Below are 55,440 nucleotides of genomic sequence, written 5' to 3'. Positions count from 1 at the left end.
GCCGTCAACGTGCTCATCTCCTTCTTCGTCGCGCTCGCGCTCGAGCCGATCGTCGTGTGGCTGGTGCGGCACGGGTGGCGCCGCGGCGCGGCCGCGGGCGTGTCGCTGGGCGGGGCGATCGTCGTCGTGCTCGGGGTGTTCGCGCTGTTCGGCAACCTGTTCGTGCAGCAGCTGATCCAGCTCGTCGCGTCGCTGCCCGACCTCTACACGAGCATCCAGCAGGGCATCGAGGCGCGCTGGGACGTCACGGTCCCCGACTCGGACGACCTCGTCGCGCAGGCTCTCGACCAGTGGGGGCAGGACGTCGCCACGGGCGCCCTCAGCATCGGGGCGTCGATCGTGGGGGTCCTGTTCGCGATCACCACGATCCTGCTGATCACGTACTACGTCATGGCGGCGGGCCCCAAGTTCCGCGCCGCGATCTGCGCGTGGCTGCGGCCCGACCGGCAGCAGGAGGTGCTGACCCTGTGGGAGATCACGCAGGTGAAGGTCTCCGACTTCATCAGCTCCCGCGTCGTGCTCGCCGCCCTGTCGAGCGTCTTCACGTTCGTCTTCCTGCTGATCGTGCAGACGCCGTACGCGCTGCCGCTGGCCGTCTTCACCGGCGTCGTGTCGCAGTTCGTGCCCACCATCGGCACGTACATCGGCGGCGCGCTGCCCGTGGCGGTCGCGCTCGCCGCGCAGGGGCTGCCGCAGGCGATCGCCGTGCTGGTCTTCATCGTCGCGTACCAGCAGGTGGAGAACCTCATCTTCTCCCCGAAGGTCAGCGCCCGGGCGCTGGAGATGAACCCGGCCGTGTCGTTCGTCGGCGTCCTCGGGTTCGGCGCCGTCTTCGGCGCCCTCGGCGCCTTCCTCGCCCTGCCGATCCTCGCGACCGTGCAGGCCCTCGGGAACACCTACCTGCAGCGGCACGAGCTCGTGGACTCGACGCTGCTGCACGACCCTGACGAACCGTCCGGCCGCGGCGAGGGCGTGTGGTCGTCGCGGCGTCGACGCAACCTCGAGGCCGGCGAGCGCGCCGCCCGCGAGGCCGAGGCCCGCCGGCGCGACGGCGCGGAGGAGTGAGCATGGACCTCGTCGGAGGGATCGCGCTGGTCGTCGCCGTGGGCGTAGCCGGCCAGGTCGCGGCCAAGCGCCTGCGGGTGCCGTCCATCCTGCTGCTGCTCGTGCTGGGCCTCCTCGTGGGACCCGTGCTCGGGTGGCTCGACCCGGACGAGGTCTTCGGCGACTCCCTCTTCCCCCTGGTCTCGATGGCCGTGGGCCTGCTGCTCTTCGAGGAGTCGCTCAAGCTCGACTTCGCCCGTCTGCGGGGCGGCGCGCGCCGCCCCGTCCTCGGGCTCGTCACCACCGGCGCGCTGCTCACCGGCCTGGGCGCGACGGTGATCGCCCACCTGTTCCTCGACCTGTCGTGGGGACGGTCCGCGGTGATCGGCGCCATCCTCATCGTCTCCGGGCCCACCGTCGTCGGGCCGCTGCTCGCGATCATCCGCCCCAAGCAGCCCGCGGAGTCGGTGCTCGCGTTCGAGGGCATCTTCATCGACCCCATCGGGGCGACCGTCGCGCTCGCCGTGGCGAACGTCGTCCTGCACGCCGAGACCACCAGCCTGCTGCTGACGTCCGCGTGGGGGCTCGTCGTCGGCGGCGTCGCGGCAGCGCTGCTCGTGCTGCTCATCCGCTTCGGCAGGGTCCCGAAGGAGACCGAGGTGGTGCTCGCGGTCGCGTTCGCGCTCGGGGCCTACGCGCTCGCCGAGGCCGGGCAGGACGAGGCGGGGCTGTTCGCCACCACCGCCCTCGGCGCCGCCCTGGCGAACCAGCGGGTGGCGCGCACCGAGCCGCTGCACGAGTTCGGCACCCACGTCGGGCTGCTGCTCATCGGCTCGTTGTTCGTCGTGCTGTCGGCACGGATCGACCTGGACGCCCTGGCCCGGTACGCGCTGCCGACCATCGGGATCGTCGCGCTGCTGGTGCTGGTGCTGCGACCGCTCGTGGCGTCGGTGTCCACGCTGGGCACCAGCCTCCCCTGGTCGCAGCGCGCGATGATCGGCTGGATGGCGCCGCGCGGCATCGTCGCCGCGTCCACCGCCTCCGTGTTCGCGCTGCGGTTCGAGGACGCCGGCGAGCCGTTCCCCCAGCTCGTGCCCGTGATCTTCGGCGTCGTGCTGCTCACCGCGATCGTCTACGGGTTCACCGGCACGCCCGTGGCGAAGCTCCTCGGCGTGCGCTCCGACGACCTGGAGCGGCTGGACGACGACGGGCTGCCGGTCCTGGACCGGTCGGGCTGACCGCCCGCACGCTGCCTACGATGGCGCCATGACCGGTCCGGTGCTGGTGGGGGTGCCCCACGACCACCATCCGAGCGTGCCCCGGCGCGCCGCCGACCTGGCGGCCGCGCTCGGCACGGAGCTGGTGTGCGTGGCCGTGGACGAGGCGTCGGTGCGCCAGCCGTCCGGCGCCGTCGTGCCGGTGGACCCCGACGCCGGCTCCCCCGCCGACGACGGCGAGCTGAGCGCCGCCGTCGCCGCCGCGCTGGCCGACAGCCCCGTGCGCTGGCGGCTCGAGCGCACCGCCGGCGACCCCGCTGCCGAGCTGGCCCGGCTCGCGGCCGCCCACGACGCCGTCCTGATCGTCGTGGGCGCCCGGCGGCCCGGCGTGCGCGGCTGGGCCACGCACCTGGTCGGCGGCACCGTCGCGGGGCACCTCGTCCACGACCAGCCGCGGCCGGTGGTCGTGCTGCCCGACCAGCACGCGGGCGACGCGTCGTGACGGCGGGCAGCCCGCCCGCCCGCACCAGGCCCGCGCACCGGCGGCCCGGGCTGGTCGCGCTGGTCGCGGCCGGAGGCGCCGTCGGCACCGCGGCCCGGTTCGGTCTGTCGCAGGCGTGGCCCGCCGTCGACGGGTGGCCGGTCGCGACCTTCGCCGCCAACGTGCTCGGCGCCTTCGTGCTGGGCTGGCTGCTGGAGTCCCTCGCCGCCCGCGGGCCGGAGACGCCCGGCGTGCAGCGGGTCCGCCTGGCCGTGGGCACCGGCGTGCTGGGCGGGTTCACGACGTTCTCGTCGCTCGCGCTCGAGACGGAGCGGCTGCTCGCCGCCGGCGACGTCGCCCAGGGGTTCGCGTACGCGGGCGGCACGCTCGTGCTCGGGTACCTCGCCTGCCTCGGCGGCGTGCTGCTCGGCTCGGGCCGGCGCTCGGGTCGGAGCTCGCGATGAGCGCCGCCGTGACCCTGCTGCTCGTCGCCGTGGCGGGCGGGCTGGGCGCCGCCGCCCGGTTCGTCGTCGACGGCGCGGTGCGAGCCCGGACCCCCGGTGCCGCGTTCCCGTGGGCCACGGTGGTGGTGAACGTGTCCGGCTCGCTGCTCATCGGACTGGTCACCGGCGTGCTGCTCGGCGCCGGCGACCCGGAGCACCTCGAACCCTGGCGCCTCGGCGTCGCGACCGGGTTCTGCGGCGGCTACACCACCTTCTCGACGGCGATGGTCGAGACCGTCCGCCTCGCCCGCTCCGGCCGGCGTCGGCTGGCCGTGGCCAACGCGCTCGGCACCATGGCGCTCACGCTCGCCGCCGTCGTCGTCGGCATCGGCCTCGGCCTCCTGCTCTGAGGCGTCGCGGTCGGGGGCCTGTGGCACGCTGACCCGGTGAGCCTCATGCTGCTGGACTCCGCGAGCCTGTACTTCCGTGCCTTCTACGGCCTGCCCGACTCGCTGCGCTCCCCCGACGGCAAGCCCGTCAACGCGGTGCGCGGCCTGCTCGACATGATCGCGTTCCTCGTCACGGAGCACGGGCCGGACCGGCTCGTGGCGTGCTGGGACGAGGACTGGCGGCCGGCGTTCCGCGTCGACGCGATCGGGTCCTACAAGGAGCACCGGGTCGCCGCGGTCACGCCCGCCGGCGAGCCGGACGTCGAGGAGGTGCCCGACGCGCTCACCCCGCAGGTCCCCGTGATCGTCGACGTGCTGGCCGCGCTCGGCATCGCCCGCGTGGGCGCGCCGGGCTTCGAGGCCGACGACGTCATCGGCACCCTGGTCACCCGCGAGGTGGCCCGCAGCGCCGCGACCGCGCTTCCCGTGGCGGGCGCCGTCGGGATGGTGATGCCCGCCAGCGTCGACATCGTCACCGGCGACCGCGACCTGTTCCAGCTCGTCGACGACGCGGCCGGCGTGCGCGTGCTGTACCCGGCGCGGGGCGTGCGCGACCCCGACGTCGTCGACCAGGCGAGGCTCGCCGAGAAGTACGGCGTGCCGAGCGGGCAGGCGTACGCCGACATGGCGACGCTGCGCGGCGACCCGTCCGACGGCCTGCCCGGCGTGCCCGGCATCGGGGAGAAGACGGCCGCCAAGCTGCTCGCCGCGTTCGGCGACCTGGCCGGCCTGCGCGCCGCCGCGGAGCACGGCGCGAAGGGCCTCACGCCCACGCAGCGGCAGAAGCTGCTCGACGCCGCGGCCTACCTCGACGTCGCCCCCACGGTGGTGCAGGTCGCGCACGACGCCCCCGTCGGCGAGGTCGACGACGCCCTGCCGCGTGCGCCGAAGGACCCCGAGGCGCTCGACGCGCTCGCCGAGCGCTGGGGCATCCGGTCCAGCGTGGACCGCGTGCTCACGGCCCTCGCCGCCCGCGCCTGATCAGGGCTGGAAGACGCAGAACTCGTTGCCCTCGGGGTCGGCCATGACGGTCCAGCCGATCTCGTCGTCCTGCGCGCGCAGCACGCGCGCGCCGCGGGCGACGAGGTCGTCGAGGGTGACCCCGTCGTCCAGCGTGACGTCCCAGTGCCAGCGGTTCTTGACCGTCTTGGGCTCGGGCACAGGGACGAAGTCGAACGACTCGAACGGGACGCCGGCGCCCTCGTCGAGGTAGGCGTAGTCCATGTCGTCGTCCTGCGTGAGCGTGCCGCCCAGCAGCTCGTGCCAGAACGCCGCGACCCTCCGGTAGTCCGCGCAGTCGACGACGACGTCCTTGAGCCGGTAGTCCGGCACCTCGTCGTCCGTGAAGACGCAGAGCTCGCCGCCCTCGGGGTCGGCCAGCGTCGTGTAGTGGTACCGACCGGCCTCGGTCAGGCGCGGCTGGTCGGGGAGCTCGTCGAGCGACCGGGCCCGCACGTCAGGGTGCACGCGGTGCTTCACCGTCTTCCCCTCCGGCACGGTGTTGACCCAGATCGTCCGCGCCGGCACGGGGTCGGGGCCCGGGTCGCGCAGGACGACGTCACCGTTGTCCAGCGCCTCCGCCCGCAGCCCCAGGGTGCCGGCCCAGAACTCCCCCAGCGTGGCCGCGTCCACGGCGTCGACGCACAGGTCCTTGAACGTCACCAGGCTCATGACCGGCAGCGTAGCCGCGCCTCAGCCCAGCGCGGACTCGACGAGGTCGGCGGCCCGCCGGGTGCCGCCCTCGGCCCGTGCGTCCGCCTGCAGCGCGGCCGAGCGGCGCGCGACCTCGGGGTCGGAGGTGAGCTCGAGCAGGGCGGCGCGCAGCTCGTCGGCGGTCGAGTCGGCGGAGCTCAGCCGGCGAGCGACACCGAGCTCGACCAGCCGGTCCGCGTTCATGAACTGGTCGACCGCCTGCGGCACCGCGATCATCGGCACACCGGCGAGCAGCCCCTCGCTGCTGCCGCCCATCCCGGCATGGGTGACGAAGGCGTCGGCCTGCTCCAGGATCGCCCGCTGCGGCACCCAGGCGTGGACCTCGACGTGCGGCGGGAGCTCGCCGAGGTCGGCCGGGTCCACGTGCTTCCCCACCTGCAGCACGACGTGCCAGCCGGGCAGGTCGCCGAAGGCCACGAGGCACCGGCGGTAGAACTCCGGCTGCCGCGTGTAGGCGGAGCCGAGGGAGACCAGCAGCACCTTCTCCGCGCCCGCCGGCCGGCTCCACCCGGCGCCGTCGTCGCGGATGTCGAAGCACGGTCCGACGAACGTGACCACGCCGGTGTCGACCCGGTCCGCCTGCGGCTGCATCGCCTTCGGGATCGTCGCGAGCACCGTGCCGGGCGCGCCCGGGAAGGCATCGACGTCGGTGGTGGTGGCCCCGTTCGTCGCGAGCCAGCGGGCGAGCTTCTCCCGGTACGCGTCCGCGCCGGGAAGCTGCCACAGCGGCGCCGCGACCTCCTCGGCGTAGCCGTCCCACGCGACGAACGTCGGCGACACCTGGATCACGGGCCGCCCCTGGGACTCGCCGAGCGCCCGCGCCGAGTACCCGCCGATGTCGTACAGGTAGAGGTCGGCCGGGTCGTCGTCGTAGAAGGCGCGCAGCTGCGGCAGCACCTGAATCTGGTCGTCGAGGAACGTCTCCATCGCGCCGATGGCGTCCTCGGGCCAGTCGTTGTCGGCGACCGGCAGCGTGGACGTGACGGGCACCAGCTCCGCGCCCGTGGCCACGACGAGGTCGGCCACCGGGGCGTCGTTCGCGTACGTCACCCGGTGCCCGCGCGCCACCAGCTCGCGGATGACCTCCAGGCTCGGGAGGACGTGGCTGACGGCGGGGACACCGACCATCGCGATGTGGGCAGGGCGGCGAGACATGCAGGAATCACTCCAGGTCGGTGGGGGCGTGCTGCCCATCGTGACCGGGCGCGGGGCCGCCGTGCCAGCGCATTTCCCGACGTCTCGGTCGGTCAGCCCGTGTTCTGCAGACCGGCGGAGACGCCGTTCACGGTGAGCAGCAGGAGGTGCTGCCAGCGGTCCTTGTGGCCGCCGTCCACCCACTCGCCGTCGTCCACCGTGAGGCCCTCGCTGACGCCCTGGCTGCGCAGCGCGCGCAGGGCGCGGACCTGGAGCAGCGACAGCGCGTCGACGTACGGCGAGCGCAGCTGCACCGCGCGGCCGAGGACACGGCGGTTGGCGAGCGGCCACTCGTTGCCGGTGACGCGCAGCACCCACTCGCGGGTGAGCCGCAGCTCGCCGAGCACGAGCTCCGCGAGGTCGTCGCGGTCGCCGAGGCCCAGGTACTGCGCGGCGATGTCCTCCTGCGTCTTGGCGAGGCCCATCTCCACGGTGTCGAGCAGCGTGGTGAACAGGGGCCACTCGCGGTACGCGGCCTGGAGCTCCTCCAGCCCGCCCGGCTGTTCGCCGGCCGAGCGCAGCGCGGTGCCGAGGCCGAACCAGCCCGCGAGGTTGATGCGCGCCTGCGACCAGGAGAACACCCACGGGATGGCGCGCAGGTCGTCGAGCGAGTTGACCGACAGGCCGCGCTTGGCGGGACGGGAGCCGATCGGCAGCAGGCCGACCTCCTCCAGCGGCGTGACCTGCGAGAACCACTGCGGGAAGCCCTCGGACTTCACGAGGCCGTGGAACGCGGCGCGCGACGTCTCGTCGAGGGTGGCCGCCAGGGGCGCGAACCGCTCCCGGGCGTCGGCGTTGCGCTTCTCCGCCGTCGGCGCCGAGGCGAGCAGCGTCGCCGCGGCGACCTGCTCGATGTGGCGCGCGGCGATGGTCGGGTCGCCGTAGCGGGCGAGGATGACCTCGCCCTGCTCCGTGAGCTTGAACCGGCCGTCCACCGAGTGCGGCGGCTGCGCGAGCACCGCGCGGTTGGCGGGGCCGCCGCCGCGGCCGAGCGAGCCGCCGCGGCCGTGGAACTGGGTGAGCGTGATGTCGTGGCGCTGGGCCCACTCGGCGATCCGCGACTGCGCCTTGTGCAGGGCGAGGGTCGCGGCGACCGGGCCGACGTCCTTCGACGAGTCGGAGTAGCCGAGCATGACCTCGACGCGGCGGCCGTTCTCCGCGAGGCGACGCTGCACCTCGGGGAACTCCAGCATCGCCTCGAGGATGTCGACCGAGTTCTCCAGGTCGTCGAAGGTCTCGAACAGCGGGACGGCGTCGACGACGGGGGCGTCGTCGGAGCCCTCGAACGCGAGCGCGGCGAGCCGGTAGACGGCGGCCAGGTGCTCGGGCGCCTGGGTGAAGGACACGATGTAGCGGCGCGCGGCGCGGATGCCGAACCGCTTCTGCACGGCGCCGAGGGCGCGGTAGGTGTCGAGCACCTCGACCGTGCGCTCGGAGAGGTCGCCGTGGATGCCCTTCTCGTCGATCTCGGCGAGGGCGGCGGCGTGCACCTGCGAGTGCTGGCGCACCTCCAGCTCGGCGAGGTGGAACCCGAAGGTCTGCACCTGCCACACGAGCTTCTGCAGGTCGCCGTACGCGGCGCGCGGGGCGCCGGCCTCGACGAGCGAGCGCTGCACGACCTCCAGGTCGGCGACGAGCTCCTCCGGCTCCCGGTACCCGAGGTCGGCGTCGCGGCGGCGGGTCGCGGCGACCCGACCGGCGATCGCGAGGACGGCGGCCCGGTGCGGCTCGTTGGGCGAGTCGGCGGCCGCGCGGGTGACGAGCTCGTCGGAGAGCTGCCGCATCCGCTGCCACAGCGACCTGAGCTCGGCCGACGCCGGCGTGCCCTCCTCGTCGAGCGTGAGCTTGCGCCCCGTCTCGACCGCCGCCTTCTCGAGCGCGCCGAGCGCGTGCTCGGCGGCGAGGGTCGCGGCCTGGCGGGTGACCTCGGCGGTGACGTTCGGGTTGCCGTCGCGGTCGCCGCCGATCCAGGAACCGAGGTGGACGAACGGGCGGGCGACGGGCGGGACGCTGCCGGCCTCGCCGTCGAGCAGCCAGTCGTCGAGGCGGCGGTACACCTCGGGGAAGGTGGAGAACATCGTGGCGTCGAAGACGCCCATCGCGGTCTTCACCTCGTCCAGCACGGACGGCTTGTGGGCGCGGATCGGCGACGTGCGCCACATGGTGTCGATCTCGGCGAGCAGGCGGCGCTCGTTCTCGGCGAGCGTGGTGCCGCCGGGGCGCATCGTGTCGCGGTCCGCGACCAGCGCGGAGATGCGGCGGACGGCGCCCGAGACGGCGCGGCGGCGGGCCTCGGTGGGGTGCGCGGTCAGCACGGGGCGGAACTCGATCTCGCCCAGGCGCCGCAGCGCCTCGTCGCGGCCGACCTCCTCCGCGAGCTGGGTGAACGCCTGCGGCAGGGAGTCCTCGATGACGACGCCCGATGCGGCGTCCGACTCCCGCGCCCGCAGCACGCGGACCCGGTGGTACTCCTCCGCGAGGTTCGCCAGGTGGAAGTAGCAGGTGAAGGCACGCGCCACCTGCTCGGCGCGCTCCGGCGTGAAGCCGGCCACGACCTCGGCCGCCTCCGCCAGCGTCGCGCCGCCGTCGTCCGCCCCGTAGGCGCGGATGGTCAGGCCGCGGAGACGCTCGACGTCGTCGAGCAGGCTCTGCCCGCCCGCCTCCTTCAGCACGGAACCGAGCAGCCCGCCCAGGAGGCGGATGTCGTCCCGCAGCGGGTCGGGCATCTCGTGGCGCGCCACCACGCGTTCGATCGAGCCGGTGGATCCCAGGTTCTCGCTCACGGGACTAGAGGGTAAGCCGTCTCGCCGACCGGGCGCCCGGCCGTCCGGCAGGTGACCCCCTGGAGTGTGGCTCAGCCCACCCACGACGGGTCGCCGAGGAGGTCCTGCAGCTCGTTCACCAGGCGCGCCGTGTGGAAGCCGTCGGCGGCCGCATGGTGGACCTGCACCGCGACGGGCAGCAGCAGCCGGCCGTCCCGCTCGACGTACCGGCCCAGGGTGACGATCGGTGCAAGGTGGTTCCAGGCGTCCCGGATGTTCAGGGTGAAGCCGGTGAACGACGCCCACGGCAGGCTGGACACGTCGAACGCGTTCGGCGGCGGGGCGCCCTGCGGGAAGAGCTCCGTCGAGTCCCCGTGCTCGGCCAGCACCGCAGCCGCCGCGTCGTGGAACGCGCCGAAGTCGGCGTCGTAGGGCGCCCAGACGCACGAGAACGTCTCCCGTTCCACGTGGAACACCGTGAACGCCGGGTGCACCGTCGGCCAGACCGCGGGCGCGCCGTCGTCCGTGAGGACCAGGCGGAACTCGTCGTGCCGGTTCACGACCGTCGCCAGCGCCCACACCTGAGCGAGGTACGTCCGGCGCGACGACGCGCGCAGCGCCGCCGCGAACGCCGTCACGTCCAGCTCCACCGTCATCGCGTACGTGCACGGCGACGCCCGGTAGTGCTCGAAGTGCTGTCGGCGCGGCCAGGTGTCCAGGTCGATCGGCGCGGGGGTCTCCATGCGCCCAGCGTCTCAGCGGGGCCGCCCTGCGGCGCAGGGCTTTTCGCGGGCGCCCGGCCTACAGCTCGACGACGACCTTGCCCTTGGCGCGCCCGCGCTCCAGGTAGGCGAACGCGCGGGCGATGTCGGCGAACGGGAAGGTCCGGTCGACGACGGGGCGCACGTGGCCGCCGTCGACCAGGTCGGCCAGGGTGGCGAGGTCCGCACCGCTCGGGTGCATGAAGAGATAGCGGTAGCGCACGCCCGCGTGCCGGGCCCGGCGGCGGATCGCGGTGCTGGCCGCCCACAGGAGGGCCGCCTTGAGGGGTCCGGCGTCCAGGTCGACGCGCGCCGTCGTCGCGTCCGGGAGGCCGGCGACCGAGACGACCGTGCGGCCCGGCCGCAGGATGGTGAAGGCGTCGGTGAGGTCCTGCCCGCCGGTGAGGTCGAGCACGCCGTCGTAGTCGTGCAGGACGTCGGCGAACCGCTCGGCGCGGTAGTCCACCACCCGTGCGGCGCCGAGCGAGCGCACGAGGGCCGCGCCGCGGGCGGACGCCGTCGTCGTCACCTCGGCGCCGAGCCATACCGCGAGCTGGATCGCGAGGGTGCCGACGCCGCCCGCCCCGCCGGTGACGAGCACCCGGTCGCCGGGCGCCACCTTCAGCTCGTCGCGCAGGGCCTGCAACGCGGTCAGCCCCGCGAGGGGCAGCGACGCGGCCTCGACGAACCCGAGCGACGCGGGCATCGCCGCCACCAGGCTCTCGTGCACGGCGGCGTACGGGGCGAAGGCACCGAGGCGCCGCTTGTCGACCCGGGCGTGCACCCGGTTCCCCACCGCGAACCGCGTCACCCCGGGGCCGACGGCCGCCACCTCACCGGCCAGCTCGCTGCCCGCCACCAGGGGCAGGCGGAGCCGGGTGATGACCCGCAGGCCGCCGTCGCGCGTCTTGAAGTCGATCGGGTTCAGACCCGCGGCGCGCACCCGGACCAGCACCTCGCCAGGCCCTGCGACCGGGCGCGGCACCTCGCGCAGCTCCATCACGCCCGGGTGGCCGTAGCGCCTCAGCACGTACCCCTGCATCCTTCGTCCCCCTCCGTCGGTGGCCCGGCCCTCGCCACCGGGCGACCGCCCCCGGCGTCCGGCGCGCGCCGCGGGCCGCGCCCCCATAGCGTGACACCGCGACCGGGCAGCGCCACCTGCGGCGGGGCCCGGCCGTCGTGACGCACCCCACGTCCCGCAGCTCCCCGCGGGACGTCGCCCGCACCCCCGAGGAGGTACGGCCATGGCCGTCCAGGTCAGCATCGACAACTTCGCCCGCGCGGAGACGGACACGATGATCGCGAGGATGCTGCCGATGGTGGGCGGCCTCGGCACCTTCCACCACGACCGCGCCCTGGCCCCGCTCGACGAGCAGCCGGTGATCCGGCAGAACCGGGACACGCTGTACTCGGTGGCGGTCGTCGACCTGGGCGCGGGAGACGCGACGCTGACGGTGCCCGAGGTCGGCGACCGGTACCTGTCGGTGATGGTGATCAACCAGGACCACTACATCAACCGGGTCGTCCGCGAGGCCGGCTCGTCCGTCCTCTCCCGTGACGAGTTCGGCACGGACTACGTGGTCGTGGCGGCGCGGACGCTCTTCGACCCGACGAGCCCCGCCGACGTCGAGGAGGTGCACCGCCTCCAGGACGGCCTCGCCCTCGCCACCGCCGAGCAGCGCGAGTTCGTGCGCCCCGAGTACGACCCGGCCAGCCACCAGGAGGTGCGCGGGGCCCTGCTCACCCTCGGCCGCACGATGGGCGGCCTCGAGCACTGCTTCGGCCGGGCGGAGGACGTCGACCCGGTGCGGCACCTCGTCGGCACGGCGCTCGGGTGGGGCGGCCTGCCCGACGCCGAGGCGTCGTACCTGAACGTCGAGCCGCGGCTCCCGGTGGGCCGGTACACGATCACGTTCGACGACGTCCCCGCCGACGCGTTCTGGTCCCTCAGCGTCTACAACGCCGACGGCTACTTCGAGCCCGGCCCGAGCGGCCTGACCAACGTGAACTCCGTCTTCGCGACGCCGGACCCGGACGGCCGTGTCACGATCCACCTCGGCGACTGGCCCGACGACACGCCCCACCGCATCCCGCTGCCCGAGGGGTGGAACTTCACCGTCCGCCTGTACCGACCGCGGCTCGACGAGCTCGCCACCTGGACGGTCCCGCCCGTCGTGCCCGCCTGACTCCCGCCGAGGCCCGCGGTCCGGGTCGGCCGCTCAGCCGACCCGGACCCGGCCGTAGCCGACGGCGACGGCGGCGCCGGCGAGCGCGAACCCCGCCCACGCCCAGCCGCCGTGGGAGAGCGGCCCGGCGAGCAGCGCGCCCACGACGGACGACCCGACGACGCCGCCCACGGCGAGCGCCAGGCCGTTGACGCCGAACCGGGTGGCGACGGACGCGGCGGGCGCGCCCGCGGCGACGACCGCGCTCATCGCGGGCTGGAACACCATCTGCCCGAGCGTGAACACGACCATCCCCGCGACGAGCGACGCGACGCCCGGGCCGCCGCCGAGCACGGCGATGCCCGTCCCCATCGTCGCGACCCCGAGCGCGAGCACCAGGGGCAGCCGCAGCCGCGCCTGCAGCCATCGCGTGACAGGCACGGTGAGGACCAGGACGAGGACGGCCGCCGCCGCGTAGACCGCGCCGACCCCGACGCTGCTGCCGAGCACGGCGTCCAGCCGCAGCGGCACGACGAGCTGGAGCTGCGTGAAGACCGCCCACGCGGCGGCGTTGAGCAGGCACAGCGCGACGAGCGCGCGCCGCGCCTCGCGGCGCATCCCGCCGGTGGCCGGCGCGGGGGCGGCGTCGGCGGGCACCCCGGGCTCGCCGGTACCGGCAGGGGCGGCGTCGGGCTCGGCGGCCCGCCCGAGCCCGAACCAGGTGAGCGGCGCGGCGGCGAGGAAGAGCCCCGCCGCGACCCAGCACACGACGTCGAACCCGGTGGCCACGAGCAGCCCGCCGAGCAGCGGCCCGACGACGAACCCCGCGTTGCTCAACGCCTCGCGCCGGGCGAAGACGTCGGGCCGGGCGCCGCCGAGCCGCGCGTACGCGGCGTACGACGCGGGATGGAAGAGGGCGCCCCCGAGGCCGACGGCGACCCCCGCGGCGCCCACCGCGAGCGGCGTCGTCGCGAGGGCCAGCGCGCCGAAGCCGGCGGCCCGCACGAGCACGCCCGCCACGATGGTGCGGCGCACGCCCCACCGGTCCGCGAGGATCCCGGCCGGGAGCTGGAGCCCCTGCTGCGCACCGGCGCGGATCCCGGCGAGCAGCCCGACGAGGGCCAGGCCGAAACCCAGCCCGTCGGCCAGGTGCACGGCGAGCAGCGGCACGAGCACGTAGAAGCCCGTCGCCATGACGAACGTGTTGCCGTACAGGGCGAGCATCGCGCCCCGGGGAGGTGTCACCGCGGGCCGAGCACCCCCGCGAGCGCCGCGAGCTTGCGCGGCATGTCGTACGCCGCCCCGCCCTCGTGCCCGTTGTACGGGAAGACCTCGATCTCCGCCGGGCCGCCGTAGCGGTGGTAGGCCGCGAACACGGTGGACGGCGGGCAGATCTTGTCCATGAGCGCGACGGAGAACCAGCCGGGGCAGCGGGCGCGCGCGGCGAAGTTGGTGGCGTCGAAGTACGAGAGCGTGCGCATCACGTCCTCGACCTCGAACCGGTGCCCCTTGAGGTAGCGGGCGATCTCGGAGTACGGGCCCTCGTCGGTGATCTGCGACGCCCGCCGGTAGTGGCTGAGGAAGGGGACGTCGGCGATCACCCCGGCGAGGTCGTCGCGCAGGCCGGCGACGGCGAGCGCGAGCCCGCCCCCCTGGCTGCCGCCGAGCACCGCGACCCGGGTGGGGTCGAGTTCGGGCAGCGCCTTGACGGCGTCGACGGCGCGCACGGCGTCGGTGATGAGGCGCCGGTAGAAGTGCTTGGCCGGGTCCTCGATGCCGCGGGTGAGGAAGCCGGGCGACGACGACCCGTGCCCCTCGGGCGCGACGTCCGCGGTGTCGGCGGTCGTCTTGCCGCCGCCCCCCTGGCCCCGGTTGTCCATGACCAGGTGCGCGTACCCGGCCGCGGACCACGTGAGCCACTCCCACGGGACGCCGCGCCCGCCGTTGTACCCGATGTACTGCACGACGGCGGGCAGCGGCCCGGAGCGCTCGCGCGGGAGCAGCAGCCACGCCTTGACCGGCTGGCCCGCCCAGCCGGAGAACGTCACGTCGCGCACCTCGACGGTGGCGAGCCCGGCGTCGAACGGCACCTGCTCCGGCGCGGTGGCGGCGGCCGCCGCGGTATCGAGCGTCTGCTTCCAGAACGCGTCGAAGTCCGCGGGCTCCTCGGGCTCCGGGCGGTAGGCACGCAGGTCGTCGAGGGGCTTGTCGAAGAAGGCCATGCGGGTGCTCCTGGGTCGTGGTGGTGCGGGTCGTGGTGGTGCGGGTCGGGCGGTTCCGCCGTCAGGGGGCGGCGGGGCCGACGTCGGACCGCTCGAGGGGCGTCCGGGTCACGGGCGCGTCGGACACCTCGTCGGCGCCGACGTCGGGCCGCCGGTCGCGGGGCTGCCCGTCCATGTCGTCGACGAGGAACGGGTACGAGCCGACCGCGGCGTTCGTGGCCGGGCCGGGGCGCAGCCGCCACAGCCCGTCGGCGCGGACGAGCCGAGGGTCGGCGACGCGGACCTCGCGCGGCCCGACGTCGAGCCCGACGGTCGCGGCACCGGTCGGGTACGCGAGGTTCCCGGAGTACGTGATCCCCGCGGGCTGCTTGTGCTCCACGAAGAGCGGGCCGGCCGAACCGACGACGAGGTTGTCGGCCACGAGGGAGTCCACCGGCGGGTAGAGGTAGTTGGCGCCGACCTCGATGGTCGCGGCGTTGTCCACGAAGGTGTTGTGGACGACGGTCGCGCGGCGCACCCGCCAGTGCGCCGACGTCGAGCCGGAGCCGTCCACGTCGCCGCCGTCGACCTGGAGGGCGGCCGTGTACCCGGACCCGCGGAGGCCCTCGAAGTAGTTGCCGAACACGAGCTGGTCGTCGCCGTACAGCCGCACACCGCCGGTGCCGGGCTTGCCCTCGCCGAGGAAGACGTTGCCCTGGATGACGTTGCGGTCGCCGCGCCGGGCGACGAACGCGCCCGCCGACCGGCGCACCGTGTTGAACCGCACGGTGTTGTCGTCGCTCTTGATCGAGACGATCTCCGGGTCGGAGTCGGTGTTCTCGAACAGGTTGTGCTCGACGACGGCGAACGAGCTGGAGTCCGACAGCGCGGAGACGCCGAGCCGGATCGCCTCGCCGCCGTTGACCGGCTGCGCGGGGCTGTCCCCGAACCAGTTGTGGTCGATGCGGTCGTGCTGGGAGATCTGCGTGGCCCCGCCGTACACGGTGACGTAGTTGCCCATCAGCGTCTTGTCGTGGAAGGAGTTGTGGTCGATGCGGTGGTAGCCGCTGCCCTCCCCCGAGATCTGCAGCCAGTGCCGCGACGACGTCGGGTCGGCCGGCGGCTCGAACGTCAGCGCGACGTCGTTGCGCGTGAACCGCACGTGGGTGGACGCCGTGATCTTCAGCGTGGTGGCGTTCCGGAAGGTCAGCCCGCGCACCACGACGTGGCTCGACCGCGCGACCTCCAGCTGGCCGCCCGTGACGACCGCGCCGCCGAGGGTGGCGGCCTCGACGACGACCGGCGCGTCGGCGGTGCCCGCCTTGTCGGCCAGCTTGACCATCGTGTACTCGCCGTCGGCCAGCACGATGCGGTCGCCGGGCAGGGCCGCCTTGAACGCGGCCGCCAGCTCGGCGCTGGTGCCCACGCGGACGGTGCGCAGCGGCGCGGGGTCGGCGTCGTCCGCGGCTGCGGGCGAGGAGCCCGCGCCGACGGCGGGGGCCGGGGTCTCGGCGAGCGCGGGCGCCGCGCAGCCGAGGGAGAGCCCGAGCGCGAGGGCGAGAGGCAGCGCGAGGTGCTTCTTCATGGTTCCTCCAGGAGTCTCGGGACGGTCAGACGAACGAGGCGGTGACGGTGGCGCCGGCCAGGCCGGCGGTGGCGGCGACGAGGCGCCAGCCCGCGCCGCGCCGGGTGACGGTCACGCCGGGGTCGGCGGACACGCACCGCAGCCCGCCGCGGTTGAGGTCGACGACGACCTGGTCGCGGGTCTGGGTGGGGTCGCTCAGCGCGACGGTCGTGGGCCGGGTCCACTCGGTGCCGCCCGTCTCGTGCACGACGACGGAGGCGGGGCCGTCGGCGTGCAGCGACCCGCCCTCCCCCGGCACTCCCGCGCCGACCGGCACCGACGCGGGCGCCCAGAAGTTGGCCGCGATCGTGCCGCCGAGGGCGACCGCGTGCACGTCGGCGTCCTGCCCGATGATCCGCAGCCCTGGGGCGGTGCCGCAGGCCTCCGCGAACGCGCGGGTGCCGTCGGCGTCGGCCGCGGGGAGCATGACGTAGGCGTACGAGGCGTCCGCGGGCGCGGCGCCGTGGTCGAGCCACGCCGTGACGTACGGGCGGGTCACCGGGGTGTCCGTGCCGTACTTGATGTTGATCTCGCGCCAGGTGTGCGTGCGGTCCTCGCGCAGGGCGTGCAGCCGGGCGCCGCCGGGGAACACGTAGCCCGCCGTGCCGGACAGGTGGCACCAGCGCACGTCGTCGAGCGCCACCGACCACCCGTTCCCGATCGGCTGGGCCGCGCCGTCGATCACCAGCGCGGCCCCGTCGCGGACCTTGCGGTTCTCGACGACCGTCTCGACGCCGCCCGCCGCGGGCGCCGTGATGCCGGAGCCGACGCAGACCACGACGTCGTCGATGAGGAACCAGCTCTTGAGGGCCCGCAGGTCGGAGCCGCGGGCGCGCAGGTCCTGCCCGTACGCGCCGACCGTGGCGCCCGGCACGGCGGCCCCGCCCACCCAGGTGGCCTCGTTCGTCTCCCGGAAGTTCGCGCTGTTCGCGAGGCGCGCCGTGTCGACGGTGGTGCCGGGCAGGCGGTAGGGGTCGACGGTGGGCCAGTAGTCCTCGCTGTAGTGGCCGAGGTCGTCGGTGTACAGCAGCACCATGCCGTCGGACAGGTGCCAGCCGTGCAGGTTCTCGTTCTGGATGGACTCGTAGTTGTACACGCGGGCCGAGTACGCGCTGACGCTCAGCGCGAAGCCCGGCCGGTGGTGCACCGCCTTGTCCATCGCGGGGTACTGCCGGTGCGCCACCAGCGCGCCGCGCGGCGTCGGCGACGCCGCGAGCAGCGCGTTCGCGGCGACGACGGACGCGGGCGTCGTGGCGGCGAGGAAGTCGCGGTAGGTGTCCTCGGCGATCCACTGCGCCACCAGCGACGTGAGGGTCGCGGCCTGCGCCTCGGGCGCGGAGGGGATGAGCCGCAGCGTGCCCTCGACGACGGTCTGCGTGGCCGCGTGCCCCTGCTTGCTGGGCCGCGCGATCTCGCGCCCGCACACCGACGCGACCATGTCGCCGCGCACCATCAGCGGGTCGAAGGCGTCGGTGACCCACGCGTAGACGTTGTCCAGCGCCGGGTCGGTGACCTGCCAGGGCGAGTCACCGAGCAGGTGCAGCAGCGACGACAGCGTGCCCAGCAGCTCCTTGCCGTAGCCGCCGTTGTACGGATGCTTCCAGTGCTGGAGGAACGAGCCGTCGCGGAAGAAGCCCTCCCCCGTGCCCTCGCCCTCGGCGGTGCCGCCGTCGACGAACGCCAGCACGCTGTTGGCGCCGCCGCCCTCGACGTCGCTGAGCGCGTCGCGCACGCGGCCCAGCGCGGCCTGGTCGCCGTCGAGGCTCGCCCGGACGGCGACGACGGTCGCGATCCACACCCGGTTGGCGCCCGTGGCGATCTGCCGGTCCGCGCGCCACAGGTTCGGGTCGGGCGTGTAGTGGTCGATGGCGGCGGTGCTGCGGGCCAGCGCGTCGCCCAGGTGGCCGCGCAGCACGACCAGCGCGTCGGCGAGCGCCGACGCCGAGCCGATCTCCCAGTCCCAGTCGTTGTCGAAGCGCGGGATGCCGGGCCCGTAGACGTGGTCGTGCATCCAGGAGATGCCGTCGGCGACGGCGTCCGCCACGGCGGCGTCGCCCGCGACCGACGTCCCCGGCGTCGCCCACGCGACCGCGATCGATCGCAGCCGCTTGAACGTCGTGGTGACGGTGTTGGACCTCGTCCAGTCCGCCAGGTCGGGCCACAGGGACGCGCGGCCGGCGGAGCGGTCGAGCGTCGCGAGGACGGTCGTGGCCGCCCGGTCGACGCGGCGTACGGCGGCCTTGACGTGCGCGTCCGCCAGGTCGAGGCCCGGGCCGCCGGTCTGCAGCGCCGCCCAGCGCTCGACGAGCTCCGTGGCGGTCGAGGCGGGCACGGCGCGGGCGGGCAGGGGCAGCGCGGGGGCCAGCGCGGCGGCCCCGGCGAGGGCGCCGAAGCCGCGCAGCACCGACCGGCGGCTGGGTGCGGGCGCCCGGTGGGCAGGCGTGGTCACGGTGTCGTTCTCCATCACGGTCCCTCTCGTCGTCGAGCAGGTGGGTGGAACGGCGGTGCGGGTGGGTGGTGTGCGGGGAGGGTCGGGCATCAGGTCGGGCGTCAGGTCGGGCGTCAGCCCAGGAGGGCGCGGCGGGTGACGGCGGCGGCCATCGCCGCGGCACCCGCGGAGGTGGGGTGCAGCCCGTCGCCGCTGTCGAAGGCGGGCGCGAGGCGCGCCGCGTCGGCCGGGTCGGCGAGCACGGAGGCCAGGTCGGCGACAGCGTCGAAGGCGTCTCCGCCGCGGCCCGCCTCGGCGAGGAGGGCCGCGTTGACGACCCGGCGCTCGTCCTCGAGCGCCGGGGTCCAGCGCTGCCAGCCGCCGAACGGCGTGATGGTCGTGCCGACCACGCGCAGCCCCCGGTCGCGGGCGCGCAGCACGAGCTGGCGGTACCCGGCGAGCAGCACCGCGGGGTCGGTCTGGCTGGGCGGCTGCTGCAGGTCGTTGACGCCGAGCACCACGAGCAGCGTGTCGACCCCGGGCAGGGCCAGGGCGTCGCGGTCCAGGCGGGCCTGCCCGCTCGGGCCGAACCGCTCGTCGTCGAGCAGCACGCGGTTGCCGCTGATGCCGAGGTTCGCGACGCCCACCGGGCCGCCGCGCTCCGCGAGACGCCGGGCGAGGTGGTCGGTGAAGCGCTCGTCGGCGTCGTCGGGCGTGCCCACGCCCTCGGTGATCGAGTCGCCCAGCACGGCGACGCCGGGCACGCCGGGCCGCTCGACGTCCACGCCGACCAGCAGCACGGCCGACCGCGTCGTCTCCGCGCCGTCGTAGCCCGGGCCCGGGTCGCCGGTGAGGTCGCCCCGGCCGACGTACCCCGTCGCGTGCGTGTTGCGGTGAAAGCTGAGCGGGCCGGTGGGGCCGGGCAGGTGCACGCTGACGACCAGGTCGCCGCCGTCCGGGACGGCGATCCGCACCGCGTCGCTGACGAGCGTCGCGCCCGCGGCGAGCAGCGCGCCGGGCTCTCCGCCGAAGGTGAGCGTGGTGACGGTGGCCGGGTCGACGGCGGCGCCCGGGCCCGTGAGGCCCACCGCACGACGCGCGACGGTCACCGCCCCGACCCGCACCGGCGCCGTGGAGAAGGTGCCGGCGAGGCGCACGCGCAGCGCACCCGTCCGGCGGGTGCCGGCGCTGAGCCGCAGCACGTGCCGCACGGTGCGGTCGGTGACGCCGCCCAGCACGAGCGGGTCGGTCGCCGTGGGGCGGGTGTGCGCGGTGGTCCACGACGGCACCCACGTCGTCGTGCGCGACCGGGCCGCGGCGGTGTCCGCGAGCGCGGCGACGCCGTCGAGCGCCGTGGCGCGCGGCGCGAGGAGCAGCGCGCCGGTGGTGGCGAGCGCGCCGGCGAGCAGCGAGCGCCGGGCGACGGCGCCGGGGCGAGGAACGGCCTGGGCGGTGGTGCCGGTCATGCGTCGTCCTCCGTCTGGTCGAGGATCACGAGCCCCACCAGGACGGGGACGCTCGCGCACAGCAGCAGGGGGCCCGCGGGGACCACGAGCGAGAACACGGGCGTCGCGACGGCGGCGCCCAGCAGGGCGGTGCCGCGCGGCACCGAGGCGAACGCGAACCACAGCGCGCCGGGCACCCAGGTGCGGACGCTGCCCTCCGGGCGGGCCGCCGCGACCACCGCGAGCGCCAGGTGGTACGGCACGGACGCCACGAGCAGGCCGAGCGCCAGCATCACGAGGACGACGGCGGCCGGGCCGGAGCGCCCGACGAGGAACACGACGTCGACCACCAGCAGCGCGAGCGCCGCCGTCGACGCCACCGCGTGCCCGAGCAGCGGCCGCCAGTAGACGCCGAACGCCCGGAAGACGCCCGTGAACGACCGGCCGTCGCCCTCGGTGCGCCAGGCGCGGAGGGTGTGTCCGACGGCGGCGAGCGCCGGGAGCCACGTGACGACCCCGAGGCAGAGGATCGCGAACGCCGCGCCTGCCGCCACCGGGTGCGCCAGCCACTCCAGCCAGCCCAGGAACGTCTGCGACCACCGGCGCGAGCGGTCCTGCCGCGCGGGCGCCGGAGCGGCCGTCACCGCTGCCCCGCGAGCGGGAGGACGGCGGTGACCTCGGCGTCGCCGTCGAGCCCGGTGCGGTCGAGGAGCACCCGGCCGTCGAGCTCGACGCGCCGTGCCCCGACCACGGCGACCCGGTCGCCCGCGACCAGCACCGCGCGCGCCAGCGCCGTCACGCCGTCGGCCTCGATCGCGCCGTCCGGCCCGGCGAGGTGCACCCGCTCGCCCCCGCCCAGCTCCACCCCGACCTCCGCGGCGAGCGGGGGGAGGAGGCGGGCGGTGGACGGCGTCGGGCGGAAGGCGTCGAACGGCTCGATCGTCGTGACGGCGAGCAGGTCGCGCGACGCGGGCGGCGTGACGCGCAGCGTGTGCAGCCGCCGCGTCACGACCAGCGACGGTGTGCTCGACGTCGGGTTGGCCGCCACGTCGGTGACGACCTGCTCGGCGTGCGCGCCGCCCGCGGCGTGGGTGGTGAGCCACGCGCCGGCGCGGCCGTTCCGCAGCACCCGCCGCACGGCCCCCTCACGAGCGAGGCCGCCGTCCTCCCCGTCGCCGATGCCGTCGTGCGGCACGCCGAGGTCGACGGGCTCGCTCGGGTGGTCGGCGTGCAGCAGCACGGTCCACCCGCGCTCCTCGGCGGCGTGCCCGCGGTCGACGACGACGGTGCGCCCGGACGGCATGACGACCAGCGTGCGCTCCAGCGACTCGACGCCCAGCTCGGCCGGGTACATCCGCCCGGTGCGGGCGCGGCCGTGCAGGAAGCCGCCCTCGGCGAGCACGTCCACCATGTCGGCGGTGCGGTCCGGCGGGGCGTCGGCGTAGACGTGGTACCGCCCCTCGCCCGCGAAGCCGTGCCCGTCGACGAGCACGAGGTTGTGGTGCCCGGCGCGCTTCTGGTTGGAGTAGCCCTCGTCGACCAGCAGCCACGCGCCGCGCGACGCGAGCACGAACGACCCGGCGTCGGGGTGGTGGTGCCCGGCGCTGAGGGTGTCCCAGCCGCGCTCGGCGTCGATCCGGCGCGACGTGTCCCAGGCGGTGTGCCCGCCGCCGGGCGACGACTTGAACGACACGAGCGTGGCGTCGTCGTCCCACGACGTGCGGTGCACCAGCAGCCCGAGGTCCTCGAACGCCGCCTGCGCGGGGACGGACGTGGCAGGGTCGACCGGCGCCACGGAGGCGTCGTACCAGAGCAGCTCGGCCCAGGCCTCGGGCAGCACGCCGGGCCTCACGCCGCTCTCGTACGCCTCGCGCCAGAAGAACCGGTCCGCCACCGTGTCGGCCAGCCACTGCGCCTCGCCGATCCCGTACCGCGCGGCCAGGATCCGGTACAGGGCCACGCTGTGCCCGCTGCGCCGGTCGTGGCAGTCGCCGTGGTCGACGATCTCCTCGTAGCCGGGCGCGGCCTGGTGCAGCCGGTAGAAGAAGGTGCGCGCCAGGAACCGGCACCGGTCCCACCAGTCCACGCCCTCGGCGTCCTGGAGCAGGTCGAGGTAGGTCGCGAGCCACGGCACGCCGTAGCGCCAGTAGACGACGCCCTCCATGTCGGAGCCGTCCGCCGGCAGCACGTCGACGACGGTCGACATCGCCGCCTTGGCGCGCTCCGTCCAGGCCCGGACGCCGAGCGCGTAGCCGACGGTCGCGAGCCCGGTGTGGCAGATCCAGTGGTGGTTCTGCCAGAACGAGCTGGACCACCAGCCGCCCTCGCTCGCGACGGCGAAGTCGAACAGCCGCTGCCCCTGGAGCTCGAGCTTGGCGCGCAGCGCCTCGCGCCGCAGCGGCTCGAGGTCGTCACCCAGCCAGGAGTAGGCCAGCGACAGCCCGTGCAGGATCCACCCCGCGTCGAGGTCGTGGTCGGGCAGGTGCGCGCGGCCCCAGTGGTCGAAGGACACGGCCGCCGAGATCCAGCGCCACGCCTCCTCGAGGTAGTGCCGCTGGCCCGTGAGCCGGTACGCGAGCGCGAGGTTCGCGGCCGCCGGCCCCAGGTACGTGATGCTCGCCAGCGGGTGCTCCGTCGGGGGCGCCGTGCGGCGGTACAGGTCGCACTGCTCCGCCAGCCGGCGCCACTGCGGCGCGAGGTCGCCGTCCAGCCGGGACCGCAGGTCGGCCAGCCGGGCCTCGTCGAGCAGCAGCATCCGGGCGGGGGCGATCGTCTCAGTCATCCGTCGTCTCCGTCGGCAGCGGGTGGACGTCGACGGCGCCGTCGGCGCGGTGCACGCGCACCTCGGTCGCGTCGAGCTCGACGCCCGTCACCTCGGCGCCCCGAGCGTCGTCCTCCGCCTGGTACACCGAGACCCACGTCGCCGACCTCGCGGCCTCGGCGGCCCAGTCGACGTGCGACCGCTCGCGCTGCGGGTCGTCCGCCGGGCCGGGTCCGGGGGCGACGACGGCGCGCACGGGCACCGTCCCGCCCGGTCCGCCCGCGCGGGCGACGTGCACGCCGTCGAGCGCCTCGGCGCCGCGCCAGGCGGTGCGCACCACGTCGCCGTCGACGCGCACGCCGAGCGGCACGTCTGGCCGCAGCCCGAGCGTGAGCCGCCGGGGGCGGTCGGCGCGGGCGTGCGCGACGTCGAGCAGGTAGCCGTCGCCGAGGACGACGTGCCGCACGGCGCGGGCGCCGTCGTACCAGGCCGTGGCGTCGCCGCGGACCTCCACGGTCAGCGACCGCTCGGCGCGGGCCAGCAGGCGGCCGGTCGCCTCCGCGGGGTCGGCGTCGTCGACCCGGACCACCGGGTGCGCGGCCGCCGACGCGTAGTGCGCCCGCCAGGCCGGGTGCCCGTACGGCACCTGGCCCGGGTCGGGATGCCACGGCGCGGTGCGCCCGAACAGGGCGAGCGCGAGCTTGTCGTGGTGGCCGTGCCCCGCGCCGTGCGGGCCGTGGTCGAGCACGGCGTGGATCCCCGCCCCGCGCAGGACGGCGATCCCCACCTCCTCGTCCACGGTCACGGCCGGGCGCGGCGCGCGCGCCACGGCCAGCGGCGGCCCGGCGAACCACGTCGTCCGGCGCAGCTCGTCCTCGAGGCCGTCCGTGGGCTCGTCGTCGCCGTCCCCGGCGGCGGCCTCCGTGCGGGCGTGCGCGGCGACGGCGGCCAGCCCGGCGTCGGCGACGAAGCCGTCCGCCAGCGCGGCCAGCTCCGTCCACTCCAGCGCGAGGGCGGGTCGGGAGTACGGGCCGTCGTGCACGGACGGCAGCACGCCACCGTCGGTCGCGAGGCCGGCGAGCACGTCGACCATCGCGACCAGCCGGTCGCGGGCCTCGGCGGGCAGCGCCGCCGGGTCGGTGCCGCGCAGGGACAGCAGGTAGGCCCGCACCACGAAGCCGTGGTAGTACGTGCTGGCCTCCCACTCCCAGCCGCCGCGGGTGCTGGCCGCGAGCGCGTGGGCGAGCTGCCCGTGCTCCCCGGCGAGCCACTCGTCGTCGGCGACGGCGGGCGCCTCCCGGTCCCCGCGCACCAGCGCGGCGGCCCGGCTGCACACCCGGCCGGCGGCGTTGAGCCAGGCCGTGTAGTTGGAGGTGAACCTCCCGTCGGCCACCAGGCGGCCGCGGGCGGCGCGGGCCGCCTCGGCCGTCGCGTCGAGCATCCCCAGCACGGGGGCCAGGTCGCCCGCCCGGTCCGGGTCCGCCTCCGCGAGCGACCACACCGCGTGCCCGACCGACACGGCCCAGATGGCGTCGGTGAGCGCCTGGTGGAACAGCCGCCCCCGCAGCATCCAGTCCTGCGCGCGCTCGTGCTCGCCCCCGCCCGCCACCTCGGCGTAGACGTCGGCGTAGGCCACGAGCAGCGCCACCGCCTGCGCCCGCGTCCCCTCGTCCCCCGTGCGGGCCGCCCGGTGCGCGAGCACCCGGGCCCGCCGTGCCCACGCCTGGTGGCTGAGCACCAGCCAGGCGCCGCGCACCAGCTCCGTGTCGACGACGCAGCCGTGCGGGCAGCGCACACCGCCCGCGGGCGGCACCGGCCCGGGGATCCCCGCGTGGGAGAGCTCCGCGCCGTGCGCCGGGCAGACGAGGTCGTGCCACCAGCCGCCGCGCTCGCGGGGGAGGCCGGCCGCGACGTCGACGTCGTCCGAGGCGGGGTCCGAGGTGACGGGGGCGAGGGAGGTCATCGCGGCCAGGTCCCCCCGTCGATGTCGAGGGTGGTGCCGGTGATGTACGACGCCTCGCGCGAGGCCAGGTACTGCACCGCCGCCGCGACGTCCTCCACGGTGCCGGCACGCCCGATCGGCGTGCCCGCGACCATCTTCTGCTGCGCCTCGTCGGTGCTGAACCTGCCGTGGAACGCCGTGTCGGCGATGTACCCCGGGGCCACGGCGTTGACGGTGACGCCCTGCGGCCCGAGCTCCTTGGCGAGGCCCTTGACGAAGCCGCGCACGGCCGCCTTCGCCGCCGCGTAGACGACCGACCCCGGCCCGCCGCCGTTGTGCGCGGCGAGCGACGACATCGCCACGATGCGCGGCCGCTCCGACTCCAGCAGGTGCGGGATCGCGGCCCGCGTCGTGCGGAAGGTCGCGCCGAGGTTGACGTCGACCACGGACTCGTAGTGGTCGTCGCTCATCTCGGCCACGGGCACGCGGCCCACGAGGTGCCCAGCGTTGCAGACCACGACGTCGAGCCCGCCGAGGAAGGCGACGGCGTCGGCGACGAGCCGGTCCACGTCCTGCGTGGAGGTGACGTCGGCCTGCAGGGCGACCGCCTTGCGTCCCAGCGCCTCGATGTCCGCCACGGTCCGCGCGGCCGCGTCGGCCGAGCTGCCGTAGTGCACCACGACGTCCGCCCCCGCGGCGGCCAGCCCGAGCGCGACCCCGCGCCCGATCCCGTGCCCCGCGCCCGTGACGAGCACCTTCGCGTCCGTCATGTCCATCGCCATTCGCTTGCCTCTCTGTCCCACGGGCGACCGCTCGCCGCCCGTCACTTGATGCCCGCGTTCGCGAAGCCGCGGACGAAGTACTTCTGCCCCAGCAGGAAGAGCGCCACCATCGGCAGCGTGGCCAGCGTGGTGCCGGCCATGAGGAACGCCCACTGGGTGTCGTTCTCGGTGCGGAACACCGACAGGCCCACCTGGATCACGCGCATCGAGTCGGTGCGCGTCACGAGCAGCGGCCACAGGAAGTTGTTCCAGGAGCTCTCGAACGTCAGCAGCGCCACGGTGATGAACGCCGGCTTGACCAGCGGCGTCATGATCCGCGCCCAGATGCCGAGCTCGCTCACGCCGTCGAGGCGGGCGGCCTCCTCCAGCTCCACCGGCAGGTCCAGGTAGAACTGCCGGAACAGGAAGACGGCGAACGGCGTCACGGCGCCCGGGACGATGAGCGCCCACCAGGTGTCGAGCCAGCCGGTGCCGCCCTGCCCGAGGATGTCGTTGCCCCCGAACAGCGGCATGAACCGCACGATGAGGAACTCGGGGATGATCTTCGTGTAGGTGGGGATCATCAGCGCCGCGACGAACCCGAGGAACACCAGCTCCGAGCCGCGGAAGCGCAGCCGGGCCAGCGCGTAGCCCGCCATCGACGCGACCAGCAGGTTGATGGTCGTGTGGCTCACGGCGATGATCAGGCTGTTGCGCGCGTAGGTGAGGAACGGCGCCGCGGCCAGCGCGTCCGCGTAGTTGCCCCACGCCCACTCGGTGGGCAGGAACGTGGGCGGGCTCGCCGCGATGTCCGCCGGCGTCTTGAGGGACGTCAGCACCATCCACACGAACGGCACCACCATGACGACGGCGATGACGCCCAGCGCCACGTAGAGGGCGGCCCGCGAGAGCCGGCGGCGCGACGCCGGGGAGCGCCCGACGACGTCGAGCGTCGTGCGCGGCGAGGTCGCCGCGAGATCAATGCCGGCCACTGTCGCCTCCGTTGAGCCGTCGGTTCGCGAGGGTCAGGAGCAGCAGGAAGACGAACAGGATGATCGACTGGGCGCACGCGTAGCCGACGCGGAACTCCCGGAACGCCGACTTGTAGATCTCGTACGTCATCATCGTGGTCGTGTTCGCCGGCCCGCCGTCCGTGAGGATGTAGATGAGGTCGAACGCCTGGAAGGCGGAGATGACCGAGGTGACGAAGACGAAGAACGTGGCGGGCTTGAGCAGCGGCAGCGTGATGCTGAAGAACTGCCGGGTCTTCGACGCCCCGTCCACCGACGCCGCCTCGTAGACGTCCTTCGGCAGGGACTGCAGCGCCGCCAGGTAGATGAGCATCTTCAGGCCGATGCCCTGCCAGATGCCGACGACGATCACGGACGGCATCGCCCACGTGGTCGACGACAGCCAGTTCTGCGCCGGGATCCCGAAGAAGCCGAGCACGGCGTTGAGCAGCCCGTTGCGCGGGTCGTAGATCCACAGCCACACCAGCGCGACGGCGATGGTCGCCGTCACCTGCGGGATGAACACCGCGGTGCGGAACAGCGCCCGGGCGCGCAGCTGCGTGTCGAGCATCAGCGCGATGAGGAGCGCGATGCCCATCGCCACCGGGACGGTGAAGAACGCGTAGACCAGCGTGTTGACCATGCCCCGGCGGAACACCGGGTCGGTCAGCGCGTCCACGTAGTTCTGGATCCCGTTGAAGCGCGGCTGCGTGAGCACGTCGTAGTTGGTGAACGACAGCACGAACGCCGCGATCACCGGGATGCCGATCCAGACCAGCGCGTGCAGGAACGCCGGCGCGACCATGAGCATGCCGGCGCGGCGGCGGGCCGCCCCCGCCCGCCGGCGCCGGGGCGCGGGCGAGCGGGGCGGGACGACGGGTGGTGCGCTCACGTCGCGCGGCGCGGAGACGACGGCCACGACGACCCCCTCTTCATCGATCGGTGTGTCGGGTCATGCCAGGTCATGGGACGGACCGGGTCACAGCCGGGCGATCGCGTCGTTCGCGATGCCGGTGAGCTGGTCGATGGCCGCCTGGGCGGACTGCTGCCCGACGATCGCCGTCTCGAGGGTGGGCTTGATCTTCTCCCGGATCTCCATCCAGGCCGGGGTGCCGCCCTCGGACCGCGCCTTGTCGAGGTTGTTGATGGCGAACTCGACCATCGGGTTGCCCTTGACGTAGTCGCTGTCCTTGAGGTCCGAGATCGCGGGGACCGAGCCGCGCTGCTCGCTCGCGACCAGGACGGCGTCGGGCGAGCCCATGTACTCGACGAAGGCGCGCGCGGCAGCGGGGTACTTCGAGGTGGCCGACTGCGACACCATCGTGCCGCCCTGCAGCATCGCGGGGTTCGTGTTGCCCAGCACGAACGTGCCGATCTTGTCGACCAGCTCGGGCGACTGCTGCTGGAGCTGCACGTACAGCGAGTTGTTCGTCATCATGATCGCCGAGGTGCCCTGCTGGAGGGTGGTCGGCTGGCCCGCCTCGGTGGTGAGGGCGAAGTCGGCCGAGCCGTCCGCCATCATGTCGAGGAAGAGCTGCAGCGACGCGACGCCCTCGGGGCTGTCGAAGAGCACCTCGCGGCCGTCCGGGGAGAAGAGCTCGCCCGAGTTGCCGAACAGGAACGTCTCCCAGCACTGGCGCAGGTCGATGGAGAACGGGTCGAAGCCGACGCGCGTGACCTTGTTGCCGTCCTTGACGGTGAGCTGCTTCGCGTAGTCGCGCAGCTCGTCCCAGTTCTTCGGGGTGCCCGTGAGGCCGGCCTCCTCGAAGAAGTCCTTGCGGTACGCCACGATGCGCGTGTCGAGCACCATCGGGAGGGCGTAGAGCTTGCCGTCGAACCGCGACGGCTCCAGCACCCGCTCCTCGTACGTGTAGCGCGTGGCGAGCGACTCGGGCAGCGGCGCGATCGCGTTCTTGAAGGCGAACGGCGGGATCCAGCCGACGCCGAGCGTGACGACGTCGGGCATCAGGCCGCTCGCCAGGCCCGTGGTGATCTTCTCGTTCAGCGAGCCGTAGTCGGTGTAGTCGACGGTGACGTTGACGTCCGGGTACTTCTCGTTGAACTGCTTGATCAGCTTGCCCTCGAGCGTCTCCTTGCCCGTGGCGCCCTCGAAGAGCGCGCACAGGAAGGTGATGTCGCCCTCCACCGGGCCGGTGGGGTCGGCGGCGGACGAGCCGCTGGGGCTCGTCGTGGCGCAGCCCGCCACGGCGGCCGCGGTCCCGAGGCCCATGGCCGTGAGGAAGCTGCGACGGCTGAATTCCATGACAAGCCCTTTCGATCGGCGTTGATCTCACGAAGGCGAGGGGGAGCCGACGGCGGCTCCCGGTGTAACGATGCACTGACCATAGAGTGGGACTTCACCTCCGTCAAGCGGTCCTTTGATGCCCTATGATCGGCGCCAGACAGTCCATCGATGCACTGGCGAGGTGGGCAGAGCCCGGAACCGAGGAGGCCGCACGAGCACATGGCTGGCATCACGATCCTGGACGTCGCGCGTGCGGCAGGCGTGTCCACGAGCACCGTCTCGAACCTGCTCAACGGGCGCACCGGCCGCATGCTGCCCGAGACCCGCGAGCGCGTGGAGAGCACCATCAAGGAGCTCGGCTACCGCCCCAACCGCGCCGCGCGCCAGCTGCGCACGGGCAAGCCGCAGGTGATCGGCCTCGTCGTGCCGTCCGTGGGCAACCCGTACTGGGGCGCGCTCGCCCGGTACCTCGAGGCCGCCGCCCTCACCGAGGGCTACCACGTGCTGCTGTGCAACTCCGAGCGCGACCCCGCCCGCGAGCGCCAGTACGTCGACGAGCTGGTCTCCGACGGCATCCGCGGCATCGTGCTCTGCTCCTCGCTCCCCTCCCTGGAGCACGTCTCGAGCCTGCTCGACGACGGCCTGCGGCTCGTCGCGTTCGACCGCACCGCGCAGGCCGACGATCCGGTCGGCCTCGTGAACGTCAGCGTCGACAACACCATCGGCGCGGAGCTGATGGGCGAGCACCTGGTGTCCCTCGGCCACCGGCGGATCGCGTTCGTCTCCGGCGCGATCCGTTCCGTCAACCGCACCGAGCGGTTCGAGGGCTTCCTGCGCGCGCTCGAGCGGGCCGGCATCGCGCGGCCCGACGTCGTCACCTGGCCGGGAAGCATCGCCGCCGACGGCACGTTCGGCGACGTCGAGGCCGCCGAGCTCGGCCGCGTCGCCGCCACCGAGCTGCTCGCCGGGCCGAACCCGCCCACCGCGATCTTCGCCGTCAACGACATGACCGCCATCGGCGTCTGCCGGGCCGTGCGCGACGCCGGCATGGAGGTGGGGCGGGAGGTGTCCGTGGCCGGGTTCGACGACATCGTGCTCGCGGAGCTCTACTCCCCGCGCCTCACCACCGTGCGCCAGCCGATGAAGGAGATGGCGGCCGCCGCGTTCCGGGCCCTGCACGGCTCCGACGAGGGGGCGGCGTCGCAGGGCTCCTCGCTGCTGTTCCGGCCGGAGCTCGTGGTGCGCGACTCGACGGCCGCGCCCGTCGCCTGACGCCGGCGCCCGTCAGAGCACGGCGGCGGCCAGCGTCTCGCCGCCCGCGTGCGCGATCTCGACGCGGGCGATGCGGTCCAGCGGCACGGACGACGCCGCGCCGAGGCCGGCGGAGGACGTCCCCGACCCGGTCCAGGTCGCGGCGACGGTGCGGCCGCCGTCGTCGTCCACGAGGACGAGCTCGTAGGTCGGCGCGCCCGCCGGGTCGTAGCCGCCCGAGCTCGGCGGGTAGGTGCAGCTCCACTCCAGGCTCGTGCCCCACGGCCGGGCCGTCGCGCTGAGCGACGCCCGCACGTCGACCGCACCGACCGGCTCGAGCTCCACCGCCGTGGACTGCGCGACCGGCGACGACGGGGTCGGGCCGGGGCCGGGGGCCTCCCCCGGGCCGCCGAGGGCCAGCCCCGCGCCGACCCCGCCCACCAGCAGCGCCGACGCGGCGACCGCGACCAGCGACCGCCGGCGCCGACGCGAGCGCCGGGCCGCGTCGGCCAGGGCCGCGAGGGGCACGACGTCCGCCCGGTCGCCGTCACCCACGCCCGCGTCCCCGCCCACGACCGTGTCCCGCGGGTCCGTCGCGAGCGCGTGCTCCGCGGGCACGGACGCGAGCAGCCCGGGCACGCCGGCCAGCTCCGCGACCGCCGCCCGGCACGCGTCGCAGCCGGCCAGGTGCTCCTCGTAGGCGCGCCGGTCGGCCGGGCTCAGCGAGCCCAGCACGTACGCGGCGTCCCACTCGCGGTACGGGTCGGTCGGCGCGGTCATGGCGTCACTCCCTTCTCCTGCAGGGCGAGCCGCAGGGCGCGCAGGGCGTAGTGCATGCGGGACTTCACGGTCCCGGGCGGGACGTCGAGCTCGTCGGCCAGCTCGGCGACCGACCGCCCGCGGTAGTAGGCGCCCACGACGACGGCGCGGTGCTCGGCCGACAGGTCCGCGAGCGCGTCCGCGACGAGCCAGGCGTCCAGGACGGCCTGCGTGCGGTCGGGCTCGGGCTGCTCGGGCAGGTGCCCGGTGGCGCGCTCGCGGGCGTGCCGCGCGCTGCGGAGCTGGTCGACCACGAGGTGGCGCGCCACGGTGAACAGCCAGGCGCGCACGGACTCCTCCGGCCGTTCCAGCACCTCCGGGTGCCGCCACAGGCGCAGCAGCGACTCCTGCACGACGTCCTGCGCGTCGGCGCCGTCGGGCACCAGCCGCGCGACGAAGCGCTGCAGGTCCGGGGCGTGCGCGGCGTGGATGGCCTCGAGGAGCTCCTCCTCGGCGCGGGAGCGCGGCCTCACGACCGCTCCAGCACCAGCGAGATCTCGACGGCGCCCTCGTGGTCCACGCGGACGAAGCCGAGGGACGGCGCCGCGACGTCGAAGTCGGCGAACGTCACCGGCACGCTGGCTGCGACCTGCACGCCGTCGCCGACGGCCGCGACCTGGGCCGTGGCCACGACGTCGCGCGTCACCCCGTGCACCGTCAGCTCGCCCGGCAGCTCCACCTCGGTGGCGCCGGCGGCCAGCGGCACCGGCTCGGTGACCGTGAAGCCCGCGGTCGGGAACGTCCCCACCTCCATCACGCTGCCACGGAAGTACGCGTCCCGCGGCGGCTCGTCGGTGTGGATGCTCGCGACGTCGACCGTCACGTCGCCCGACGTCAGCTCCCCGCCCTCCACCGTCACGCTGCCGCTCACCTGGTCCGTCCGTCCGGTGACGGTCACGTCCTCGCCCCGCAGCACCTCGTGCACCCGGTAGCCGGCCTCCGAGCCGGACGCCACGACCCAGGTGCCGTCGAGGCCGGCCGGGTCGGCGAGCGGAGCCCCCGACGTGGAGAGCGTCGGGGGCTCCGCCGCGGCGCGGTTGGCGTGGTCGGCGTACAGACCGGGCCCGACGAGCACGGCGGCGCCGCCGAGCAGGACCAGCCCGGCTCCCGCCCCCATCAGCACCTTCGTCCGTCGGCGCACGACCGCTCCCTCCGCCCCGGGCCGCGCCCGCCCGCGCGGCTCCACCCCGCACGACGAGGCAGGCCCCCGCGAGGTTCACGTCCCGTGCCGCCCCGATGAACCCGCGGCGCCGCGATCTCGTCGTCCCTCACAGCAGCACCAGAGCGGAGCGCCCGAGCCGAAGGAGTCATCATGCGCACCACGAGGTCACGACTGGCCGCCCTCGCCGCGGCGGCGGCGCTCGCCACCACCCTGGCCGCGTGCGGCGGCGGCGGGGGCGGCAGCTACGGCGGCGGGGCGAGCACCCCCACCGACACCTCGACGGGCGGCACGGCGGGCAGCTCGCCGAGCTCGTCGTCCGACGGCGGGTCGGCGGGCACCGCCGCGCTGAGCACGGCCGAGACCAGCCTGGGCACGGTCGTCGTCGACGGCCAGGGCATGACCGTCTACTACTACACCCCGGACAAGGCCGGCTCGGGCGAGAGCGCGTGCACGGGCGAGTGCCTGGCCGCGTGGCCGCCGGTGCACGCCGGCAAGGGCACCCCGCAGGTGCAGGGCGTGACGGCCGAGGTCGGCACGATCCCCGGCAACGACGGCGAGCCCCAGGTGACCCTCGACGGCCGCCCCGTCTACCTCTACGCGGGAGACGCGGCGCCGGGCGACGTCGACGGCCAGGGCCTGCAGGACATCTGGTGGGTGGTGGCGCCGGACGGCTCCGAGATCACCACGATGGCCGGCTCGGACGGCGGGGGCTACTGACCCGCCGCCGCGACGCGCGTCACGGGGCGGCGTGCCGCCGGAGGATCGCGGCGGCGTCGGTGCCGCGCGGCAGGACGCCGTACCCGTGGCCGCGGCCGTCGCCGAGCCGGGCCGCGACGAACGCGTCGGCCGCCGTGCTCGGCGCGTACCGCACCATGAGCGACGCCTGCAGCCCGACGGCGAGGGCCTCGACGACGCGGCGCGCGGAGGCCTGCTGCTCGGCGGGGTCAGCGCCGGCGAGCCGGGCGAGCAGGTCGCGGGTCGCGGTGAGGTGGGCGTCGAGGTCCCGGTGGGCGCCGGCCGCGAGCGCGAGCTCGGCGTCGACGGCGGCCAGCGACCCGGGCTCGCGGGTCATGGCGCGCAGCACGTCGAGCGCGACGACGTTGCCCGAGCCCTCCCAGATCGCCATGACCGGCTGCTCCCGATAGCGCCGGGCCAGCGGGAACGCCTCGGTGTAGCCGTTGCCGCCGAGGCACTCCATCGCCTCGTAGGCGTGCTGCGGGCCGCGCTTGCACACCCAGTACTTCGCGACGGCGGTGGCCAGGCGGCGGAACGCGCGCTCGCCGTCGTCGCCCCCGTCCTCGCCCCCGGCGTCGTACGCGGCCGCGAGCCGCATCGAGGTGAGCGTCGCGGCCTCGGACTCGAGCGCGAGGTCGGCGAGCACCGCCGTCATCGCCGGCTGGTCGACGAGGCGGGCGCCGAACGCCGTCCGGTGCCGCGCGTGCCACAGCGCCTCCGCGACGCCCTGGCGCATCCCGGCCGCGCTGCCGTGCACGCAGTCGAGGCGGGTGCGCTGCACCATCTCGATGATGGTGCGCACGCCGCGGCCGGGCTCCCCCACCAGGTGGCCGACGGTGCCGTCCAGCTCGATCTCGGCCGACGCGTTGGACCGGTTGCCGAGCTTGTCCTTGAGCCGCTGGAGGCGGAGCACGTTGCGGGTGCCGTCCTCGAGGACGCGCGGCACGAGGAAGCAGGACTGGCCGTCCGGCGCCTGCGCGAGCACGAGGAACGCGTCCGACATCGGCGCCGAGCAGAACCACTTGTGACCGGTGAGCACGTGCGTGCCGTCACCGGCCGGCGTCGCGCGGGTCGTGTTCGCCCGCACGTCGCTGCCGCCCTGCTTCTCCGTCATCGCCATGCCCACGAGCGCGCCGGGCTTGGTGCCGGGCGCGACGAGCGCGCCGTCGTACCCGGTGGCGAGCAGCCGCGGCTCCCACAGGGCCGCCAGGTCGGGGGCGTGCCGCAGGCTGGCCACGGCCGCGTGCGTCATCGACACCGGGCACGCGTGCCCGGGCTCCACCTGCCCGAACAGGGAGAACAGGGCGCCGCGGACGACGTTCGCCCCCGGCCGGGGGTCGGCCCACGCGCTCGTGTGGGCTCCGCGCGCCACGGCCGCGGCGATCACCTCGTGGTACGCGGGGTGGTACTCGACCTCGTCGATCCGGCGCCCGCGGCGGTCGTGGGTGCGCAGCACCGGCTCGTGGGTGTTCGCGAGCTCCGCGGACCGCTGGAAGGTCGCGCTCCCGACGTGCGCGCCCGCCTCGACGAGCCGCTCCTCGCCCCAGCCGCCGCCGAAGGCGTGCACGGCGCCGCGCAGCACCGGGAAGTCGAGGTACTCGTTGACGTCCGCCCGTTCCGGCGGCTGGTTCGTGACCTCGTGCGTGCGGTGCCCGCCCGCGTGCACGTCCTCGTCGACGGTCACGGCGGCTCCTTCCTCAGGCCCTCAGGAGGCGTAAGCGCCCTGCCACACGGTGTCGAACGGCGTGCGGGCCTCGACCCGCGCCTCGATGCCCTGCGTCACCATGTCCTTCGCGACGCGGACCGCCTCGGGCACGTCGGCGCCCTTGGCCAGCTCCGCGGTGATGGCGGCGGCGAACGTGCAGCCGGCGCCGGAGACGCGCTCCTCGCCCACCTTGGGGGTGGCGAAGACGGTGACCTCGTCGCCGTCGAACAGGACGTCGACGGCGTCCGGGCCGGCCAGCTCGACGCCGCCCTTCGCGACCACGTACCGGCGGCCGTGGCCGTCGCCCAGGCGGGCGTGGATGCGGCGCGCGGCCTCGGTCAGCTCCTCGACGGACGTGATGTCGTCCATGCCGGCGAGCGTCTTGGCCTCGAACAGGTTGGGCGTCACGACCGTGGCCAGCGGCAGCACGCGCTCGCGCAGCGCCGTGTCGGTGTCGAGCGCGGCGCCGGGCTCCTGCCCCTTGCAGATCAGCACCGGGTCGAGGACGACGTGCCGCCACGGCTGCGTCTCCAGCGAGCGGGCCACGACGTCGATGGTCGCGGGCGTGCCGAGCATCCCGATCTTCACGACGTCCAGCGCGTGGGTGGACGTCGCGGCCTCGAACTGGTCCGCGATGACCTGCGGCTCCACGGGCACGAACCGGTGGCCCCAGTCGTGCTTCGGGTCGAACGAGACGATGCAGGTCAGCGTGCCCACCCCGTAGGTGCCGAGCTGCTGGAAGGTCTTGAGGTCGGCCTGGATCCCGGCCCCTCCCGTGGCCTCGGACCCGGCGATGACGTACGCGAGCGGCGGCGTGGTGCTCATGGTGGGCCAGCCTACGACGGCGGCGGACGGGCGTTGTCGAGCGGGCGTTGTCGGGCGCGATCCGTAGGGTGGGCGCATGAGCGTGAAGATCGGGGCCCACGTCGACCTGTCCGACGCCGTCGCGCAGGCGAAGGAGATCGGGGCCGAGGTGGCGCAGGTGTTCCTCTCCGACCCGCAGGCGTGGAAGGTGCCGCCGCTCGACCATCCCGGCGGCGCCGAGGCCTTCCGCGAGGAGACGGCGGCCGCGGGGATCGACGTCTTCGTGCACGCGCCCTACGTGATCAACGTGGCGTCCACCAACAACCGCATCCGCATCCCCAGCCGCAAGCTGCTCCAGCAGATCATGACCGGTGCCGGCGAGATCGGGGCGAAGGGCGTCGTCGTGCACGGCGGGCACGTCACCGCGAAGGACGACCCGGACGTCGGCTTCGACAACTGGCGCAAGGCGATCGACGCGCTCGAGACCGACGTGCCCGTGCTCATCGAGAACACCGCCGGCGGCGACTTCTCCATGGCCCGCCGCCTCGACCGGCTGGAGATGCTCTGGGCCGCGGTGATGCGGGCGAACGGCGCCGAGAACGTCGGCTTCACCCTCGACACCTGCCACGCGTGGGCGGGCGGCATCGACCTCGCCACGGCGGTCGACGACATCCGCGCGATCACCGGCCGCATCGACCTGGTGCACGCCAACGACTCCCGCGACACGGCGGGCTCCGGCGCCGACCGCCACGCGCACTTCGGTGACGGGAACATCCCGCCCGAGCTGCTCGTCGGCGTGGTCGCCGCGGCCGGCGCGCCCGTCGTGTGCGAGACGCACGGCGACATGGGCCCCGACATCGCGTGGCTGCGGGAGCGCCTGGCCGCCTGAGGCCTGTGGACGACGGGCGATCACGGACGCCGGGGTCCGCCAGCATCGGTGACGTGAGCACCTAAGGGAGCCCGCCCACGGACCCGGACGTCGACCCCGACATCGCCGCCGTCGCGGCCGGGGCGGTCCGGTACGAGACCGCGCGGCGAGGGATGCTGCAGCAGGATCTCGCGATGGCGCTCGGGCGCTCACGCTCGGCGAACTCCGCCCGGTACACGGGTCAGGTGCCGTGGTCGCTCGACGAGATCGGGCGGATCGCCGTCCTCTACGGGTGCCGGGTCTCCGACCTGCTCACGGAGGCTCCTCTGTCCCGCTCGCCCTGGTGACAGCACCACCACGCCACCTCCCACCTCACCGGCCCCCGGCCTCGACCTCGACCTCGACCTCGACCTCGACCTCGACCACGCCACGCCAGGGTCACGGCGTGACGACGCGCCGACGTGCGACACGCTGACGCAGGTCGGGCGGGAGCCGCTCAGCCGGCGGCGAGCCCGGCGTCGTGCACGACGATCGCGGCCTGCACGCGGTTGGCGGCGTCCAGCTTGGTGAGGATGCGCGACACGTGCGTCTTCACGGTCGGGACGCTCATGTAGAGCTCGGCGGCGACCTCGGCGTTGGACAGCCCGCGCGCGACGGCGAGGGCGACGTCGCGCTCGCGGCCGGTCAGCGTCTCCAGCCGCGCGGCGGCGGCCCGGCGGCCGTCGGGGGCGGAGCGGTCGGTGACCTGGGCGATGAGCTGCTCCGCGACGCGCGGCGAGAGCGTCGGTTCCCCCGCCGCGGCCGCCCGGACGGCGGCGACCAGGCGATCGGGAGGGGTGTCCTTGAGCAGGAACCCTGCCGCGCCCGCGCGCAGGGCCTCGACGATCATGTCGTCCGCGTCGAACGTGGTGAGCACGATGACCCGGGCGTCGGGGACCGACCGGAGCCGGCGCGTCGCCTCGATGCCGTCCAGGCGCGGCATGCGGATGTCCATGAGGACGACGTCGGGCCGCTCGCGCGCCACGACGTCCAGCGCCTCGAGCCCGTCCGACGCCGTCGCGACGACCTCCAGGTCCGCGTCGCCGCCCAGGATGAGCGTGAGCCCGGAGCGCACCAGCGCGTCGTCGTCGACCAGCACCACGCGCGTCTTCTCGCTCATGCCGTCCACCTCATGCCGTCCACCTCATGCCGCCCACGGTAGCCAGGCCTCCAGCACGAACGCCGCGGCGCGCCCGTCGCGCGACGCCGGGTCCGCCGTCGTGCCGTACGTCAGGCGACCGCCGACGAGCTCCACGCGTTCCGTGAGCCCCACCAGGCCGAGGCCCGACGGCGGCGGCGCGGGCGCCTCGGGCATCGGCCCGACGCTGCGCACCGGGTTGCGCACGACGATCGCCAGCCCCTCGCCCGGCGCGCCCGCCACCGACACGGACACCGGCGCCCAGGGAGCGTGCTTGCGCGCGTTCGTCAGCCCCTCCTGCACGATCCGGTACGCGTGCCGGCTGACCGCCTCCCCGAGCCCGCCCGTGCGCTCCGCCAGGTCGTCGACCGGCCCGTCGACCCGGACGTCGGCGCCGTTCGCGCGGGCCTCGGCGAAGAGGTCGGCGAGGTCGGCCAGCGACGGCTGCGGCGGCTCCGGCGGCGCGTCCCCGGCGAGCGGGTCGCGCAGCACGCCCAGCACCTCCCGCAGTTCGGCCAGGGCGGCGTGCGCGTTGTCCCGGACCACGCCCGCGGTCTCCGCGACCTTCTCCGGCGGCAGGTCGGTGCGGTAGGCCAGGGCGCCCGCGTGCATCGCGACGAGCGAGATGCGGTGGGCCAGCACGTCGTGCATCTCCCGCGCGATGCGGGTCCGCTCCGCCGTCCTCGCCTGCGCCACCCGGCTCACCTGCTCCCGCTCGGCCGTCTCGGCCCGCTCCTGCAACGACGCGAGGTGCTCCCGGCGCAGGCCGATGTACGCGCCGATCCAGACGAACAGGGCGTACATGACCGCGCCGCCGACGATCTCGATCCACCGGTCGTACGACTCCGGCGTGACGTAGGGGTGCAGCGAGCTGTGCACGCGACCCGCGGCCACGAACACCACGCCGACCACGGCGACCTTCCACCAGCGCCGGGTCGTGGCCAGGGAGATCACCGCGATCGTCTCGGCCCCGACCACCAGGGACGAGACCGTCGCGGCGGCGCTCAGCACCAGGGCGATCGTCAGGGGTGCCCTGCGGCGCAGGGGCAGCAGCGCCAGACCCACCAGGCCGACGACGAAGTCCAGCGCCCACTGCCCGTCGGTCATCTCCCGCTGCCCGGTGTCCACCTCCCACGCGACGAGGACCATCACCGTCAGGCCGGCCAGGAGGGCCACCAGCACGCGCCACGTCTCGCCCCAGACGCGGCGGGCTCGGGACGGACGGGCAGGGGCGGTCGGCACGACGTCGAGCCTAGGCAGCCGCGGGGCCGCGGGCATCCGCCGGTGGTCGCCGCCGCATCCTCCGGAAGGAGGACACGAACCATCCCCTCGCCGGACGCGGCACCCGCCCGCGCCCGGGCAGGGTGGAGCCATGATCACCGTGGAGCACCTGACCAAGAGATATGGGCCGGCCGTGGCCGTGGACGACGTGTCGTTCACCGTCGAGCCCGGTCACGTAACGGGCTTCCTCGGCCCCAACGGCGCCGGAAAGTCCACGACGATGCGCATGATCTGCGGCCTCACGCCCGCCACGTCGGGCTCCGCCCGCGTGCTCGGCAAGCCGTTCACGGCGCTCGCCAACCCCGGCCGGCGCGTGGGCGTGCTGCTCGACGCCGCCGCCCAGCACTCGGGCCGCACCGGGCGCGAGGTCCTCACCCTCGCCGCGCTCATGACCGGCGTCGACCGCCGCCGCATCGACACCACGCTCGACCTGGTGGGCCTCACCGGGCGGGAGGCCGCCCGCCGCGTGGGCCAGTACTCCCTCGGCATGCGGCAGCGGCTCGGGCTCGCGTCCGCGCTGCTCGGCGACCCCGAGGTGCTGATCCTCGACGAGCCGGCCAACGGGCTCGACCCCGCCGGCATCCGCTGGATGCGCGACCTGCTGGACGACTTCGCCTCCCGGGGCGGCACCGTGCTGCTCTCGTCGCACCTGCTGCGCGAGATGGAGGCGGTCGCCGACCGGATCGTCGTCATCGGCCGCGGCCGCGTGGTCGCCGAGGGCCACAAGGACGACCTGCTGCGCCAGGCGGGCACGTTCGTCCGCTCCACCGACGACGGCGCGCTCGCCCTCGCCCTGCGCCAGGGCGGTGCGGGTGTCGAGGAGCTCGCCACCGGCGGGCTGTCCGTCGAGGCCGAGCCCATCGACGTCGGCCGCGCGGCCGCCGCCGCGGGCGTCGTGCTCGCCGAGCTGCGCGCCGCCGACTCCCGCGGCCTCGAGGACCTCTTCCTCGAGCTGACCGCCGACGACGCCCGCGAGCAGACCCGTATGGAGGTGTCGGCATGACCACCGCGACCCCGACCCGCGCCACCCGCGCGAGCCGCACGAACCGTCCGGGCGCCGACCTCCGCCCCGTGTCCTTCGCGACCCTCACGCTCGTCGAGTGGCGCAAGCAGCTCGACACCCGCGCGGGCCGCTGGATGCTCGCCGTCATCGCGATCGTCACCGCCGGCGTGCTCGCCGTGATGATGGCCGTGAACGGCGGCAACCACTCGTTCGCCGCCTTCGTCGTCGGCACGACCACGCCGATGGCGATGCTCCTGCCCATCGTCGGCGTGCTCGCCGCGACGTCGGAGTGGTCCCAGCGGACCGCCCTGGTGACGTTCACGCTCGAACCCCGCCGCACGCGCGTCGGGCTGGCCAAGGTGGTCGGCGCGATCGGTTCCGGCGTCGCGCTCCTCGTCCTCGCCGTCGGGCTCGCCGCGCTCGCCCACGTCCTGGTGGTCGCGTTCCGCGACGCCACGCCCGCCTGGGACGCCACCGGAGCACTCGTCGGCGGCCTGGCGATCACGACGGTGCTCTACATGGCGCAGGGCGTCGGCTTCGGCCTGGTGCTGCGCAGCACCCCGGGCGCGATCGTGACCCTGTTCCTCGCGCCCACCCTCTTCAACCTCCTCGGCGGTCTGGTCCCCGGGATGGCGGACGTGCTGCCGTGGATCGACCTGACCACCGCGGCGATGCCGCTGACCAGCACCGTGTGGCCGGACGGCGCGGGGTGGGCGCACCTCGCCACCGCGACGCTCATCTGGGTGGTCGCGCCCCTGGCCGGCGGCCTGTGGCGGACGGCGCGCAGCGAGATCTCGTCGTCCTGACCAGATCAGCCGGCCGGGTCAGCCGGCCGGGTCAGCCGGCCGGGTCAGCCGTCGAGGTGCCCGCGCATCTCGACGGCGATCTGGTCGGCGTCGAGCTGGTCCAGGGCCCTGCTCAGCAGGTCCGAGTCGAACGTGCCCAGGGCCCGGGCCTCGAGCAGGGCCTTGCGCTGCGCGGCGATGGTCGCGAGGCGCAGCTCGAAGAACTGGGTGGACAGCTCCTCGGGCGTCGCCTCCTCCTCGTCCTGGTCGGCCTGCTCGCGCACGACGACGGTCCGCACGCGCTCCACGACGTACGGCGCGTACGGGGTCCCGTCCTTGCGGCGCAGCCCCGGGTCGTCGAGCATGTCGCGGGCGGTGCCGTCGACGATCTCGCGCAGCCCCTGCGTGCCCTCGTCGAACCGCGACGACGTGACGCCCGACAGCCCCAGCCGGCGCACCACCCAGGGCAGCGTGCCGCCCTGCACCAGCAGGGTGCCCGCGGCGACGCCGAACGCGATGAGGACCAGCAGGGACCGCTGCGGGAAGTCCGACGGGAGCGTCTGCGCGGCCGCCAGCGTGACGACGCCGCGCATCCCCGCCCACACGATGACCACGCCCTCCTTGGGCCCGAGGGGCGCGGCGAGCAGGTAGTCGACGTCGGCGATGCGGCGCGTGAACCGGCGGCGGAACTCCGCGATCCGGTCCGACCGGCGCTGCCGGATCCGCTCCTTCTGGTCGTCGGACAGCCCGCCCGCGGCCGCGGCCCGCCGCTTCTCGGCCTCGAGCTGCACCCGCCGCTGCACCCGCCGGACCTGGCGGCGCGGGTTGCCGGCCTCCCACACGCGCTGGTCGCCCTGCGTCCACACGGCCGACAGCGCCTTCGCGGCGTCGGGCGTGATGATCCCGTTCGGGTCGGTGAACTCGTCGAGCCTCGCGGAGACCTTCCGCTCCATCCGGTCGAGCGTCTCGCGGACCTGCTCGGCCCGGCGGCGCCGCGCGGCGAGGTAGCGCAGCAGCGGGAGCACGAACAGCGCCCGCAGCGCGATGACGCCCACGGCGGCGAGGGCAGCGACGCCGACCGCCGTCCAGAGCGACCCGTGCGCCTCCCGCACGTCCTGGACCAGCCCGAACACCTCGAGCCCCATGGCGAGGAACAGGCCGCCCTCGAGCAGGGTCTCGATCGTCCGCCAGTTCATGCGTTCCGCCACCCGGTCCTGGGGACTGAGGTGGCGCGCGGAGAGCGTGCTGGTGACGAGGCCGGCCGCCACGGCCGCCACGATGCCCGACGCGTCCAGCTCCTCCGCGGGCAGGTAGGCCGCGAACGGCACCACGAACGACACCGCCGTGGCGAGCGCCGCGTTCCCCAGTCGCTCGCGCACCCACAGGCCCAGGCGGCCGACGATCACGCCGATGAGCACGGCGAGCAGCACGGCCTTGAGGAAGCTGCCGACCACGCCCCAGAGGCTGACGCTGGCCGCCGTCGCGGCGATGGCGGAGCGCAGCAGCACCAGCGACGTGGCGTCGTTGAGCAGCCCCTCGCCCTCGAGCATGACGACGACGCGCTGCGGTGCCCCGAGCTTCTTGATGATCGACGTCGCGACGGCGTCCGTGGGGCTGACGATGGCGCCGAGCGCGATGCCGGCGGCGAGGTCGATCCCGGGGATCACCCACGAGAAGACGAACCCGAGCAGCACCGCGGAGATGACCACGAGCAGCACGGCCATCCCGCCGATCGCCGTGAAGTCGCGCCGGAAGTCCATGGACGGGAACGACGCCGCCGAGGCGTAGAGCAGCGCGGGCAGCACCCCGACCAGGATCACCTCGGGGTTGATCGGGATGGCCGGCACGACGGGCAGGAAGCTCACGGCGACGCCGATCAGCACCAGGACCAGCGGTGCGGCGACCCCGGCCCGGGGTGCCAGCGCGGTGACGGCGATGACGACGACCGCCGCGAGCACGCCGAAGAGGAGGACGTCCATGCCGAACAACGTAAGCGCCCGCCCGAACGTTCTCCCGCGGCCGTCACCGAACCGGAATCAGAGTGACCCAGGTCACACTCTTCCGGGCTTGCCTAACGATATATCGCGTCCTATCTTAGATACGTCGCCAGTTGAGGTAGAGACGCCGCAGGCGCTCCCCGGCCGACACCCACCTCAGAATCCCGAACCAGTGAGGACACCGCTCATGCGTACCCCCCGAGACAGCTCTTTCGACCCCCGCACCTACGACCCCCGGTCCTTCGACCGGCACCCCTTCGACCGTCAGCCCGGCCCGCGCGGCGACCGCCGCCGGCGGGGCGACTTCCCCGGCCCCGGCGGCTTCGGCCCCGGGTTCCCTCCCGGCCCGGGCTTCGGCCCCGGCTTCGGCCACCGGGGCGGCGGCCGCCGGGCCGGACGCGGTGAGATCCGCGCCGCCCTGCTGCTGCTGCTCGCCGAGCAGCCCATGCACGGCTACCAGGTGATCACCGAGCTCGCCGAGCGCACCGACGGTCGCTGGCGCCCCAGCCCGGGCGCCGTCTACCCGGCCATCTCCCAGCTCCAGGACGAGGGCCTCGTCGCGGTGGCGGACGACGGCGGGCGCCGTCTCGCGTCGCTCACCGACACCGGCCGCGCCTACGTCGAGGAGCACCGCGAGGAGCTCGGCACCCCGTGGCAGAAGGTCGCGGAGGACCCGCGACGCCAGGGCCACGAGCTGCACCACGCGATGCGCGCCCTGGGCGGCGCCGTCGAGCAGGTCGCCCGCGCGGGCACCCGGGCGCAGGCCGAGGCCGCGGCCGCGGTGCTCGACAAGGCGCGGCGCGAGGTCTACCTCGTGCTCGCGGACGACACCGCCCCCGACGTCGACGCCGACGACGAGCCGTCAGCCGAGGCCGACGATCTCGGTCGGTGACCGGCGGACGAGCCGGCCGGCGACCGCGAGCTGGACCCCCCAGCCGTCGCCGCCGAGCTCGACCTGCCACAGCTGACGACCCGAGGTGGCGTCGAGCGCTACCCAGTGCACGACGTCGCCTCGGGCGTAGTCCGGCACCACGAACGCGGCCAGCCGTCCGTCGGTGAACGCCGCGTCGACGAACCGCGGCCCGTACGCCCCCATCGCGTCGAGCCCGTCCACGAGGTCGGGCCGCACCCACAGCACGTCCCCCGTGCCGAGGTCCACGCCGTACACGCGCCGGCCCTCGTCGACCACCACCGCCACCTGCGCGGTCCGCACCAGCACGGTGGTGCTGCGGACGTCGGTCCGCCAGAGCTCCGTCCCGTCGTCGGAGGTCGCCACGGTCGCCTCGCCGCGCCGCGCGAGGTGCACGCCGTCGCCGCCGCCGTCCGTGCTCAGCGGCACGAGGTACCGCCCGCGCACCTCGCGCACCTCGCTGCCGTCGTCGCGCAGGATGCGGTCGGTCGCGGTGGGGCTGTCGGCGCGCAGGGCGTCGGCGTCCGTCCGCACCACGTAGCCGCCCCCGGTCAGCGACTCCACGGAGAACCCCTCGAACGTCCCGGGGTCCGCGGACCGGTCCAGGCGGGCGCCGTCGGGAGTGAACCACGCGTCGATGCCGCACCCGCCGAGCCACAGCAGGCGGTCGGTGACCACCGTCTGGACGCCGCCGCGCAGGTCCACCCCGGACGTCGTGCCGTCGTCCGACCACCGCACGCACAGCGACGGGTCCACCGTCCCGTCGAACGGGACCGTCTGCTGCCAGCGCCGCTCCCCCGTGACCGCGTCCTCGACCCGGACCCGCAGGTCGTAGCCGTCCGCGATGTCCCCCGCGTCGGCGGTGCCGGCCACGACGTCGTCGGCGACCCGCGGGTCCACGGGCGACGCGTCGCCCACCCACTCGACGGAGACCAGCGAGCCGTCGCCGCCCGGGTACAGCTCGGCCGGGGACCCCTCCACCTCCCGCGTGCCCTCCACGGTGCCGTCGGCGGCGATCACGGTCACCGTGCTGCGCCGCACCATGTCGCCCTCCGAGGCACCGCCGTCGGAGAGCGTCGCCGTCACGCACACGATCCGGTCCGCGGTGTCCGTCTCGGCGCCGCCCGACCACACCTGCATCCCCGGCCCGCACGAGCTCGCGCCGGGCGGGAGCCCCACCCGCCAGCGCCGCTCGCCCGTCTCGACGTCCAGGCCGAAGAGCGCGTCCCGGTGCTGCGCCACCACCAGCCCGCCGGCCACCGCCATGAGCCCGCCCGGCACGCTGCCCTCCGCCTCGACCCGCCACACCTCGCGCGGCTCGGCGCTCAGGTCCAGCACGCCGCCGGGCGCGGCGCGCAGCGCGGCGAGACGGCCCCGGTCGCCCACCGTGTCGACGACCATCACCGCGAGCACCGCCGCGACGACCACCACCGCGACCACCAGCCGGCGGCCACGCAGGGCGTCGCGCGCGCGGCCCAGCGCACGGCGCCACGTGAGCGGCTCCGCGCCGGCGCCGGACGGCGGTGGGGGCTCGTCGAGACCGTCGTCGACGTCGTCCGGGTCGAGGTCGATGAGGAGCGGGCTCCTGGGCCCGGCGCTCCGGGTGGCTCGGACGACCGGCGCGGCTGCGCCGTCCTCGGCGTCGTCCGGCGCCACGCCGTCCACGTCGAGGTCGAACGTGTAGGCGTCCGGGCGGGCGCCGCGTCGTCGGGCCACCTCTCGAACCTAAGCCTGGCCCCCGCGCCCGGCGACCCGTGCGCGACCCCGCTGCGCAGGCCCTGCTCAGGCCCGCGCCCGGACCACCGTTCAGACCGTCCGGCGGCGTTCGACGGAGCGTGCGACGGCCAGCTCCAGCAGCGCGGTGCGGGCGCGCCGACGGCGGTCGTCGGGGTCGACCGTGAGGCGGTCGCCGGGGTTGGCGCGACGGCCCGCTCCGGGGGCGGTCGCGGAGTGCGGCGAGGGCAGGACCGCCCGCGACGGGGCCGGGACGGGCGTGGGGACGGGCATCGTGACAGCCATGGGGGCCTCCTTCGCGCGGCCCGGGCGGCCGCTCCTCTCATGCTGCGCGTCCCCCGTTTCCGCGGTGTTGCCCCGGCGTCACGACCGCGTCAGGACTGCGCTCGGAGGAAGCGCTCGGAGGAAGTGCTCGGCGGCGACGCTCAGAGGAAGACCGCGGTGCGCGGCCCGAGCGGGCGCACCAGCACGCGCCAGCTCACGGCCTGCGCCGCGAGGACGGCGGCGAACGCCCCGAGGACGGGCCACGTCAGCCCGTGCAGCACCGCCGCGGGCGCGGCGAGCGCGAGCGCCGCGGGCCCGACGACGGCTGCCGTCGCCGCGACCGGCGCGACGGCGAGCAGCGGGCCGGAGGCGCGCACGACGCCGGTCCGGTGCACGCCGCGGTCCAGGTCGAACCGGGCCGCGAGCGCCACGCCTGCCACCGCGACGAGCAGCACGGCCGCCACCAGGGCCGACGCCGTCCCGAGGGCGGCGACCGCGAGCGCGCCGAGCGCCGCCAGCGTGGCGAGCGCGGCCGCCGGCACGAGGGCGCGGCGCACGCGGCGGCGCGCCTCCCGCGCCACCGCCTCGGGCGCCCGGCCCGCGACGACGAGCGCGCCGTGCACCCGCGTCGTCGCGACGGCGAGCCCTGCCGTGAGCACCGGCAGCCCGAGCGCGATCGCCTGCGCCGCGCCGGAGCCGCCGTCGGCCTGCGCCCCGACCACCGAGAACCGCACCCAGGCGACCCCCGCCAGCGCGCCGAACGCCGCCGGGAGCGCGAGGCTCGCGGCCTGGCCGACGACGTCCCACCCCCGCCGCCAGCCCGGCGACGGCAGGCGGCTGCGCAGCCAGAGCGCGGCGTCGCGCACCACCCAGGCCACCAGCAGCGCCACCACGACGGGGTACGCGGCGGCCCAGAGCGCGGCCTCGACGTGCCCGAACGCGGCGAGCAGCACGCCCGCCGCGGCGACGAGCCACACCTCCCCCAGCAGGAGGAACGGCGCGACCGTGGCCAGCACCGTGCGGCGGCGGGCGTCGTCGCGGCCGCCGAGCGCGCGCACCAATGGCACGCCGCCCTGGACGGCGCCGTCGAGCGCGGCCCAGCCGGCGAGCAGGGCGGCGAGCAGGAGGCCCCAGCCGAGGGCGTTCATCGCGTGCCTCCGAAGGTGAGGAGCTCGGTGCGGTCCTCGGTGCGGTCCTCGGCCCGGGCGCCGGGCCCGCCGCCGGGATCGCCGTCGGGCTCGTCGTCGGCGTCGCGCAGGACGTCGGCCGGCGGGGCGCCGAGGGCGAGGCGCGTCGTGCCGCGGCGGGCGAGGCGCGCCATGACGGACCAGTCCACGACGGCGAGGGTGACCATCACGCCGACGAGGACCACGAGGGACGTGATCACCGCCGCCGCGGACGCGTCGGACACGGCGTCCTCGGTGCGCAGCACGCCCGCGATCGCCCAGGGCTGGCGGCCGATCTCGCGGGCCGCCCAGCCCAGCAGCGCCGTGAGGAACGGTACCGGCAGCAGCACGGTGAGCGTGCCGTAGAGGCCGCTGCGCAGCGGCCGCCACAGGCGGAACAGCACGTTGCCGGGCAGCAGGAGCAGCAGCACGCACCCGACGACGAACGCCAGGCCGGCGACGCCCTGCATCACCGCGTACGCGATGCCCACGACCGGCGGGTCGCCGCCCGGCACGTTCTGCAGGTACTCGAACTGCGCGTACCCGAAGGAGGTCGCGACGAACGCGCCGACCGTGCCGGTGACCAGCCCGATCCGCATCGAGCGACGCCACACGTCGTTCTCCGGCGACATCACGGCGCCCGGGAGGCCGGCCGCGACCACGCCGGGCAGCCGCGACGGCGCCCGGCGCAGGTGCCACGCGCTGACCCCGACCAGCAGGAACGCCCCCGCCATGAGGCACGCCCCCACCACGTGCAGCGCCGACAGCAGCGCCGCCGGGTTGGTGACCAGGGCCGCCGCGTCGGTGACGCGGGCCACGCCGTCCACCAGCTCGAAGCCGACCGGGTTCCGCAGGAAGCCGTTCGCCACCATCACGGTGAACGCCGAGAGGTAGCCGGTGACGACGACCGCCCAGAACGCCGCGGTGTGCGCCCGGCGCGGCAGCACGTGCCACCCGAACACCCACAGCCCGAGGAACGTGGACTCCAGGAAGAACGCCGCCATCGTCTCGATCACCAGCGGGGCGCCGAACACGCCGCCGGCCACGTCGAGCAGGCCCGGGAAGTGCAGGCCGAGCTGCAGCTCCATGACGATGCCGGCGGCGATGCCCAGCGCGTAGTTGACCAGGTAGAGCTGGCCCCAGAACCGGGTGGCGGTCTCGAGCGTCGCCGCCCGCCCGGCGTCGCGGGCCGCCGCCCACCGGGTCTGCAGGATCGCCACGACGGGCCCGAGCCCCAGCGTCACCAGGACGAAGAGGAAGTGCGTCCCGGCGAGCAGCGCGAACTGCAGGCGGGCGGCGTCGACGGCGGTCATGCGGCTGACGCTAGGGCGCCCGAACCCCGCGGTCCCAGGGTTTTCGGGACCTTCGGGGGACAACCCTGAGCGATTTCGGGGGACTCCCCTACCCCGCGGGCGGCGTCAGGCGGCAGGGCGCTTGACGACGACCACGACCTCGATGGCCTGGCCGGCCCCGTAGCTCGGCGACAGGGTCCCCACGGCCTCCCAACCGTCCCGGCCGAGGTCGTTGAGGTCACGCTCCATCTGGGCGTAGTCGAAGCCGCGCATCGCGAGCTTGTAGGTGAGCACCTTGTGCTCCCACGCGGTGGTCGGTGCGGTCATGGTCGGTCTCCCTCGCTGATCGGTGCTGTCGGTGCTGTCGGTGCTGTCGGTGCTCCGGTGGGACGGTGCGCCCGTCCGGTCAGGCGCGCGCCGCCAGGGCGCTCCGCCACCCGATGCGGCCGCCGGTCTGCAGCAGCGCCCCGCGGTAGGCCCGCTCGCTCACGAGCAGGGCGACGACGGCGAACGCGGCGAGGATCAGCAGCGACACGACCGGCTCCCACCAGGCGGCGTCGCCGGACAGCACGCGCACGGGCATCGAGACGACGTTCGCCACCGGGACGTACGACAGGACCGTCTCGAAGGTGCCGCTGGCGGAGAACGTCAGGAAGTACACGCCCATGATCGCCATCGTCATCGGGGTGGTGGTGTGCTGCAGGTCCTCGGTGCGCGACGCGAGCGCACCCGCCACCGCGTACAGGGCCGCGAGGCCGAGGAAGCCGACGGCGAAGAAGAGCACGAACCAGACGAGCGACGTCGACAGCGACGGCAGGATCGACGCCGTCGGCGTGAACGACAGCGCGGCGAGGCCGACGGCCGCGAACACGACGTTCTGCGCCAGGGCCACGACCGAGCTGCCGAGGATCTTGCCGGCCAGCAGGTGCCGCAGCGGCACGGCGGTGGCCATGATCTCCACCAGGCGCGACTGCTTCTCCTCCACCACGCTGCCCGCGATCATCTGCCCGGAGCCGAGCGCCCCGATGAAGAACAGCAGGGCGAGGGCGAACGATGCGAAGAACAGCGTCTGCGAGTCCACGGCGTCGCCGTCGACCCGGTCGGTGGTCAGGGTGCCGCCCGCGGTGAGCTCGGCGGCGGTGGTGCCGGCCTCCTGCGCGTTGGCGTCGAGCGCCTGGGCGGCCACGCCGGCCGTGAGCAGGCGGGTCAGCGTGCTGTCGGGGGCCGCCTGGCCGGTGAGCACCCAGCCGCCGTCCGTCGACCCGGCGTCGCTCCCGTCGGCGGGGTGCAGCCAGGCGTCCGCGTCGCCGTCCGCGAGCGCCGCGCGGGCGGCCTCGTCGTCGGGCACCTCGAGGGTCGTGAGCTCGGCGCCCCCGCCCTGCTCCTCGGGGATCGCGGCCGCGGACTCGACGGACGCCGTCCCGGCGGCGTCCCCGGCCACGACGGCCACCGTGAAGCTCTCCGTCTTGCTGCCCTGCCAGGCCATGAACCCCGCCAGCGCGGCGATGATCGCGACCGAGACGAGCAGCCCCACGAGGAACGTCTTGTTGAGCGCGCGCACCACGATCTCGCGCTTCATCACGACGAGCCACGCACCGCGCGTGCTCTCCTCGCCGGTCCGGTCGAGGGTGCCCTGCGTGTCCGGGCGGGTGGGGGTGGTGGTGGTCATGCGTTGCTCCTTTCGCGCGAACGCTGCGGTGCCTCACTCCGGCACCCCTCGTTCCTCGGCGTACCTCCGCGGGGGCTCCGCGCGTTCACGCGGTCACCTCGCGGTAGATCTGGGCCAGCGTGGGCCGGACAGGGGTGAGCTCGCGGACGCCGCCGCGCTCGAGGCCGGTGGCGAGCAGGCGCTGCAGCGCCGCGTCGTCGGCCACCTCGAGGAGCGCGACGGACCCGTCGACGTCGACCGCGTGCACGCCGGGGACGCCGCGCACCCAGCCGGCGTCGCCGCCCGAGACGAGCCGGTGGCGCAGCGCACCGGTCCGCTGCAGGTCCGCCGGCGCGCCGTCCGCCATGACGCGACCGGACTTGAGGATGACGAGCCGCTCGCACAGCCGCTCCACGAGGTCGAGCTGGTGCGAGCTGAACAGCACGGGCACGCCCCGGGCGGTGTGCTCGGCGAGCAGGTCGACCATGCCGTCGACGGCGGCCGGGTCGAGGCCGCTGAACGGCTCGTCGAGCACCAGCAGCCGCGGCGTGCCCATCAGCGCGGCGACGATCTGCACGCGCTGCTGGTTGCCGAGCGACAGCTTCTCGACGTGCTCCTTGGACCGGCCGGCCAGGCCGAGCCGGTCGAGCATGTCGAGCACCTCGGCGCGGGCCCGCGGGGCCGCGATGCCGCGCAGGCGCGCGAGATAGACGAGCTGGTCGAGCACCGGCTGCTTCGGGTAGAGGCCGCGCTCCTCCGGCATGTACCCGAACGCGCGGCGGTCCGCGCGCGTGACCGGGTCGCCGCCGAACCGCACCTCGCCGGCCGTGGGCGCCAGGACGCCCATGATCATCCGCATGGTCGTCGTCTTGCCGGCGCCGTTGCCGCCGACGAACCCGGTGAGCAGCCCGGCCGGGGCCGCGAACGAGACGTCGTCGACGGCCGTGAGGTCGCCGAACGTCCGGGTCAGGCCCCGGACCTCGAGGAAGTCGTTGTCCATGACGACGACGCTACGGAACGCGGGCCCGGGACGGATCCGCCCGGCGGCGGAGATCCGCGCCTCCCCCGCGGGGCGGACCGGCGCGTCCGCGCACCCCCGACTTTCGTCGCGCGGCGGTCGACGGCGGTCGGTACCGGTCGGCGCGGAGCCCTGGCACCGTGCAGCGGGACGCACGATCCACCGGCGAGCACCCGGCGCCCCGACGAAGGAGAGCACGATGACGTTCACGAACCCGCAGGGCACCCGCGGCGCCCGTCAGCCCCGCGGCCGCTTCCTCGCCGGCAGGAACCGGCGGGCGGCGCGGCGCGCGGGCCGGGCCACCGGCGACCTGCTCGCCCTGACGACGATCGGCCGGAGGACCGGCCAGGAGCGGTCCACCCCCGTCGGCGGCTTCCCGGGCGGAGACGGCAGCTGGATCGTCGTCGCGTCCGCCGCCGGCGCCCGCGCGAACCCCGCCTGGTACCTCAACCTCGCGGCCCACCCCGACCGCGCGACCGTCACGACCGGCGGCCGGACCGTGCCCGTCGTCGCCGAGGAGCTGCACGGGGCCGAGCGCGCCGCCGCCTGGCGGACGGTCACGACCACGTCCCCCGGTTTCGCCGGGTACCAGGCCCGGACGGACCGCGAGCTGCCCGTCATCCGGCTGACCCCCGCGGCCAGACCCGTCGCCACCGAGCCCGGGAACGCGAGCGGGCCGACGATCGCACCGCGGCGCCGGTAGCGGTCGAACCGGTCGTCGCCCCGCGCCGAGGGGATGCCGGTGTCGAGGACGCCGAGCATCGCGCGCCGCCATCGCCCCTGCCGGACGAGCGCAGCGGCCTGCTGGTCCGTCAGACCGTGCTCGCGGCACCGTGCGACGGACACCAGGCCCCCCTGGAGCGCGGCGAGCCGGCCGAGCGACGAGGGGACCACGATCCGGCGGGGCATCGCACCAGCCAAGCCGAGCCGGGCGGCAGGCCGGCGGCGTCATCCACAGTTCCTCGACGTAGCACCCGGTGACGGTTCAGCAGCGGGAACCGTCACCAGGTACTACGTCAGGGCGCGGTGGTAGTAGACGACGGCCTGCACGCGGTCGCGCAGGTGCAGCTTGGCCAGCACGTTGGAGACGTGGGTCTTGACGGTGGCCTCGCCGAGGAACAGCTCGCCGGCGATCTCGGCGTTCGACAGCCCCTGGCCCACGAGCACCAGGACCTCCCGCTCCCGCGGGGTGAGGAGGTCCAGGGCGGCGTCCGGCCGCGACGACCCGACGGCCGGCGGGCGCGCCCGTCCGCCGCCCGTCCCCGCGACCATCCGGGCGATCACGCGCTTCGTGACCTCCGGCGCGAGCAGCGCGTGCCCGGCAGCGACGGTGCGGACGGCGTCCACCAGCCGGTCGGCGTCGGAGTTCTTCAGCAGGAAGCCGGACGCGCCGGCGCGCAGGGCGTCGTCCACGTAGGCGTCGTCGTCGAACGTCGTGAGCACGAGCACCTTGGCGAGGTCGTCCGCGACGATGCGGCGGGTCGCCTCGATGCCGTCCATCACCGGCATCTGGACGTCCATGAGCACGACGTCGGGGCGCAGCGCGCGCACCTGCTCCAGCGCCTGCGCGCCGTCGGCGGCCTCGCCCACCACCTCGAGGTCGGCCTCGACGCCCAGGATCATCGCGAAGCCGGACCGCACCAGCCGCTGGTCGTCGACGAGCAGCACCCGCACCGGCCTCCCGGAGGCGGCGTCGGGGCCGGTCACGGGCGGTCCTCGGGCAGTGGCAGGCGCACCCGCACACGGTAGCCGCCGGTGGCCCGCGGGCCGACGTCGGCGATCCCGCCGTGCGTCGCGACGCGCTCGCGCACGCCGACCAGGCCGAGCCCGGTCCCCGTGGAGCCGGGGCGCGGGCGGCCGTCGTCGAGCACCTCCACCTCGGCGAAGCCGTGCGGGAACCGGTCCGCGGACGGGTCGTCGCGCCGCGCCGGACGGCGGTCCACGCGCACGACGACGCGCGCGGACCGGGCCGTGGAGTGCTTGCGCACGTTGCTCAGCGCCTCCTGCGCGGTGCGGTACAGGCTGAGGCCGACGGGCGCGGGCACGGCGTCGACGGCGCCCGGCTCGGCGACGACCCGCACCTCGACGTCGAGCCCGGCGTCGTCCGCGAGGGACGGGACGTCGGCCAGCCCGGGCTCCGGCGCGCGCCCGCCGCCCGAGCCCGCGTCGCCCGGGCCGTCGCCGTCCTCGACCCCGCGCAGCGTGCCGAGCAGCCCGCGCATCTGGGCCACGGCCTCGCGCGACTCGCCCTCGATGGTGGCCAGCGGCGCGGCGGCCGAGGCCGGGTCGCCGGCCAGCATCCGCCGGGCGGCGGCGGCCTGGATGCCGATGACGGACACGTGGTGGGCGACGACGTCGTGCAGCTCGCGGGCGATGCGCAGCCGCTCGGTGACAACAGCCTGCCGCTGCAGCTCCGCCGTCTGGCGCTCGATGGTCGCGGCCTGGTCCTGGAGCTGCTCGCGCCGGCGCGCGCCGTGCCACATGAGCTGGCCGCCCACGACCGCCCCGTAGAAGTAGGCGAGGTTGATGAGCAGGTTGTACGCGGTGAACGCCACCCCCGGGTCGACCAGGCCGGGCCGCTCGTCGGCGAGCCCCATCTGCTCGACGATGCCGTCGATGCCGGCCCCGACGGCGAACTGCCAGGCCAGCCACCCGAACATCGCCAGCAGGGCGGCGCCCACGACGAGGGCCATCGCCTGCCGGTCGCGCGCCCACGCGACCGCGCTGAACAGCGCGACGAAGTAGACGACCTGCAGCGGCACGAGGATCGTCACCATCGGGACGGTCAGCCCGACCACGAGGAAGTGCACGTACACCACGGAGAGCACGACCAGGGGGAACCGCCGGCGCCACATGAGCGGCGCGGCGCCCAGGGCGGCGAGCAGGTAGAGCAGCCAGGTCGGGGCCTGCTCGTCCTCGAAGTACCCGAAGCTGCGGGCGAGCTCGGCGCCCACGAGGGAGACGACAACGAACGCCGCGCCCAGCCACAGGTCGTTGCGGTAGGCGCGGGCGGGGTCGGCGGGCACGCGCTCCCACCCCGAGTCGATCCCCCACCAGTCGGCGAGGCGCGCGGTCCACGAGGCGCGGTGCTGGGGCATCCGGTCAGCCTAGAGAGGGGAATGCGGTGGGCGCCTCCCCCAGGAGGTGGAAGTGTGGGCCCATGAGCCTCCCCACGTCGGCGGACTTCTGGATCTGCCGCACCTGCGCCGTCGAGCACTCCACCCGACCGGAGGTCTGCGCGATCTGCGCGGACGAGCGCCAGTGGGTGCCCGTGACCGGCCAGGCATGGACCACCCTGGACGAGCTCGCGGCCGAGGGCCTCGCCGTCGAGGTCGCCGAGCTCGAGCCCGACCTGCTCGCCCTGCACGCGACGCCGCACGTGGGCATCGGGCAGCAGGCGAAGGTGGTGCGCACCGACGCGGGCGCGCTGCTGTGGGACCCGCTCGGCTTCGTGGACGACGTGGGCGTCGCGGCGGTCGTGTCGGCCGCCGCGGGCGGCGACGTCGTGATCGCCGCCAGCCATCCGCACATGTTCGGCGTGCAGGTGGAGTGGAGCCGCCGCCTGGCCGCGGCCACCGGCCGCGACGTGCCTGTCCTGGTGAGCGAGGCCGACGCCGGCTGGGTGGCCCGCCCGGACGCCGTGATCGAGACGTGGTCGCCGGACGCGTCCGGCGAGCGCGAGGTGCTGCCCGGCGTCGTGCTCAGCCAGCCGGGCGGGCACTTCCCCGGCTCGGCGGTGGTGCACTGGACCGGTGCCGACGGGCGCGGCGTGCTCCTGTCGGGCGACACGATCTTCGCCAACCCGGACCGCACGGCGAGCTTCATGCGCAGCTACCCCAACCGCATCCCGCTGTCGGGCACGGTCGTGACGCGCGTCGCCGAGCACGTGGCCCGCCGACCGTTCGACCGGCTCTACAACAACTTCGACGGGGTGATCCCGGCCGACGCGCGCGACGTCGTGCTGCGCTCCGCCGAGCGGCACGCGGCCTGGGCGCGCGGCGACTTCGACCACCTCACCTGATCACCGCGCCGCCGGCTCGACGGCGCCGCCGGCCGGGTCCGCCGCAGGCTCGACGGCGGGCGCGGGCGAGCCGTGACCCGGACGTACACTCCCGGGGTGAGCCAGCCGTCCACGTCCCCGCCCAGCACCGGCTCGGGACGGGCGGCCGGGGTGGCGCTCGCGATCGTCGCCGGTCTCGCCGCCGCGCTGCAGAGCCGGGTCAACGGCTCGCTCGCCACCGCGATGGACAGCCCTTTCGTCGCGGCGTTCTTCTCGTTCAGCTCCGGCCTGGTGCTGCTGCTGGTCGCTCTGGCGTTCTCGCCGACGGGGCGCGCCGCGGTGCGCCGCGTCGGGACGGGGCTGCGCACCGGCGGCCTGCGCCCGTGGGAGTGCCTCGGCGGTCTCGGCGGCGCCTTCTTCGTGATGTCGCAGGGCCTGACCGTCGACGTCCTCGGCGTGGCGGTCTTCACCGTCGCCCTGGTGGCCGGGCAGTCGGTGAGCTCGCTCGTCATCGACCGGGTCGGCATCGCCCCCGGCGGCGTCCGCCTGGTCACCCTCGGGCGCGTGCTCGGCCCGGCCCTCACCGTCGTCGCGGTGGTGGTCGTCTCCGGCGCGGGGGCGTCCACGGCGGCGCTCGCCCTCGCGCTGTTCCCGCTGGTGGCGGGGGTGCTGCAGTCGTTCCAGCAGGCCCTCAACGGCAGGGTGCGGTCGGCGGTGCGCGTCACGACCCCGGCGGGCGCCCGGGCCCGGCTCGGCGGGGACGGCGGGGTGATCGCGGCGACCGTCGTCAGCTTCGTCGTGGGCACGGCGGCCCTGCTCGTGGTCATGGGCGTCGCGCTCGCCGTCGGCGGTGCCCCGGCGGGAGGCCTGCCGCCGGACCTCCTGCTCTACTCCGGCGGCCTGCTGGGCGTCACGTTCATCGCCCTGCAGGCGGCCGTCGTGCAGCGCATCGGCGTGCTGCTGCTCGGGCTGGGCATGATCGCGGGCCAGGTGGTGGGCGCGCTCGTGCTCGACGTGCTCTCCCCCGCCGTCGCGCCGCCCGGCGCCGCGACGTACGTCGGCGCGGCGCTCACCCTCGTCGCCGTCGCCGTCCCCCTTCTCGAGGGCGCGCTGCGCCGACGCTGACCGCCCGAACGGCCCGGGACGCGCCGACGCCGCCACGACCAGGGCGGTCG

51 protein-coding genes (1 of these 51 only partly in view) are annotated in these 55,440 nt (G+C 75.1%); 17 read left to right on the top strand and 34 right to left on the bottom strand.

Annotated elements, in window-relative coordinates; all coding sequences use genetic code 11:
- The 6 genes in view from ACFQ80_RS09890 to ACFQ80_RS09865 are tightly spaced (at most 45 nt apart) and all read left to right on the top strand, a layout consistent with a single transcriptional unit that may run on beyond the window.
- Positions 1 to 1,065, top strand: partial view of an AI-2E family transporter gene (locus tag ACFQ80_RS09890; protein WP_430563522.1) — the 3' portion only. It extends 234 nt beyond the left edge of the window; only the last 1,065 of its 1,299 coding nucleotides appear in the window; its start codon lies off the left edge, out of view; its stop codon occupies positions 1,063 to 1,065.
- 2 nt (positions 1,066 to 1,067) lie between these two features.
- Positions 1,068 to 2,282, top strand: a complete 1,215-nt coding sequence (locus ACFQ80_RS09885; protein ID WP_430563521.1) for a cation:proton antiporter — start codon at positions 1,068 to 1,070, stop codon at positions 2,280 to 2,282.
- Positions 2,283 to 2,310: 28 nt separating this feature from the next.
- Positions 2,311 to 2,763, top strand: a complete 453-nt coding sequence (locus tag ACFQ80_RS09880) for a universal stress protein (RefSeq protein ID WP_430549059.1) — start codon at positions 2,311 to 2,313, stop codon at positions 2,761 to 2,763.
- Positions 2,760 to 3,206, top strand: coding sequence for a fluoride efflux transporter FluC (locus ACFQ80_RS09875; protein WP_430563520.1), 447 nt, complete (start codon positions 2,760 to 2,762; stop codon positions 3,204 to 3,206). The genes ACFQ80_RS09880 and ACFQ80_RS09875 overlap by 4 nt, the downstream gene beginning before the upstream one ends.
- Complete coding sequence (locus ACFQ80_RS09870) at positions 3,203 to 3,595, top strand: fluoride efflux transporter FluC (RefSeq protein ID WP_430549061.1); 393 nt, start codon at positions 3,203 to 3,205, stop codon at positions 3,593 to 3,595. Before ACFQ80_RS09875 ends, ACFQ80_RS09870 begins: the two co-directional genes overlap by 4 nt.
- Positions 3,596 to 3,640: 45 nt before the next feature.
- Positions 3,641 to 4,615: a 5'-3' exonuclease H3TH domain-containing protein gene (locus ACFQ80_RS09865; RefSeq protein ID WP_430563537.1), complete on the top strand. Its 975-nt coding sequence runs from the start codon at positions 3,641 to 3,643 to the stop codon at positions 4,613 to 4,615.
- On the opposite strand, the gene ACFQ80_RS09860 is transcribed toward ACFQ80_RS09865, so the two are convergent.
- From ACFQ80_RS09860 to ACFQ80_RS09840, 5 genes are all read right to left on the bottom strand, one after another.
- Positions 4,616 to 5,305 carry a VOC family protein gene (locus ACFQ80_RS09860; RefSeq protein ID WP_430563519.1) on the bottom strand — a complete coding sequence of 230 codons (690 nt, stop codon included), beginning with the start codon at positions 5,303 to 5,305 and terminating at the stop codon, positions 4,616 to 4,618. It lies immediately after the preceding gene.
- Between the two features lie 21 nt (positions 5,306 to 5,326).
- Positions 5,327 to 6,502, bottom strand: a complete 1,176-nt coding sequence (locus tag ACFQ80_RS09855; RefSeq protein WP_430563518.1) for a macrolide family glycosyltransferase — start codon at positions 6,500 to 6,502, stop codon at positions 5,327 to 5,329.
- 92 nt (positions 6,503 to 6,594) lie between these two features.
- Entirely contained in the window at positions 6,595 to 9,267 is a 2,673-nt protein-coding gene (locus ACFQ80_RS09850) for a phosphoenolpyruvate carboxylase (RefSeq protein WP_430563536.1), read from the bottom strand.
- A gap of 128 nt (positions 9,268 to 9,395) precedes the next feature.
- Complete coding sequence (catA, locus tag ACFQ80_RS09845; RefSeq protein WP_430563517.1) at positions 9,396 to 10,046, bottom strand: type A chloramphenicol O-acetyltransferase; 651 nt, start codon at positions 10,044 to 10,046, stop codon at positions 9,396 to 9,398.
- 58 nt (positions 10,047 to 10,104) lie between these two features.
- Complete coding sequence (locus ACFQ80_RS09840) at positions 10,105 to 11,094, bottom strand: NADP-dependent oxidoreductase (protein WP_430563516.1); 990 nt, start codon at positions 11,092 to 11,094, stop codon at positions 10,105 to 10,107.
- A gap of 214 nt (positions 11,095 to 11,308) precedes the next feature.
- Here ACFQ80_RS09840 and ACFQ80_RS09835 point away from each other — a divergent pair, with 214 nt between their 5' ends.
- A complete protein-coding gene (locus ACFQ80_RS09835) occupies positions 11,309 to 12,250 on the top strand; it encodes a DUF1254 domain-containing protein (RefSeq protein ID WP_430563515.1) in 942 nt (313 codons plus the stop codon).
- Between the two features lie 33 nt (positions 12,251 to 12,283).
- On the opposite strand, the gene ACFQ80_RS09830 is transcribed toward ACFQ80_RS09835, so the two are convergent.
- The 12 genes from ACFQ80_RS09830 to ACFQ80_RS09775 form a co-directional block, all read right to left on the bottom strand.
- On the bottom strand, positions 12,284 to 13,474 hold the full coding sequence (locus ACFQ80_RS09830; protein WP_430563514.1) for an MFS transporter: 1,191 nt from the start codon (positions 13,472 to 13,474) through the stop codon (positions 12,284 to 12,286).
- Positions 13,471 to 14,451 (bottom strand): acetylxylan esterase, encoded by a 981-nt coding sequence (locus ACFQ80_RS09825; protein ID WP_430563513.1) that lies wholly within the window; start codon positions 14,449 to 14,451, stop codon positions 13,471 to 13,473. The genes ACFQ80_RS09830 and ACFQ80_RS09825 overlap by 4 nt, the downstream gene beginning before the upstream one ends.
- Positions 14,452 to 14,512: 61 nt before the next feature.
- Entirely contained in the window at positions 14,513 to 16,015 is a 1,503-nt protein-coding gene (locus tag ACFQ80_RS09820; RefSeq protein WP_430563512.1) for a polysaccharide lyase 6 family protein, read from the bottom strand.
- A 25-nt stretch (positions 16,016 to 16,040) separates the two neighbouring features.
- Complete coding sequence (locus tag ACFQ80_RS09815; protein WP_430563511.1) at positions 16,041 to 18,503, bottom strand: polysaccharide lyase 8 family protein; 2,463 nt, start codon at positions 18,501 to 18,503, stop codon at positions 16,041 to 16,043.
- Positions 18,504 to 18,616: 113 nt separating this feature from the next.
- Positions 18,617 to 19,948 carry a GDSL-type esterase/lipase family protein gene (locus ACFQ80_RS09810; protein WP_430563510.1) on the bottom strand — a complete coding sequence of 444 codons (1,332 nt, stop codon included), beginning with the start codon at positions 19,946 to 19,948 and terminating at the stop codon, positions 18,617 to 18,619.
- On the bottom strand, positions 19,945 to 20,571 hold the full coding sequence (locus tag ACFQ80_RS09805) for a DUF624 domain-containing protein (protein ID WP_430549088.1): 627 nt from the start codon (positions 20,569 to 20,571) through the stop codon (positions 19,945 to 19,947). Before ACFQ80_RS09805 ends, ACFQ80_RS09810 begins: the two co-directional genes overlap by 4 nt.
- A complete protein-coding gene (locus ACFQ80_RS09800; protein WP_430563509.1) occupies positions 20,568 to 22,709 on the bottom strand; it encodes a DUF4962 domain-containing protein in 2,142 nt (713 codons plus the stop codon). Before ACFQ80_RS09800 ends, ACFQ80_RS09805 begins: the two co-directional genes overlap by 4 nt.
- Positions 22,702 to 24,651 carry a heparinase II/III family protein gene (locus ACFQ80_RS09795; protein WP_430563508.1) on the bottom strand — a complete coding sequence of 650 codons (1,950 nt, stop codon included), beginning with the start codon at positions 24,649 to 24,651 and terminating at the stop codon, positions 22,702 to 22,704. Before ACFQ80_RS09795 ends, ACFQ80_RS09800 begins: the two co-directional genes overlap by 8 nt.
- The gene (locus ACFQ80_RS09790; protein WP_430563507.1) at positions 24,648 to 25,400 is read right to left on the bottom strand and encodes an SDR family NAD(P)-dependent oxidoreductase; all 753 of its coding nucleotides are present in this window, start codon (positions 25,398 to 25,400) and stop codon (positions 24,648 to 24,650) included. The genes ACFQ80_RS09795 and ACFQ80_RS09790 overlap by 4 nt, the downstream gene beginning before the upstream one ends.
- Before the next feature lie 53 nt (positions 25,401 to 25,453).
- Positions 25,454 to 26,383, bottom strand: coding sequence for a carbohydrate ABC transporter permease (locus ACFQ80_RS09785; RefSeq protein ID WP_430549092.1), 930 nt, complete (start codon positions 26,381 to 26,383; stop codon positions 25,454 to 25,456).
- The gene (locus tag ACFQ80_RS09780; protein WP_430549093.1) at positions 26,370 to 27,320 is read right to left on the bottom strand and encodes a carbohydrate ABC transporter permease; all 951 of its coding nucleotides are present in this window, start codon (positions 27,318 to 27,320) and stop codon (positions 26,370 to 26,372) included. The genes ACFQ80_RS09785 and ACFQ80_RS09780 overlap by 14 nt, the downstream gene beginning before the upstream one ends.
- Before the next feature lie 60 nt (positions 27,321 to 27,380).
- Positions 27,381 to 28,664 carry an ABC transporter substrate-binding protein gene (locus ACFQ80_RS09775; protein WP_430549094.1) on the bottom strand — a complete coding sequence of 428 codons (1,284 nt, stop codon included), beginning with the start codon at positions 28,662 to 28,664 and terminating at the stop codon, positions 27,381 to 27,383.
- Between the two features lie 201 nt (positions 28,665 to 28,865).
- Here ACFQ80_RS09775 and ACFQ80_RS09770 point away from each other — a divergent pair, with 201 nt between their 5' ends.
- The gene (locus ACFQ80_RS09770; protein WP_430549095.1) at positions 28,866 to 29,918 is read left to right on the top strand and encodes a LacI family DNA-binding transcriptional regulator; all 1,053 of its coding nucleotides are present in this window, start codon (positions 28,866 to 28,868) and stop codon (positions 29,916 to 29,918) included.
- 12 nt (positions 29,919 to 29,930) lie between these two features.
- Here ACFQ80_RS09770 and ACFQ80_RS09765 read toward each other — a convergent pair whose 3' ends face one another.
- From ACFQ80_RS09765 to ACFQ80_RS09755, 3 genes are read right to left on the bottom strand one after another with little or no spacing between them, the layout of a single operon-like run.
- A complete protein-coding gene (locus tag ACFQ80_RS09765) occupies positions 29,931 to 30,677 on the bottom strand; it encodes an anti-sigma factor family protein (protein ID WP_430563506.1) in 747 nt (248 codons plus the stop codon).
- Complete coding sequence (locus ACFQ80_RS09760; protein WP_430549097.1) at positions 30,674 to 31,189, bottom strand: sigma-70 family RNA polymerase sigma factor; 516 nt, start codon at positions 31,187 to 31,189, stop codon at positions 30,674 to 30,676. The genes ACFQ80_RS09765 and ACFQ80_RS09760 overlap by 4 nt, the downstream gene beginning before the upstream one ends.
- Complete coding sequence (locus tag ACFQ80_RS09755; RefSeq protein ID WP_430549098.1) at positions 31,186 to 31,857, bottom strand: YceI family protein; 672 nt, start codon at positions 31,855 to 31,857, stop codon at positions 31,186 to 31,188. Before ACFQ80_RS09755 ends, ACFQ80_RS09760 begins: the two co-directional genes overlap by 4 nt.
- 171 nt (positions 31,858 to 32,028) lie before the next feature.
- Here ACFQ80_RS09755 and ACFQ80_RS09750 point away from each other — a divergent pair, with 171 nt between their 5' ends.
- Positions 32,029 to 32,595, top strand: a complete 567-nt coding sequence (locus ACFQ80_RS09750; RefSeq protein WP_430549099.1) for a hypothetical protein — start codon at positions 32,029 to 32,031, stop codon at positions 32,593 to 32,595.
- Between the two features lie 19 nt (positions 32,596 to 32,614).
- On the opposite strand, the gene ACFQ80_RS09745 is transcribed toward ACFQ80_RS09750, so the two are convergent.
- Positions 32,615 to 34,297 carry an acyl-CoA dehydrogenase family protein gene (locus ACFQ80_RS09745; protein WP_430563505.1) on the bottom strand — a complete coding sequence of 561 codons (1,683 nt, stop codon included), beginning with the start codon at positions 34,295 to 34,297 and terminating at the stop codon, positions 32,615 to 32,617.
- Between the two features lie 21 nt (positions 34,298 to 34,318).
- On the bottom strand, positions 34,319 to 35,143 hold the full coding sequence (locus ACFQ80_RS09740; protein ID WP_429763109.1) for a hydroxymethylpyrimidine/phosphomethylpyrimidine kinase: 825 nt from the start codon (positions 35,141 to 35,143) through the stop codon (positions 34,319 to 34,321).
- 76 nt (positions 35,144 to 35,219) lie between these two features.
- Here ACFQ80_RS09740 and ACFQ80_RS09735 point away from each other — a divergent pair, with 76 nt between their 5' ends.
- Together ACFQ80_RS09735 and ACFQ80_RS09730 are read left to right on the top strand one after the other, a co-directional pair.
- Positions 35,220 to 36,011, top strand: a complete 792-nt coding sequence (locus ACFQ80_RS09735; protein ID WP_430549101.1) for a deoxyribonuclease IV — start codon at positions 35,220 to 35,222, stop codon at positions 36,009 to 36,011.
- A gap of 152 nt (positions 36,012 to 36,163) precedes the next feature.
- Positions 36,164 to 36,337 carry a hypothetical protein gene (locus tag ACFQ80_RS09730; RefSeq protein ID WP_430563504.1) on the top strand — a complete coding sequence of 58 codons (174 nt, stop codon included), beginning with the start codon at positions 36,164 to 36,166 and terminating at the stop codon, positions 36,335 to 36,337.
- A gap of 149 nt (positions 36,338 to 36,486) precedes the next feature.
- Here ACFQ80_RS09730 and ACFQ80_RS09725 read toward each other — a convergent pair whose 3' ends face one another.
- Positions 36,487 to 37,149 carry a response regulator gene (locus ACFQ80_RS09725; protein ID WP_430563503.1) on the bottom strand — a complete coding sequence of 221 codons (663 nt, stop codon included), beginning with the start codon at positions 37,147 to 37,149 and terminating at the stop codon, positions 36,487 to 36,489.
- 24 nt (positions 37,150 to 37,173) lie between these two features.
- A complete protein-coding gene (locus ACFQ80_RS09720; protein WP_430563502.1) occupies positions 37,174 to 38,409 on the bottom strand; it encodes a sensor histidine kinase in 1,236 nt (411 codons plus the stop codon).
- Between the two features lie 130 nt (positions 38,410 to 38,539).
- On the opposite strand from ACFQ80_RS09720, the gene ACFQ80_RS09715 reads away from it, so the two are divergent.
- Positions 38,540 to 39,451 (top strand): ABC transporter ATP-binding protein, encoded by a 912-nt coding sequence (locus ACFQ80_RS09715; protein WP_430549105.1) that lies wholly within the window; start codon positions 38,540 to 38,542, stop codon positions 39,449 to 39,451.
- On the top strand, positions 39,448 to 40,257 hold the full coding sequence (locus ACFQ80_RS09710) for an ABC transporter permease (RefSeq protein WP_430549106.1): 810 nt from the start codon (positions 39,448 to 39,450) through the stop codon (positions 40,255 to 40,257). Before ACFQ80_RS09715 ends, ACFQ80_RS09710 begins: the two co-directional genes overlap by 4 nt.
- Before the next feature lie 44 nt (positions 40,258 to 40,301).
- Here the strand turns inward: ACFQ80_RS09710 and ACFQ80_RS09705 are convergent, their stop codons facing one another.
- A complete protein-coding gene (locus tag ACFQ80_RS09705) occupies positions 40,302 to 42,215 on the bottom strand; it encodes a cation:proton antiporter (RefSeq protein WP_430563501.1) in 1,914 nt (637 codons plus the stop codon).
- Between the two features lie 205 nt (positions 42,216 to 42,420).
- Here ACFQ80_RS09705 and ACFQ80_RS09700 point away from each other — a divergent pair, with 205 nt between their 5' ends.
- Positions 42,421 to 43,125, top strand: coding sequence for a PadR family transcriptional regulator (locus ACFQ80_RS09700; RefSeq protein ID WP_430563500.1), 705 nt, complete (start codon positions 42,421 to 42,423; stop codon positions 43,123 to 43,125).
- Here the strand turns inward: ACFQ80_RS09700 and ACFQ80_RS09695 are convergent.
- The 7 genes from ACFQ80_RS09695 to ACFQ80_RS09665 all read right to left on the bottom strand — a co-directional run bounded on the left by ACFQ80_RS09695 (position 43,096) and on the right by ACFQ80_RS09665 (position 50,247).
- Positions 43,096 to 44,859, bottom strand: a complete 1,764-nt coding sequence (locus tag ACFQ80_RS09695; protein ID WP_430563499.1) for a PQQ-binding-like beta-propeller repeat protein — start codon at positions 44,857 to 44,859, stop codon at positions 43,096 to 43,098. The genes ACFQ80_RS09700 and ACFQ80_RS09695 overlap by 30 nt on opposite strands.
- A 90-nt stretch (positions 44,860 to 44,949) precedes the next feature.
- Positions 44,950 to 45,162 carry a hypothetical protein gene (locus ACFQ80_RS09690; RefSeq protein ID WP_430549110.1) on the bottom strand — a complete coding sequence of 71 codons (213 nt, stop codon included), beginning with the start codon at positions 45,160 to 45,162 and terminating at the stop codon, positions 44,950 to 44,952.
- Between the two features lie 140 nt (positions 45,163 to 45,302).
- Positions 45,303 to 46,289 carry a cytochrome d ubiquinol oxidase subunit II gene (locus ACFQ80_RS09685; RefSeq protein WP_430563498.1) on the bottom strand — a complete coding sequence of 329 codons (987 nt, stop codon included), beginning with the start codon at positions 46,287 to 46,289 and terminating at the stop codon, positions 45,303 to 45,305.
- The gene (locus ACFQ80_RS09680; protein ID WP_430563497.1) at positions 46,286 to 47,620 is read right to left on the bottom strand and encodes a cytochrome ubiquinol oxidase subunit I; all 1,335 of its coding nucleotides are present in this window, start codon (positions 47,618 to 47,620) and stop codon (positions 46,286 to 46,288) included. Before ACFQ80_RS09680 ends, ACFQ80_RS09685 begins: the two co-directional genes overlap by 4 nt.
- Positions 47,621 to 47,725: 105 nt before the next feature.
- Positions 47,726 to 47,926 carry a DUF4177 domain-containing protein gene (locus ACFQ80_RS09675; protein WP_430549113.1) on the bottom strand — a complete coding sequence of 67 codons (201 nt, stop codon included), beginning with the start codon at positions 47,924 to 47,926 and terminating at the stop codon, positions 47,726 to 47,728.
- 79 nt (positions 47,927 to 48,005) lie between these two features.
- Entirely contained in the window at positions 48,006 to 49,268 is a 1,263-nt protein-coding gene (locus ACFQ80_RS09670; protein ID WP_430563496.1) for an ABC transporter permease, read from the bottom strand.
- A gap of 85 nt (positions 49,269 to 49,353) precedes the next feature.
- The gene (locus tag ACFQ80_RS09665; protein WP_430563495.1) at positions 49,354 to 50,247 is read right to left on the bottom strand and encodes an ABC transporter ATP-binding protein; all 894 of its coding nucleotides are present in this window, start codon (positions 50,245 to 50,247) and stop codon (positions 49,354 to 49,356) included.
- 217 nt (positions 50,248 to 50,464) lie between these two features.
- Between ACFQ80_RS09665 and ACFQ80_RS09660 the strand changes: the two genes are divergently transcribed.
- Positions 50,465 to 50,968: a nitroreductase/quinone reductase family protein gene (locus ACFQ80_RS09660; protein WP_430563494.1), complete on the top strand. Its 504-nt coding sequence runs from the start codon at positions 50,465 to 50,467 to the stop codon at positions 50,966 to 50,968.
- Between the two features lie 308 nt (positions 50,969 to 51,276).
- Here ACFQ80_RS09660 and ACFQ80_RS09655 read toward each other — a convergent pair whose 3' ends face one another.
- Positions 51,277 to 51,888: a response regulator gene (locus ACFQ80_RS09655; RefSeq protein ID WP_430563535.1), complete on the bottom strand. Its 612-nt coding sequence runs from the start codon at positions 51,886 to 51,888 to the stop codon at positions 51,277 to 51,279.
- Between the two features lie 80 nt (positions 51,889 to 51,968).
- Entirely contained in the window at positions 51,969 to 53,363 is a 1,395-nt protein-coding gene (locus ACFQ80_RS09650; protein ID WP_430563493.1) for a sensor histidine kinase, read from the bottom strand.
- Between the two features lie 62 nt (positions 53,364 to 53,425).
- Between ACFQ80_RS09650 and ACFQ80_RS09645 the strand changes: the two genes are divergently transcribed.
- Together ACFQ80_RS09645 and ACFQ80_RS09640 are read left to right on the top strand one after the other, a co-directional pair.
- Entirely contained in the window at positions 53,426 to 54,286 is an 861-nt protein-coding gene (locus tag ACFQ80_RS09645) for a hydrolase (protein WP_430549119.1), read from the top strand.
- 96 nt (positions 54,287 to 54,382) lie between these two features.
- The gene (locus tag ACFQ80_RS09640) at positions 54,383 to 55,390 is read left to right on the top strand and encodes a DMT family transporter (protein ID WP_430563492.1); all 1,008 of its coding nucleotides are present in this window, start codon (positions 54,383 to 54,385) and stop codon (positions 55,388 to 55,390) included.
- Positions 55,391 to 55,440: the final 50 nt, after the last annotated feature.

Origin of the sequence: Isoptericola sp. NPDC056578, assembly GCF_042793275.1 — a bacterium.
GTDB lineage: Bacteria > Actinomycetota > Actinomycetes > Actinomycetales > Cellulomonadaceae > Isoptericola.
The sequence above is the reverse complement of the archived record's forward strand: the minus strand, read 5'-3'. Positions and strand labels throughout refer to the sequence as shown.

What these genes read in the sequence shown, in the direction of transcription:
- ACFQ80_RS09885 (WP_430563521.1), top strand. Translation starts at nt 1,068, where the DNA reads ATGGACCTCGTCGGAGGGATCGCGCTGGTCGTCGCCGTGGGCGTAGCC.
- ACFQ80_RS09880 (WP_430549059.1), top strand. Translation starts at nt 2,311, where the DNA reads ATGACCGGTCCGGTGCTGGTGGGGGTGCCCCACGACCACCATCCGAGC.
- ACFQ80_RS09870 (WP_430549061.1), top strand. Translation starts at nt 3,203, where the DNA reads ATGAGCGCCGCCGTGACCCTGCTGCTCGTCGCCGTGGCGGGCGGGCTG.
- ACFQ80_RS09865 (WP_430563537.1), top strand. Translation starts at nt 3,641, where the DNA reads ATGCTGCTGGACTCCGCGAGCCTGTACTTCCGTGCCTTCTACGGCCTG.
- ACFQ80_RS09860 (WP_430563519.1), bottom strand. Translation starts at nt 5,305, where the DNA reads ATGAGCCTGGTGACGTTCAAGGACCTGTGCGTCGACGCCGTGGACGCG.
- ACFQ80_RS09855 (WP_430563518.1), bottom strand. Translation starts at nt 6,502, where the DNA reads ATGTCTCGCCGCCCTGCCCACATCGCGATGGTCGGTGTCCCCGCCGTC.
- ACFQ80_RS09850 (WP_430563536.1), bottom strand. Translation starts at nt 9,267, where the DNA reads ATGCCCGACCCGCTGCGGGACGACATCCGCCTCCTGGGCGGGCTGCTC.
- catA (WP_430563517.1), bottom strand. Translation starts at nt 10,046, where the DNA reads ATGGAGACCCCCGCGCCGATCGACCTGGACACCTGGCCGCGCCGACAG.
- ACFQ80_RS09835 (WP_430563515.1), top strand. Translation starts at nt 11,309, where the DNA reads ATGGCCGTCCAGGTCAGCATCGACAACTTCGCCCGCGCGGAGACGGAC.
- ACFQ80_RS09825 (WP_430563513.1), bottom strand. Translation starts at nt 14,451, where the DNA reads ATGGCCTTCTTCGACAAGCCCCTCGACGACCTGCGTGCCTACCGCCCG.
- ACFQ80_RS09820 (WP_430563512.1), bottom strand. Translation starts at nt 16,015, where the DNA reads ATGAAGAAGCACCTCGCGCTGCCTCTCGCCCTCGCGCTCGGGCTCTCC.
- ACFQ80_RS09810 (WP_430563510.1), bottom strand. Translation starts at nt 19,948, where the DNA reads ATGACCGGCACCACCGCCCAGGCCGTTCCTCGCCCCGGCGCCGTCGCC.
- ACFQ80_RS09800 (WP_430563509.1), bottom strand. Translation starts at nt 22,709, where the DNA reads ATGACTGAGACGATCGCCCCCGCCCGGATGCTGCTGCTCGACGAGGCC.
- ACFQ80_RS09795 (WP_430563508.1), bottom strand. Translation starts at nt 24,651, where the DNA reads ATGACCTCCCTCGCCCCCGTCACCTCGGACCCCGCCTCGGACGACGTC.
- ACFQ80_RS09790 (WP_430563507.1), bottom strand. Translation starts at nt 25,400, where the DNA reads ATGACGGACGCGAAGGTGCTCGTCACGGGCGCGGGGCACGGGATCGGG.
- ACFQ80_RS09775 (WP_430549094.1), bottom strand. Translation starts at nt 28,664, where the DNA reads ATGGAATTCAGCCGTCGCAGCTTCCTCACGGCCATGGGCCTCGGGACC.
- ACFQ80_RS09770 (WP_430549095.1), top strand. Translation starts at nt 28,866, where the DNA reads ATGGCTGGCATCACGATCCTGGACGTCGCGCGTGCGGCAGGCGTGTCC.
- ACFQ80_RS09765 (WP_430563506.1), bottom strand. Translation starts at nt 30,677, where the DNA reads ATGACCGCGCCGACCGACCCGTACCGCGAGTGGGACGCCGCGTACGTG.
- ACFQ80_RS09750 (WP_430549099.1), top strand. Translation starts at nt 32,029, where the DNA reads ATGCGCACCACGAGGTCACGACTGGCCGCCCTCGCCGCGGCGGCGGCG.
- ACFQ80_RS09740 (WP_429763109.1), bottom strand. Translation starts at nt 35,143, where the DNA reads ATGAGCACCACGCCGCCGCTCGCGTACGTCATCGCCGGGTCCGAGGCC.
- ACFQ80_RS09735 (WP_430549101.1), top strand. Translation starts at nt 35,220, where the DNA reads ATGAGCGTGAAGATCGGGGCCCACGTCGACCTGTCCGACGCCGTCGCG.
- ACFQ80_RS09730 (WP_430563504.1), top strand. Translation starts at nt 36,164, where the DNA reads ATGCTGCAGCAGGATCTCGCGATGGCGCTCGGGCGCTCACGCTCGGCG.
- ACFQ80_RS09725 (WP_430563503.1), bottom strand. Translation starts at nt 37,149, where the DNA reads ATGAGCGAGAAGACGCGCGTGGTGCTGGTCGACGACGACGCGCTGGTG.
- ACFQ80_RS09715 (WP_430549105.1), top strand. Translation starts at nt 38,540, where the DNA reads ATGATCACCGTGGAGCACCTGACCAAGAGATATGGGCCGGCCGTGGCC.
- ACFQ80_RS09710 (WP_430549106.1), top strand. Translation starts at nt 39,448, where the DNA reads ATGACCACCGCGACCCCGACCCGCGCCACCCGCGCGAGCCGCACGAAC.
- ACFQ80_RS09705 (WP_430563501.1), bottom strand. Translation starts at nt 42,215, where the DNA reads ATGGACGTCCTCCTCTTCGGCGTGCTCGCGGCGGTCGTCGTCATCGCC.
- ACFQ80_RS09700 (WP_430563500.1), top strand. Translation starts at nt 42,421, where the DNA reads ATGCGTACCCCCCGAGACAGCTCTTTCGACCCCCGCACCTACGACCCC.
- ACFQ80_RS09690 (WP_430549110.1), bottom strand. Translation starts at nt 45,162, where the DNA reads ATGGCTGTCACGATGCCCGTCCCCACGCCCGTCCCGGCCCCGTCGCGG.
- ACFQ80_RS09685 (WP_430563498.1), bottom strand. Translation starts at nt 46,289, where the DNA reads ATGAACGCCCTCGGCTGGGGCCTCCTGCTCGCCGCCCTGCTCGCCGGC.
- ACFQ80_RS09680 (WP_430563497.1), bottom strand. Translation starts at nt 47,620, where the DNA reads ATGACCGCCGTCGACGCCGCCCGCCTGCAGTTCGCGCTGCTCGCCGGG.
- ACFQ80_RS09675 (WP_430549113.1), bottom strand. Translation starts at nt 47,926, where the DNA reads ATGACCGCACCGACCACCGCGTGGGAGCACAAGGTGCTCACCTACAAG.
- ACFQ80_RS09670 (WP_430563496.1), bottom strand. Translation starts at nt 49,268, where the DNA reads ATGACCACCACCACCCCCACCCGCCCGGACACGCAGGGCACCCTCGAC.
- ACFQ80_RS09665 (WP_430563495.1), bottom strand. Translation starts at nt 50,247, where the DNA reads ATGGACAACGACTTCCTCGAGGTCCGGGGCCTGACCCGGACGTTCGGC.
- ACFQ80_RS09660 (WP_430563494.1), top strand. Translation starts at nt 50,465, where the DNA reads ATGACGTTCACGAACCCGCAGGGCACCCGCGGCGCCCGTCAGCCCCGC.
- ACFQ80_RS09655 (WP_430563535.1), bottom strand. Translation starts at nt 51,888, where the DNA reads ATGATCCTGGGCGTCGAGGCCGACCTCGAGGTGGTGGGCGAGGCCGCC.
- ACFQ80_RS09650 (WP_430563493.1), bottom strand. Translation starts at nt 53,363, where the DNA reads ATGCCCCAGCACCGCGCCTCGTGGACCGCGCGCCTCGCCGACTGGTGG.
- ACFQ80_RS09645 (WP_430549119.1), top strand. Translation starts at nt 53,426, where the DNA reads ATGAGCCTCCCCACGTCGGCGGACTTCTGGATCTGCCGCACCTGCGCC.